At 66.1% G+C, this 42,908-nt stretch carries 43 protein-coding genes and 1 tRNA gene; 28 read left to right on the forward strand and 16 right to left on the reverse strand.

Going from position 1 to position 42,908, the window contains the following annotated elements:
- Positions 1-42: 42 nt before the first annotated feature.
- The 4 genes from ACTJI2_RS03690 to ACTJI2_RS03705 form a co-directional block, all read right to left on the reverse strand.
- Complete coding sequence (locus ACTJI2_RS03690) at positions 43-1,209, reverse strand: OprO/OprP family phosphate-selective porin (protein WP_183643062.1); 1,167 nt, start codon at positions 1,207-1,209, stop codon at positions 43-45.
- Between the two features lie 349 nt (positions 1,210-1,558).
- Positions 1,559-2,230 carry an endonuclease III gene (gene nth, locus ACTJI2_RS03695; RefSeq protein ID WP_440841155.1) on the reverse strand — a complete coding sequence of 224 codons (672 nt, stop codon included), beginning with the start codon at positions 2,228-2,230 and terminating at the stop codon, positions 1,559-1,561.
- 27 nt (positions 2,231-2,257) lie between these two features.
- Positions 2,258-2,632, reverse strand: a complete 375-nt coding sequence (locus ACTJI2_RS03700) for a hypothetical protein (protein WP_440841156.1) — start codon at positions 2,630-2,632, stop codon at positions 2,258-2,260.
- Positions 2,633-2,639: 7 nt separating this feature from the next.
- Positions 2,640-3,422 carry an enoyl-CoA hydratase/isomerase family protein gene (locus tag ACTJI2_RS03705; protein WP_203321598.1) on the reverse strand — a complete coding sequence of 261 codons (783 nt, stop codon included), beginning with the start codon at positions 3,420-3,422 and terminating at the stop codon, positions 2,640-2,642.
- Between the two features lie 171 nt (positions 3,423-3,593).
- Here ACTJI2_RS03705 and ACTJI2_RS03710 point away from each other — a divergent pair, with 171 nt between their 5' ends.
- From ACTJI2_RS03710 to ACTJI2_RS03725, 4 genes are all read left to right on the forward strand, one after another.
- Positions 3,594-4,295 carry an FKBP-type peptidyl-prolyl cis-trans isomerase N-terminal domain-containing protein gene (locus tag ACTJI2_RS03710; protein WP_141453518.1) on the forward strand — a complete coding sequence of 234 codons (702 nt, stop codon included), beginning with the start codon at positions 3,594-3,596 and terminating at the stop codon, positions 4,293-4,295.
- A 114-nt stretch (positions 4,296-4,409) separates the two neighbouring features.
- Entirely contained in the window at positions 4,410-5,210 is an 801-nt protein-coding gene (locus tag ACTJI2_RS03715) for a CoA pyrophosphatase (protein WP_440841157.1), read from the forward strand.
- Entirely contained in the window at positions 5,210-6,064 is an 855-nt protein-coding gene (locus ACTJI2_RS03720) for a sulfurtransferase (protein ID WP_440841158.1), read from the forward strand. The genes ACTJI2_RS03715 and ACTJI2_RS03720 overlap by 1 nt, the downstream gene beginning before the upstream one ends.
- Positions 6,065-6,175: 111 nt before the next feature.
- Complete coding sequence (locus ACTJI2_RS03725) at positions 6,176-7,513, forward strand: substrate-binding domain-containing protein (RefSeq protein ID WP_440841159.1); 1,338 nt, start codon at positions 6,176-6,178, stop codon at positions 7,511-7,513.
- Between the two features lie 18 nt (positions 7,514-7,531).
- Here ACTJI2_RS03725 and ACTJI2_RS03730 read toward each other — a convergent pair whose 3' ends face one another.
- Both ACTJI2_RS03730 and ACTJI2_RS03735 read right to left on the reverse strand, forming a co-directional pair.
- The gene (locus ACTJI2_RS03730; protein WP_440841160.1) at positions 7,532-7,834 is read right to left on the reverse strand and encodes a YciI-like protein; all 303 of its coding nucleotides are present in this window, start codon (positions 7,832-7,834) and stop codon (positions 7,532-7,534) included.
- Positions 7,835-7,851: 17 nt separating this feature from the next.
- Entirely contained in the window at positions 7,852-8,628 is a 777-nt protein-coding gene (locus ACTJI2_RS03735; RefSeq protein WP_183643039.1) for an enoyl-CoA hydratase/isomerase family protein, read from the reverse strand.
- A 38-nt stretch (positions 8,629-8,666) separates the two neighbouring features.
- Here ACTJI2_RS03735 and ACTJI2_RS03740 point away from each other — a divergent pair, with 38 nt between their 5' ends.
- Positions 8,667-9,113, forward strand: a complete 447-nt coding sequence (locus tag ACTJI2_RS03740; RefSeq protein ID WP_192197553.1) for a copper chaperone PCu(A)C — start codon at positions 8,667-8,669, stop codon at positions 9,111-9,113.
- 141 nt (positions 9,114-9,254) lie between these two features.
- On the opposite strand, the gene ACTJI2_RS03745 is transcribed toward ACTJI2_RS03740, so the two are convergent.
- Positions 9,255-9,674 carry an acyl-CoA thioesterase gene (locus ACTJI2_RS03745; RefSeq protein WP_183643033.1) on the reverse strand — a complete coding sequence of 140 codons (420 nt, stop codon included), beginning with the start codon at positions 9,672-9,674 and terminating at the stop codon, positions 9,255-9,257.
- A complete protein-coding gene (gene uvrA, locus ACTJI2_RS03750) occupies positions 9,671-12,595 on the reverse strand; it encodes an excinuclease ABC subunit UvrA (RefSeq protein ID WP_440841161.1) in 2,925 nt (974 codons plus the stop codon). Before uvrA ends, ACTJI2_RS03745 begins: the two co-directional genes overlap by 4 nt.
- A gap of 381 nt (positions 12,596-12,976) precedes the next feature.
- Here uvrA and rplU point away from each other — a divergent pair, with 381 nt between their 5' ends.
- From rplU to obgE, 3 genes are all read left to right on the forward strand, one after another.
- On the forward strand, positions 12,977-13,285 hold the full coding sequence (rplU, locus tag ACTJI2_RS03755; RefSeq protein ID WP_141453509.1) for a 50S ribosomal protein L21: 309 nt from the start codon (positions 12,977-12,979) through the stop codon (positions 13,283-13,285).
- Between the two features lie 12 nt (positions 13,286-13,297).
- Positions 13,298-13,558 carry a 50S ribosomal protein L27 gene (gene rpmA, locus ACTJI2_RS03760; protein ID WP_183643025.1) on the forward strand — a complete coding sequence of 87 codons (261 nt, stop codon included), beginning with the start codon at positions 13,298-13,300 and terminating at the stop codon, positions 13,556-13,558.
- A gap of 202 nt (positions 13,559-13,760) precedes the next feature.
- Entirely contained in the window at positions 13,761-14,813 is a 1,053-nt protein-coding gene (gene obgE / locus ACTJI2_RS03765) for a GTPase ObgE (protein WP_440841162.1), read from the forward strand.
- 535 nt (positions 14,814-15,348) lie between these two features.
- Here obgE and rpsT read toward each other — a convergent pair.
- Positions 15,349-15,618: a 30S ribosomal protein S20 gene (gene rpsT, locus ACTJI2_RS03770; protein ID WP_141453506.1), complete on the reverse strand. Its 270-nt coding sequence runs from the start codon at positions 15,616-15,618 to the stop codon at positions 15,349-15,351.
- Positions 15,619-15,728: 110 nt separating this feature from the next.
- Here rpsT and murJ point away from each other — a divergent pair, with 110 nt between their 5' ends.
- The 5 genes from murJ to ispH all read left to right on the forward strand — a co-directional run bounded on the left by murJ (position 15,729) and on the right by ispH (position 23,030).
- The gene (murJ, locus tag ACTJI2_RS03775) at positions 15,729-17,342 is read left to right on the forward strand and encodes a murein biosynthesis integral membrane protein MurJ (RefSeq protein ID WP_440841163.1); all 1,614 of its coding nucleotides are present in this window, start codon (positions 15,729-15,731) and stop codon (positions 17,340-17,342) included.
- A gap of 82 nt (positions 17,343-17,424) precedes the next feature.
- Positions 17,425-18,372, forward strand: coding sequence for a bifunctional riboflavin kinase/FAD synthetase (locus ACTJI2_RS03780; RefSeq protein ID WP_192197555.1), 948 nt, complete (start codon positions 17,425-17,427; stop codon positions 18,370-18,372).
- Positions 18,369-21,200: an isoleucine--tRNA ligase gene (gene ileS / locus ACTJI2_RS03785; RefSeq protein ID WP_440841164.1), complete on the forward strand. Its 2,832-nt coding sequence runs from the start codon at positions 18,369-18,371 to the stop codon at positions 21,198-21,200. Before ACTJI2_RS03780 ends, ileS begins: the two co-directional genes overlap by 4 nt.
- A gap of 289 nt (positions 21,201-21,489) precedes the next feature.
- Positions 21,490-21,999 (forward strand): signal peptidase II, encoded by a 510-nt coding sequence (gene lspA / locus ACTJI2_RS03790; RefSeq protein WP_440841165.1) that lies wholly within the window; start codon positions 21,490-21,492, stop codon positions 21,997-21,999.
- A gap of 80 nt (positions 22,000-22,079) precedes the next feature.
- Positions 22,080-23,030, forward strand: coding sequence for a 4-hydroxy-3-methylbut-2-enyl diphosphate reductase (gene ispH, locus ACTJI2_RS03795; protein ID WP_440841167.1), 951 nt, complete (start codon positions 22,080-22,082; stop codon positions 23,028-23,030).
- 48 nt (positions 23,031-23,078) lie between these two features.
- Here the strand turns inward: ispH and ACTJI2_RS03800 are convergent, their stop codons facing one another.
- The 3 genes from ACTJI2_RS03800 to ACTJI2_RS03810 all read right to left on the reverse strand — a co-directional run bounded on the left by ACTJI2_RS03800 (position 23,079) and on the right by ACTJI2_RS03810 (position 26,628).
- Positions 23,079-25,592: an NHL domain-containing protein gene (locus ACTJI2_RS03800; protein WP_440841168.1), complete on the reverse strand. Its 2,514-nt coding sequence runs from the start codon at positions 25,590-25,592 to the stop codon at positions 23,079-23,081.
- Between the two features lie 281 nt (positions 25,593-25,873).
- On the reverse strand, positions 25,874-26,284 hold the full coding sequence (locus tag ACTJI2_RS03805; RefSeq protein ID WP_440841169.1) for a hypothetical protein: 411 nt from the start codon (positions 26,282-26,284) through the stop codon (positions 25,874-25,876).
- A 17-nt stretch (positions 26,285-26,301) separates the two neighbouring features.
- Positions 26,302-26,628 carry a hypothetical protein gene (locus tag ACTJI2_RS03810; protein WP_440841170.1) on the reverse strand — a complete coding sequence of 109 codons (327 nt, stop codon included), beginning with the start codon at positions 26,626-26,628 and terminating at the stop codon, positions 26,302-26,304.
- A 572-nt stretch (positions 26,629-27,200) separates the two neighbouring features.
- On the opposite strand from ACTJI2_RS03810, the gene ACTJI2_RS03815 reads away from it, so the two are divergent.
- From ACTJI2_RS03815 to ACTJI2_RS03830, 4 genes are all read left to right on the forward strand, one after another.
- Positions 27,201-28,205 (forward strand): glycoside hydrolase family 16 protein, encoded by a 1,005-nt coding sequence (locus tag ACTJI2_RS03815; protein ID WP_440841171.1) that lies wholly within the window; start codon positions 27,201-27,203, stop codon positions 28,203-28,205.
- Between the two features lie 256 nt (positions 28,206-28,461).
- A tRNA-Thr gene (locus ACTJI2_RS03820) sits at positions 28,462-28,537 on the forward strand.
- Positions 28,538-28,795: 258 nt separating this feature from the next.
- Positions 28,796-29,038 (forward strand): XAC0095 family protein, encoded by a 243-nt coding sequence (locus tag ACTJI2_RS03825; protein ID WP_440841172.1) that lies wholly within the window; start codon positions 28,796-28,798, stop codon positions 29,036-29,038.
- A 388-nt stretch (positions 29,039-29,426) separates the two neighbouring features.
- Entirely contained in the window at positions 29,427-29,651 is a 225-nt protein-coding gene (locus ACTJI2_RS03830) for an XAC0095 family protein (protein ID WP_141453489.1), read from the forward strand.
- Between the two features lie 234 nt (positions 29,652-29,885).
- Here ACTJI2_RS03830 and ACTJI2_RS03835 read toward each other — a convergent pair whose 3' ends face one another.
- Positions 29,886-30,200: a hypothetical protein gene (locus ACTJI2_RS03835; RefSeq protein ID WP_440841173.1), complete on the reverse strand. Its 315-nt coding sequence runs from the start codon at positions 30,198-30,200 to the stop codon at positions 29,886-29,888.
- Between the two features lie 123 nt (positions 30,201-30,323).
- On the opposite strand from ACTJI2_RS03835, the gene ACTJI2_RS03840 reads away from it, so the two are divergent.
- On the forward strand, positions 30,324-32,228 hold the full coding sequence (locus tag ACTJI2_RS03840) for a M61 family metallopeptidase (protein ID WP_440841223.1): 1,905 nt from the start codon (positions 30,324-30,326) through the stop codon (positions 32,226-32,228).
- 48 nt (positions 32,229-32,276) lie between these two features.
- Here the strand turns inward: ACTJI2_RS03840 and ACTJI2_RS03845 are convergent, their stop codons facing one another.
- Positions 32,277-33,134 (reverse strand): AraC family transcriptional regulator, encoded by an 858-nt coding sequence (locus ACTJI2_RS03845; protein ID WP_440841174.1) that lies wholly within the window; start codon positions 33,132-33,134, stop codon positions 32,277-32,279.
- 338 nt (positions 33,135-33,472) lie between these two features.
- Between ACTJI2_RS03845 and radA the strand changes: the two genes are divergently transcribed.
- Complete coding sequence (gene radA, locus ACTJI2_RS03850) at positions 33,473-34,849, forward strand: DNA repair protein RadA (RefSeq protein WP_440841175.1); 1,377 nt, start codon at positions 33,473-33,475, stop codon at positions 34,847-34,849.
- Here the strand turns inward: radA and ACTJI2_RS03855 are convergent.
- Together ACTJI2_RS03855 and ACTJI2_RS03860 are read right to left on the reverse strand one after the other, a co-directional pair.
- On the reverse strand, positions 34,785-36,086 hold the full coding sequence (locus tag ACTJI2_RS03855) for a S41 family peptidase (RefSeq protein ID WP_440841176.1): 1,302 nt from the start codon (positions 36,084-36,086) through the stop codon (positions 34,785-34,787). The two genes, radA and ACTJI2_RS03855, sit on opposite strands and share 65 nt — an antisense overlap.
- A gap of 143 nt (positions 36,087-36,229) precedes the next feature.
- Positions 36,230-37,021 carry a cytochrome C assembly family protein gene (locus tag ACTJI2_RS03860; RefSeq protein ID WP_183642916.1) on the reverse strand — a complete coding sequence of 264 codons (792 nt, stop codon included), beginning with the start codon at positions 37,019-37,021 and terminating at the stop codon, positions 36,230-36,232.
- A 123-nt stretch (positions 37,022-37,144) separates the two neighbouring features.
- On the opposite strand from ACTJI2_RS03860, the gene ffh reads away from it, so the two are divergent.
- From ffh to ACTJI2_RS03905, 9 genes are all read left to right on the forward strand, one after another.
- Complete coding sequence (ffh, locus tag ACTJI2_RS03865) at positions 37,145-38,515, forward strand: signal recognition particle protein (RefSeq protein ID WP_203321614.1); 1,371 nt, start codon at positions 37,145-37,147, stop codon at positions 38,513-38,515.
- A 100-nt stretch (positions 38,516-38,615) separates the two neighbouring features.
- A complete protein-coding gene (locus tag ACTJI2_RS03870; RefSeq protein WP_440841177.1) occupies positions 38,616-39,413 on the forward strand; it encodes an aminotransferase class IV family protein in 798 nt (265 codons plus the stop codon).
- A gap of 87 nt (positions 39,414-39,500) precedes the next feature.
- On the forward strand, positions 39,501-39,752 hold the full coding sequence (gene rpsP, locus ACTJI2_RS03875; protein WP_183642906.1) for a 30S ribosomal protein S16: 252 nt from the start codon (positions 39,501-39,503) through the stop codon (positions 39,750-39,752).
- Positions 39,753-39,789: 37 nt separating this feature from the next.
- The gene (gene rimM, locus ACTJI2_RS03880; protein WP_183642902.1) at positions 39,790-40,317 is read left to right on the forward strand and encodes a ribosome maturation factor RimM; all 528 of its coding nucleotides are present in this window, start codon (positions 39,790-39,792) and stop codon (positions 40,315-40,317) included.
- Between the two features lie 70 nt (positions 40,318-40,387).
- Entirely contained in the window at positions 40,388-41,146 is a 759-nt protein-coding gene (trmD, locus tag ACTJI2_RS03885) for a tRNA (guanosine(37)-N1)-methyltransferase TrmD (RefSeq protein ID WP_440841178.1), read from the forward strand.
- Positions 41,147-41,292: 146 nt separating this feature from the next.
- Positions 41,293-41,697, forward strand: coding sequence for a 50S ribosomal protein L19 (gene rplS / locus ACTJI2_RS03890; RefSeq protein WP_141453468.1), 405 nt, complete (start codon positions 41,293-41,295; stop codon positions 41,695-41,697).
- Positions 41,698-41,891: 194 nt separating this feature from the next.
- Positions 41,892-42,095: a hypothetical protein gene (locus ACTJI2_RS03895; protein WP_440841179.1), complete on the forward strand. Its 204-nt coding sequence runs from the start codon at positions 41,892-41,894 to the stop codon at positions 42,093-42,095.
- A gap of 4 nt (positions 42,096-42,099) precedes the next feature.
- Entirely contained in the window at positions 42,100-42,510 is a 411-nt protein-coding gene (locus ACTJI2_RS03900; protein WP_440841181.1) for an RNA-binding S4 domain-containing protein, read from the forward strand.
- A gap of 25 nt (positions 42,511-42,535) precedes the next feature.
- Positions 42,536-42,793 (forward strand): hypothetical protein, encoded by a 258-nt coding sequence (locus tag ACTJI2_RS03905; protein WP_440841182.1) that lies wholly within the window; start codon positions 42,536-42,538, stop codon positions 42,791-42,793.
- Positions 42,794-42,908 lie beyond the last annotated feature (115 nt).

Consider the following 42,908-nt stretch of genomic DNA (forward strand, 5'->3'; position numbering starts at 1 on the left):
TGCGCCGCGCCCTCCGCGAATCCCGTTCGGGATCGTTCCGGCTTACCAGTAGAACTGCAGGCGGGCTTCGACCACGTTCGGGTCGTCCTTCAGCACGCCCTTCTCCTGCTTGACCGCGACGTAGTTCAGCATGAACTTGAAGTTGGAGCGCCAGTACCAGTTCACGCCGGCGGTCCAGCTGTCCATCTCGCCGCCGACCACCGCGCCGTCCGTCAGATCGATGGTGTCGTAGCGCAGGCCCAACTGCCACATGCCCTTGGTCGGGTCGCTCGGCAGGCCGGTGGTCGGCACGCCGGCCTTGTAGCCCCAGGTCTCGCCGGTGATGTTCCACAGGCCCGACACGTAGAAGCCGTCGCCGCTGTAGTCGTCGAAGCTACCGTAGCGCTTGACGTCGGTCTTCATGTATTCGCCCTGCAGCTTGAACGGACCGTTCACCCACATGGCTTCGGCGCCGAGCACGCTGCTGCGGTCGCTGGCGCGCAGGCCGCTGCTGCCGGTGTCGACGAAGCGGGTCGGAACCATGTCGGCCATCGGACGGGCGCGCAGGCGGATCACGTCGCCATCGGTGTCCTTGTCGGTGTACGACAGGCCCAGGTGCAGGATGCTGCCGGCCTCGTTGATCGGCGCCCAGTAGCCGCGGGCCGAATAGCCGCCGCCATGTTCGCGGTTGCGGGTCAGTTCACGGCCGAAGAAGCTGGCGGTCACGCCCCAGTTGGCGTCGCCGATGTTGTACTGCAGGCCGAGGCGGCGCGGGGTGCCCAGCGAGTTGGTGATCGACGACTTGGAGATGAAGTCGTTGTTCTTGGTGCTGGACAGTTCTTCCAGGGTGGCGCCCGGCTGCTTGAACTGGCCGATCTGCAGGAAGTGGTTGGCGTTGCCGCCGATCTTGTACTTGACGTTGGCGTCCAGGAACTTGTCGTCCTTGGCGTCATAGCCCAGCACCCACTCGATGTTGCCCGGGCCCTTGCCCTTGAGCACCAGTTCGGCGCGGCGCAGTTCGTTCAAGTAGTCGTCGCCATCCAGATCCGAAGACGAATCGGCGCCGTAGTCGATGGTGTCGGTGTCGAACTTGTAGAAGTCCGCCTGGACCAGGCCTTCGAACGAGACTTCGGAACCGCCGATCACGTCGATCGGAATCTCGGCCTGGGCGGCAGGCGCCGCGACCGCGGCCAGCAGTGCGAGAGTCAGGGTGCTGCGGGAGAGTTTCATGGGTTAGCCCTTGGGGCAGGTGTGGAAGACGCTGCGCAGGCTAGTTGGTAAAAGTTGCGTTATTGTTACAACGCTGTCTTATTTCGTCGGGATGACAGTTTGATGGCGGTTGGGGGCCGGGATTCGGGATTCGGGATGATCGGCCGTGCGGCCGTTGAAAGCCGGGATTCGGTAAAGGCTCGGCTTTGCCTCCCCCTTTCATAGAATGGGGGACCGAGGGGGATTTGCTCCTGGCGCAGACAGCAGGCGCCCAACGTCGCCCGAGGCGCCTGTCAGCTTCCGATAGCCGTCATGCAGCTTGCCGCACACGGCAAGCCGTCGCCCTCGCGATGCACCGTTGCCTTCCCCCTCAATCCGCCATCGTCTTGTCCGGATAACGGCAGATATCGCGGATCACACATTGCGGGCAATCCGGCTTGCGCGCCTTGCAGACATAGCGGCCATGCAGGATCAGCCAGTGGTGGGCGTCGTGCAGGAATTCGGCCGGGACGGTCTTCAGCAGTCCATCCTCGACTTCGCGCACGTTCTTGCCCGGCGCCAGGCCGGTCCGGTTGGCGACGCGGAAGATATGGGTGTCCACCGCCATGGTCGGTTCGCCGAACGCGGTGTTCAGCACCACGTTGGCGGTCTTGCGGCCGACGCCGGGCAGGGCTTCCAGCGCTTCGCGCGAGCGCGGTACCTCGCCACCATACTGCTCGACCAGGATCCGGCAGGTGGCGATCACGTTCTTCGCCTTGGCGTTGTACAGGCCAATCGTCGAGATGTACTTCTTCAGCCCCTCTTCGCCGAGGGCCAGGATCTTTTCCGCGGTGTTGGCGACCGGGAACAGCCGCCGGGTGGCCTTGTTGACGCCCACGTCGGTGGCCTGCGCGGACAGGGTCACCGCCACCAGCAGCTCGAACGGCGTCTTGTATTCCAGTTCGGTGGTCGGCTTGGGATTGAGTTCGCGCAGGCGCGAGAACAGTTCCTGCACCTCGGCCTTGCTCAGGGTGCGGCTGCGGCGTTTACGGCGTTCTGTCATGCGTTCCAGGGGCTTGGTGTGCGGCGGCTAGGAACCGCTTTTTCCCGCCGCACGCGCCTTGGCGCGCGCCAGGATGGCGGCGGCGGAAGGGGGGAGTGACGGGCGGGGCGCCTGCGGCGCCGCCGGTGCCGGTGCGCGCCGGGCATCGCGTTCGGCGGCACGCCGGAGCAGCCGCGCCTGGCGCGCGCGATGGCGATCGCGCGCCTCCCATGCCGTGCGCAGCCGGCGCTGGGCATCCCAGATGGGTGCCAGCCGAGTGACGCACGCGCAGTCCGCGGAGCAGGGCGCGATGTCCATCAGTCCGGCGTCGATGGCGGCATCCAGGTCGTCCCGCGCCAGCAACGCCAGCAGGCTTTCCCCGCGCGCGGCCTGCCGGCAGATGGAGGAAGATGCCTCGCCCATGAAGGTTTCAGCGGCCGGCGAACTGCGGCTTGCGGCGTTCCAGGAACGCGCGGGTGCCTTCGCGCATGTCCTCGGTCGAGAACATCAGGCCGAACTGCGCCGATTCGTACTGCAGGCCTTCCTCGATCGCGCATTCGCCACCGACGTGGATGACGTCCAGGTTGCCGCGCAGGGCCAGCGGCGCGGCCTGCGCCAACTGTTCGGCCCATTGCGTGGTTTCGGCTTCCAGCGCGTCGGCGGCGACCACCTTGTTGACGATGCCCAACTGGTACGCGCGTTCGGCGTTGATGGGCGCGCCCAGCAGGCACAGTTCCAGCGTGGCCGCGCGGCCGGCCAGGCGCAGCAGCCGCTGGCTGCCGCCAAAACCGGGGATCAGGCCGAGATTGATTTCGGGCTGCCCGACCTTGGCGTTGTCCGAGGCGATGCGCAGGTGGCAGGCCATCGCCAGTTCCAGGCCGCCGCCCAGGGCGAACCCGTTAATCATCGCGATCACCGGCTTGGGCAGGGTTTCGATGCGCCGCATCAGGCGTTGGCCGCGCAGGGAGAAGTCGCGCCCCTCGACCGCGCTCAGGGCGGACATCTCGGCGATGTCCGCGCCGGCCACGAACGCCTTGGGGCCGGCGCCGGTCAGGACCACCACCCGTACCGCCGGGTCCGCCGCCGCCGCTTCGAAGGCCACGAGCAGGGCGTCCAGGGTGGCCGCGTTGAGCGCGTTCAGTTTGTCCGGCCGGTTGACGGTGATGCGCCGGATGGCGCCCTGGTCGGTGACGGAAACGGGGGTGTCGGACATGCGCGGGAATCCCGGTAAATTCGTGAATTTTAAGTGAAATTGAACTCTTGGGCCGCCCCGTCGGTCGTAGCCGGCGGTTGTCAGTGGCGGTTAAGCGCCCTGGCCGCTATCCTAGCGCGTCCATTCGAGGCGGTACGTCCGCCCTGTACCACCACCCTGGAGAAATCGTTGATGAAGTTGCGTTCGTTAGTGGTCGCTGTCGCGGCATTCGCCATGGCCGGTAGCGCCCTGGCTCAGGACACCACGTCCGAGAAAGGCAAGTTGAGCTATTACTTCGGCTACGACTACGGCAACAACCTGGCGGAACTGACCGGTCGCGGCGAGCAGCTCGACATCAACACCGTCATCAAGGGCCTCCAGGATGCGTATGCCAAGAAGCAGCCGGCGCTGACCGCCGATCAGCTCAAGCCCGCGCTGGAAGCGTTCCAGAAGCGCGAGCAGCAGCGTGCGCAGACGGCCAAGGCCGAGTACGACAAGGTCGCGGCGGAAAACAAGACCAAGAGCGATCAGTTCCTGGCCCAGAACAAGGCCAAGGCTGGCGTGCAGTCGCTGCCCAGCGGCGTGCAGTACCGCGTGATCGAAGCCGGCGCCGGCGCCAAGCCGACCCAGGCGAGCACGGTCAGCCTGGAAGTCGCCGGTCCGTATCCGTTCGGCCAGAAGCCGGCCGAGGCGCGTCCCGCCCAGCAGATGCCGAACGTGAAGGTCAGCGAGATCGAAATGCAGGCCATGCGCGAAGTGCTGCTGCAGATGCCGTCGGGCGCCAAGTGGGAAGTCGCGCTGCCGCCGGACAAGGCCTACGGCGCGGATCCGCGCACGGGCTTCCCGCCGAACGTGGCGGTGGTGTTCGAAATCAAGCTGCTCAGCACCAAGTAATTCCAGCAGTCGATTTTTCCCAGCAGTCCCGCTACGCCGGCCCCAGGCCGGCGTAGTGCGTTTTGCGCGGCACGGGCGCGGTTTTCGCGCTAGGCTGCGCAGGTATGAAGGTTCATGAATTCCGCTTTTCGCGCCGTGCTTAGCCCGTGCATCGGCGTCTGTACCCTGGGTGATGACGGGCTGTGCGAAGGCTGTCTGCGCACGACCGCCGAGATCGCCCGCTGGTCCCGAATGAACGATGACGAACGCCTGCGTCTGATGGAAACGGTGCTGCCCGCGCGTGAGCAGGGCAAGCTGCCGTTCGAGCAGCGCCTGCCCGAGGCCGCGCGCCTGCATCACGTGCTGCATCCGCTGGACCACATACCGACCGCGCGCGGCTGGAACCACGAGGAACTGCTGGACCTGTTGCCGCCGGGCGAACCGGCGGAAGCCGCGGTACTGGCCGGCCTGGTGCCGCGCCCGCAGGGCACGCAGGTGATCCTGACCAAGCGGACCGATGGCCTGCGCCACCATGCCGGGCAGGTGAGCTTTCCCGGGGGGCGCATCGAGGCGGCAGACGCGGGCGTGGTTGCCGCCGCGCTGCGCGAGACCTGGGAGGAACTGGCCATTCCCGCCAGCCAGATCGCGCCGCTGGGTTTCCTGGATCCCTTCACGACGATCAGCGGTTTCCGGGTGGTGCCGGTGGTCGCGGTGATCGATCCGGCCTACATCGCCACCCCGGAACCGGGCGAGGTGGCGGACGTGTTCGAAGTACCGCTCGATTACCTGATGGCGCCGGCCAACCTGCGTCGGGTGGAAGTGGACTATCGCGGCCGTCGCCGTGCGGTGCTGGAGTACGGTTGGCCCGGCCAGCGCATCTGGGGCGCCACCGCCGCGATCCTGTACAACCTGAGGCAAAGACTGGAGGGCGCGTGATGCACTGGACGACGCTGGTGGACGTGGATGCGTTGGCCGCGGCGCTGGACGATCCCGGCCTGCGGATCGTCGACGTGCGCTTTGCCCTGATGGATCCCGGCGCCGGTCGAACGGCGTACGCGGAGTCGCATCTGCCAGGCGCGGTGCATGCCGATCTAAACGAAGATCTGTCCGATCTGTCGCGTTCCGGCCTGGGCCGGCATCCGCTGCCGGAAGATGCCGCTTTTGCCCGACGCCTCGGCGAGTGGGGCATCGGGCCCCAACATCAGGCCGTGGTGTACGACGCCGGTGACGGCAGCATGGCCGCCGCGCGGCTGTGGTGGATGCTGAGGCTGCTGGGCCACCGTCAGGTGGCGGTGCTCGATGGCGGCCTCGCCGCGTGGCGCGCGCGCGGCTTGCCGGAGACCGAGGAACCACACCGGATCAACGCCCTCCCGGCGTATCCCGCCGGATTCGATGCGCGGCTCATCGCCGACGCCGACGAAGTGCGCCGGCGCCTCGACGAGGACAGCGGCTGGTTGTTCGACGCCCGCGCGCCCGAGCGTTTCCGTGGCGAGGTCGAGCCCATCGATCCGGTGGCCGGCCACGTGCCCGGCGCGCTCAATCGTCCTTTCGGTGCCAACCTGCGTGACGGCAAGTTCAAACCCGCCGCGGAACTGCATGCCGAACTGGCGCCGATGCTGGCCGGAAGGCGGCCGGAAGACCTGGTGCTCATGTGTGGTTCCGGCGTGACCGCCTGCCACCTGCTGCTGGCGTTCGAACACGCCGGCCTGTCGGGCGCGCGCGTTTACGCGGGTTCCTGGAGCGGCTGGATCGCCGATCCGGCGCGTCCGGTCGAACGCGGCGCGCACTGACGCCGCTGCCGGCATCATCCCGGCGTCATCGTTCCCTCCGAAGTCGCGTTCACCGTCATCGCCCTGTAACCGGACGCGGTCACTCTGCCGCGCTTCACAGGGGGATGATCGATGCTGCACCGTTTGCCGCGCGTCGCACTGGCGATGTGCCTGTTGTTGCCGGCCTGTCTGCCGGCGTCCGCGCAGGATGATGGCTCCGCCGAGCGTCTGCGCATCCATGGCTCCAATACGCTGGGCGACGCGCTGGTCCCGGCGATGGTCGAATCCTGGCTGCATCACATCGGCTATACCGGAATCCGCCGCAAGGCGGTTTCCGCGCAGCAGACCGAGATCCGCGCGACCCGCGACGGGATGCCGCTGATCGTGGAGATCGGCAAGCGCGGCTCGGCGACGGGGTTCAGCGACCTGGTCGAGGGGAACGCCGAGATCGCGATGCTGGCGCGCGCGCCGGACGCGGCGGAACGCGAGGCCGCCTGGCAATTGGGGGACCTCGAATCGCCGGAGCAGGAATTCGTCGTCGCCGTCGACGGCCTGGCGGTGGTGGTCAATGAGCGGAATCCGGTCCGCCGCCTGTCGGTCGCGCAGTTGCGCGAGCTGGTCACCGGTCGCATCGGCGACTGGTACGGGCTCGGGGGACGCAACGCGCCGATCCACCTGCATCTGGCGCGCGCGCCCAGCGGCAACCGCGATTTCCTGCGCGAGCGTGTGCTGGGGGCGGCGCCGGCGGCCGCGAACGCGCAGACGCATGCGACCCTGGCGCAGGCCGCGCGCGCGGTCGCGGCGGATCCGGATGCGGTCGCGGTGGTCGGGGTGGCCAGCGCGATCCCGCGCGGCACCCGCACGCTCGCCATCGCCGATGGCGGCCTGGCCATCCTGCCGACCCGGATCAACGTGATGAGCGAGGACTATCCGCTGGTGCGGCGCTACCGGCTCTACGGGGGGCCGCTGATGTCGGCGCTGGGTCGCAGCTTCGCCCAGTACAGCGTCGGCCGCGAAGGGCAGAAGGCGGTGGAACGGGCGGGATTCCTGGCGATGACGCTGCGCCCGGCAAGCCAGCCGCGCGCGCCGGATGCCGCGCAACCCTACGGGCAGGCGGTGGCCGGCACCGAGCGCCTGCCGCTGAGCCTGCGCTTCAACGCGGCGTCGCTGACCACGTTCTTCGACAGCCGGGGTGCGAATGATCTGGAACGCCTGATCGCCTACATGCGGCTACCGCAGAACCAGGGACGCCAGGTCACGGTGGTGGGCTTCTCGCACGACGACGGCAGCAACCGCCTGATCGCCACCGTGCGCAGCAACCAGCATGCCGACACGGTGGCCGACCATCTGGTCAAGCAGGGCATTCCGGTACAGCGCTCCATCGGCATGGGCGCCACCCGCGCACTGGGCGGCGGCGCCGACGCCGGCACGCGCTATCGAAACGAGCGCGTGGAAGTGTGGGTGAGATGAGGCAACCGATGACCCGGCTCAACGGGGCCGGGTCGGCTCGGTCGCCTCGATGCCCACCACGGTGTGCCAGCGACGGATGCGCCATCGCGTGACGATGCCGTTGCGGACATAGGGATCGGCGGCAACGAACGCTTCCACCGGCGCGGACGAGTCGCAGCGGAACACCATCACCGCCATGTCCAGTGGATCGTCGACCGCGCCGCCCAACTGCATTTCCCCGCGCGCCTGGGATTCCCAGGCCAGGCGCAAATGCTCGTCGCGGAACTGCCCGCGCCGCTGCGCATAGTCGGGCGCGTAGTCGTAACAGAGCAGGAAATGCATGGGCGCCTCGCGCGGCCTTACTTCTTCAGCTTGTCCACCAGCGCCTTCAGCGCGGTCTGGGTGTCGGGCGCGTCCCAGGCGTCGATGAAGCGGTCCAGCTGGATGAACTCCGGCGACATCGCTTCCACCACGTCGCGGCGGGCGATGGCACGGGTCTGCAGCATCGGGTGGTGGGGCAGGCGCAGCAGGTTCTCCAGCCAGGCCAGCGCACGCGCATCGACCTGCTCCTGATCGGCCAGTTCGTCCACCAGCCCCAGTTCCAGCGCACGCTCGGCCGGCACCATCTCGCCGGCCACCAGCAGGCGTTCGGCGCGATGCGGGCCGACCAGTCGCCGCATCAGCCGCTGGATGCCTTCCGGCGCGACCAGGCCGACCTGGGTTTCGTTGAGGCCGATGCCGAAGGGACGCGCGGGATCCACGCTGCGGGCCATCACCCGGTAGTCGCAGCACAGCGCCAGCACGCAGCCGCCCGCGGGCGCGTGACCGCCGATGGCCGCCACCACCGGCACCCGCGAATCGGCCAGCGCACGCGCCGCGCCGAAGAACGCCTGCCAGGCGTCCATCAGCGCATGCCGGTTCTCGCCCAGCGACAGCAGGTAGGGCACGTCCATGCCGGCGGAGAAGATCTTCGGATTGCCGGCCAGCACGATGCCGCGCACGCCATCGCCCACCGCCGTGTCCACCGCGTGGATCAGGGCGCGGCACAGTTCGGTGTTGAGGGCATTGACCGGCGGACGCGCCAGCCGGATCTCGCGGACGCTGCCATGGTCCCGGGTTTCAATCAACGAGGACATTCATCTGCTCCAAGGGCGTGTGGGCCTATGATAGGCGCATGAATCGCCGCCTTGTATCCGCTCTCGTCCCCGTCGCGCTGCTGGCCGGCAGCGTCTCCGCCCATGCCGCCGAGTGCCTGCCCACGGCCCGCCAGGCGTGGATACGGCTGCCGCCATCGCCGGCCATGCCGATGATGGCCGGCTTTCTCCGCATCGATAACACTTGCGCCAAGGCGGTGGAAGTCGCCGGCGCCGACAGCCTGGCCTTCGCCGAGGTGTCGCTGCATGAATCGCGGCAGGTCGATGGCGTCAACAAGATGCGCGAACTGGAAACCCTGCCGGTCGCCGCCGGCAAATCGGTCGAGTTCAAGCCCGGTGGCCTGCACCTGATGCTGTACAAGCCCTACGCCCCGGTGAAGGAAGGCGACAAGCCGGTGATCACGCTCAAGCTGAAGGACGGCCGCAGCCTGCCGGTGACCTTCGAGGTGCGCAGGACGGCGCCGTAGCGCCATGTGTTCTTGGTGGGTAGGAGCGACGTCAGTCGCGACCGTCTGTTTCAGCGGCGTGATTCCCTGCTCCAGGCCTGCTAACCGAGCACTCGGCGATCCAGGTCGCGACTTACGTCGCTCCTACAGTTCCGGTGCCAATCAAACGGACGCGTTGCGCACGGCGTCCGGTAGCGGCGCGCTCTTGCCGGTGTGGGTGTCCATCCACACCACCACCACGTTGCCGTCGCAGTACAGCACGCCATTCTGGTCGACGATGCGATGGCCGATGGTGACGCTGCTGGTGCCCAGCCGATCCACGTACAGTTCAACCAGGATGTCGTTCGGCCAGGTCAACGGACGGCGGTAGTTGATGTTGTTGGCGGCGACCACGGGCGCGATGCGATCGGTCATCGAGACGCCCGGAATGTCGAGGATCCAGCGTACGCGCGCTTCTTCCAGATAGGACACGTACTTGGCGTTGTTGACGTGACCCATGCTGTCCATGTCGCGCCAGCGCACGCTGATCGGAATCGCCGCTAGCATCTTGCGGTCGGGGGAACTCTCGGGCGTCGAGGTCATTTGGCTTTCACCGCTTTCTTTTTCTTCTCGGACTTGCGCGGCGGCAGCACGTCGGGCTTGGCGACCGCGGCCGGCTTGCTGGCCTTGGGTGCCTTGCTGGCCGGCAGCAGCTTGGCCAGGAATCGGCCGGTATGCGAATCCGGATGCGCGGCGATGTCTTCCGGCGTGCCGCTGGCGAGGATGCGTCCCCCGCGATGGCCGCCCTCCGGACCCAGATCCACCACCCAGTCGGCGGTCTTGATCACGTCCAGGTTGTGCTCAATGACGACGATGGTGTTGCCCTCGTCGCGCAGCTTGTGCAGCACCGCCAGCAGGTGTTCGATGTCGTGGAAGTGCAGGCCAGTGGTCGGCTCGTCCAGGATGTACAGGGTACGGCCGGTATCGCGGCGCGACAGTTCCTTGGACAGCTTCACGCGCTGCGCCTCGCCGCCGGACAGCGTGGTCGCGCTCTGGCCCAGCTTGATGTAGCTCAGGCCCACGTCCATCAGCGTTTCCAGCTTGCGGGCAATCGCCGGCACCGGCTCGAACAGCTTCAATGCGTCCTCGACGGTCATCTCCAGCACGTCGTTGATGTTGAAGCCCTTGTAGAGAATTTCCAGCGTTTCGCGGTTGTAGCGCTTGCCGTGGCAGACGTCGCAGGGCACGTACACGTCCGGCAGGAAGTGCATCTCGACCTTGATCAGGCCGTCGCCCTGGCAGGCTTCACAGCGGCCGCCGCGCACGTTGAAGCTGAAACGGCCCGGCGAGTAACCGCGCGCGCGCGCTTCCGGCACCTGCGCGTAAAGCTCGCGCAGCGGCGTGAACAGGCCGGTGTAGGTGGCCGGGTTGGAGCGCGGGGTGCGGCCGATCGGCGACTGGTCGATGTCGACCACCTTGTCGAACAGGTCCAGGCCGACCACATCGCGGTACGGCGCCGGCTTGTGCGAGGCGCCGTTGATTTCATTGGCGGCCAGCGCGTACAGGGTGTCGTTGATCAGGGTGGACTTGCCGGAACCGGACACGCCGGTAACGCAGGTGAACAGGCCCGAGGCGATGTCCAGGTCCACGTCCTTCAGGTTGTTCCCGCTGGCACCGCGCAGATGCAGCATCATCTTCGGATTGGCCTTGTGGCGCGCCTTGGGCACCTCGATGCTGCGCTTGCCGGACAGGTACTGGCCGGTCAGCGAGCGCGGTGCCTTGAGGATGTCCTGCAGGCTGCCTTCGCCGACGATCTCGCCGCCATGCACGCCCGCGCCGGGCCCGATGTCCAGCACGTAATCGGCCGCGCGGATGGCGTCCTCGTCGTGCTCGACCACGATCACCGTGTTGCCGAGATCGCGCAGGCGGGTGAGCGTGCCGAGCAGACGTTCGTTGTCGCGCTGGTGCAGGCCGATGCTGGGCTCGTCCAGCACGTACATCACGCCGACCAGGCCGGCGCCGATCTGCGAGGCCAGGCGGATGCGCTGCGCCTCGCCGCCGGACAGGGTGTCGGCCTTGCGTTCCAGGGTCAGGTAATCCAGGCCGACGTCGACCAGGAAGCCCAGCCGCTCGCCGATTTCCTTGACGATCTTGGCGGCGATCTCGCCGCGCCAGCCGGGCAGGGCCAGGCCGCGGAAGAACGACAGCGCCTCGTCCACCGGCATCACCACCAGCGCCGGCAACGGCCGATCGGCGACGAACACGTTGCGCGCGGCCTTGTTCAGGCGCGCGCCGCCGCAGTCGGGACATGGCTGTTCGCTGATGTACTTGGCCAGTTCCTCGCGCACCGCCGGCGATTCGGTCTCACGGTAGCGGCGCTCCAGGTTCGGCACGATGCCTTCGAAACGATGCTTGCGCTGGGTGCGGCCGCCGGATTCGGTGAGGTAGGTGAAGGTGATGACTTCCTCGCCGCTGCCGTACAGCACCGCCTGGCGGGCCTTCTCCGACAGCGACTGCCACGGCGCGTCCACGTCGAAGCGGTAATGCTTGGCGAGCGAGGCGATCAGCTGGAAGTAATAAGCGTTGCGGCGATCCCAACCGCGAACCGCGCCAGCGGCCAGCGACAGTTCCGGATGCACCACCACCCGCGACGGATCGAAGAATTGGGCCACGCCCAGACCGTCGCAGGTCGGGCAGGCGCCGACCGGCGAGTTGAACGAGAACAGGCGCGGTTCCAGTTCCGGCAGCGAGTAGTCGCAGACCGGACAGGAGTACTTGGACGAGAACAGCAGCGGATCGGTTTCCGGCTTGTCCAGCGACATCACCGAAGCCATGCCGTCGCCCAGCTTCAGCGCGGTCTCGAAGCTCTCGGCCAGGCGCTGCTTGATGTCCTCGCGGGGACGGAAGCGATCGATCACCGCCTCGATGGTGTGCTTCTGGCGCAGCGCCAGCGGCGGAACCGCGTCGATTTCATGCAACTGGCCGTCCACCCGCACGCGCACGAAACCCTGCGCGCGCAGCTGGTCGAACACCTGCGCATGCTCGCCCTTGCGCTCGCGGATGACCGGCGCCAGCAGCATGTAGCGCTGCTCGCCGTCCAGGCCCAAGACCTGGTCGACCATCTGGCTGACCGTCTGCGCCTCCAGCGGGTAGCCGTGGTCCGGGCAGCGCGGGGTGCCGACGCGGGCGTACAGCAGGCGCAGGTAGTCGTAGATCTCGGTGATGGTGCCGACCGTCGAGCGCGGGTTGTGCGAGGTCGACTTCTGCTCGATGGAGATCGCCGGCGACAGACCCTCGATGTGGTCCACGTCCGGCTTTTCCATCACCGACAGGAACTGCCGGGCGTAGGCGGACAGCGACTCGACGTAGCGGCGCTGGCCTTCGGCGTAGATGGTGTCGAACGCCAGCGAGGACTTGCCCGAGCCGGACAGCCCGGTGATGACAATCAGCTTGTCCCGGGGCAGGTCGAGGTCGATGTTCTTGAGATTGTGGGTGCGTGCGCCGCGGATGCGGATGCTGTCCATGCCGTGGGGTGGCCTGTTCAGAAGGGAGGGAAGGGCTCCGGATCCGCCGGCGCGACCCGGTCGCGCCAGCGAATCGCCCAGCGTAGCGATTCCGGTATTTGGGGGCAAATCGCCGCCAGCAAAGGCCCGGCAGCGGACGCCGAGGGCACCCGCTGCGCTCCCGTTCACGCCGTTGCCGGCCCGGCTGGCGGGCCCTTCCGGGCAGTGGAACCCGGTGGCGTCTCAGGGCCTGCGACCCGGGCACGCCGGGCCACGGAGCCACCGGGCGGGCGGGAAGGGGGGTGACTTGACCCTAAGCTGCTGAAAGCCCTACAATTCCGCTTCTGACCGCCCTCGATGGTGGTCGGGTTCAAGAGAATAACTACAGAAGAGGATTCACCAATGTACGCAGTTCTGGTCACTGGCGGTAAGCAATACCGCGTGATGAAGGGCGAGACTCTGCGCGTCGAGAAGCTCGATGCGGAAGCCGGTAAGGAAGTCACGTTCGACAACATCCTGATGCTGGGCGACGGCGAAAGCGTCACCCTGGGCGACGCGCTGAAGAGCGCGAGCGTCTCGGCCAAGATCGTCGGCCACGGCCGCGCCGACAAGGTCCGCATCATCAAGTTCCGCCGCCGCAAGCACCACATGAAGCGCCAGGGTCACCGGCAGCATTACACCGAAATCGAAATCACCGGCATCAACAAGTAAGGAGAATCAGTCATGGCACATAAAAAGGGCGTAGGCTCATCGCGCAACGGCCGCGACTCCAATCCGAAGATGCTGGGCGTGAAGGTCTATGGTGGCCAGGCGATCGACGCCGGCAACATCATCGTCCGTCAGCGTGGCACCCAGTTCCATCCGGGTTCGGGCGTCGGCCTGGGTCGCGATCACACGCTGTTCGCGCTGGTTGATGGCAAGGTCGAGTTCTCGATCAAGGGCCCGAAGAAGCGCCGCACCGTCAGCGTGGTCACGGAAGCCTGAGGCTCCGCGCACACGTAGCGAAGGGCCCCGCCGCGTGCGGGGCTTTTCGTTTTGAAAGCCGGTAACAGGGAATCGAGAATCGGGAATGGGGGGAAGCGAAAGCACCCCGTGAGTTCCGCGGTCTGGCCGTGAGTCCGATAGATTCTCCAGCCCCCATGCCGGCTTTCGATTCTCCATTCCCCATTCCCGATTCCCGGCAATTATGAAACTCGTAGACGAAGCGGAAATCCAGGTCATCGCCGGTAACGGCGGCAACGGTTGCATCGGCTTCCGGCGCGAGAAGTTCATCCCGCTGGGTGGGCCGGACGGTGGCGACGGCGGTAGCGGCGGCAGCGTGTGGCTGGTTGCCGACGAGAACCTCAACACCCTGGTGGATTTTCGCCACGAGAAGAACTTCCGCGCCCAGCGCGGCGAGAACGGCATGGGTCGGCAGATGTACGGCAAGGCCGGCGAGGATCTGACCATCACCGTGCCGGTCGGCACCGTGATCACCAACGTCGAGACCGACGAGGTCATCGGCGACCTGACCCGCCACGGGGATCGCCTGCTGGTCGCCAAGGGCGGCAAGGGCGGCCTGGGCAACATGCATTTCAAGAGTTCGGTGACCCGCGCTCCACGCAAGGCCACGCCGGGCGAAGAGGGCGAGCAGCGCCTGCTGAAGCTGGAGTTGAAGCTGCTGGCCGACGTCGGCCTGCTGGGCTTCCCCAACGCCGGCAAGAGCACCTTCATCCGCGCGGTCTCGGCGGCCACTCCGAAGGTCGCCGACTATCCGTTCACCACCCTCTATCCGAACCTGGGCGTGGTCAGCGTCGAGGCGCATCGCAGCTTCGTCATCGCCGACATTCCCGGTTTGATCGAGGGTGCCGCCGCCGGCGCCGGCCTGGGCGCGCAGTTCCTGCGCCACCTGCAGCGCACCCGCCTGCTGCTGCACCTGGTGGACATGGCGCCGATGGAAGGCGGGGTGGAAGGCATCGCCCCGGCCGAACAGGTCCGTGCCATCGAGCAGGAACTGATGAAGCATGATCCGGAATTGCTGGATAAGCCGCGCTGGCTGGTGCTCAACAAGGCCGACCTGATGTTCGAGGACGAAGCCCGCGAGCGCGCCGAGCAGATCGTGGCGGAACTGGACTGGATGCACCCCTGGTACCAGATTTCCGCGATTTCGCGCGAGGGCACCTGGCCGATCATGCAGGACGTGATGGCGTTCTTCGACCGCCAACGCGAAGAGGCCGAAGAGGCCCGGAATGCGGGCTGAGGCAGCGCCTCCTCGACACCGCGCCTTGCCTCTTCCCCCGCATGCGGGGGAAGGCCGGAATGGGGGCAAGCCGGAACCCGTGGCAGGCGTCCAGCCAGCCATATTTCGAGTGAGGAAGGCGCGGGATGCTCGCAGGGTTTCGTCGGCACGAAGCGAGCCGACTCCGTTCCGCCCCCACCCCAGCCCTCCCCCGCAAGCGGGGGAGGGAGCAGATTCTTCTGGCGCAACCGTCAGCACCAGGAGGCCCGGAATGCGGGCTAAGGCAACTGCTCCGATGCTCTTCGTTTCGCTCCTTCCCCCGCGTGGGGGGGAAGGCCGGGATGGGGGCAAGCCGGACCCCGCGACAGGCGTCCAGCCAACCACATTTCGAGTGAGGAAGGCTCGGGATGCTCGCAGGTTTTCTTGTGCACGAAGCGAGCCGATTCCGTTCCGCCCCCACTCCAACCCTCCCCTGCAAGCGGGGGAGGGGGCTGGATTCCGGGCAACAAAAAACCCGGCCGGAGCCGGGTTTTTTTGCTTTCCCGTGGACGCCTGGTCAGGCGGCCTGGAGCGCCTTGATGCGGGCGGTCAGGCGGCTCTTGTGGCGGGCAGCCTTGTTCTTGTGGATCAGGCCGCGCGAGCTGTAGCGATCCAGGATCGGCTGGGCGACGGCGAAAGCGGCCTGCGCGCCGGCGGCGTCGTTGGCGTCAAGCGCCTTGAGCACTTTCTTGACGGCGGTGCGCAGCATGGAGCGCTGGGCAGAGTTGCGCGCGTTGCGCACGACGGTCTGCTTGGCGCGCTTCTTGGCGGACTTGATATTGGCCACGATGGGTTCCTGAAAGCTGGGATAATGGGGTTACGGGAAAATAGACAAAAAAGTATGGACTATTCAGCAGCTTGCGTCAACCTGGGTCAACAGGCAGGGGAGGCCGCCCGATGAGCGGCAACCGGCTCCTGCGCTCCAGCGCCATTTTCAGCGCCATGACCTTCCTGTCCCGCCTGTCGGGGCTCGTTCGGGACCAGGTCTACGCCTATGTTTTCGGCGCCACCGCCGCCATGGACGTGTTCTTCGTTGCGTTCAGGATTCCCAATTTCATGCGCCGGCTTTCGGCCGAAGGCTCGTTCTCGATGGCCTTCGTGCCTGTCCTGGCCGAGTACAAGGAAAAGCACAGCCCGGAGGAGGTCAGGGAACTGATTGACCGGGTCACCGGCACCCTGACCGCCGCGTTGCTGGTGGTGACCGCGGTGGTGTTCCTGTTCGCTCCCCAGCTGGCCTTCATGATCGCGTCCAAATACACGGGCGCGCACCACGACATGCTGACCGAGATGCTGCGCATTACCTTCCCGTATGCGCTGTTCATCTCGCTGGCCTCTTTGGTGGGAAGCATCCTCAACAGCTACCAGCGTTTCGCGATTCCGGCGCTGTCGCCGATCCTGCTGAACCTGTCGATGATCGCGGCGGCGTTCTGGCTGGCGCCGTTGATGGGCGGTTCGGTGATGGCGCTGGCCTGGGGCGTGTTCATCGCCGGCATCCTGCAACTGGTTTTCCAGTTGCCCGCGCTGGCGAAGCTGGGCCTGCTGCCGCGCCCGAAGCTGGGTCTGGCCCATGCGGGCGTGCGCAGGATCATGACGCTGATGGTGCCGACCCTGTTCGGCTCCTCGGTGGTGCAGTTCAACCTGCTGTTCAACACCTGGGCGGCGGCGTTCCTGCTGAGCGGCAGCGTCAGCTGGCTGTACTACAGCGATCGCCTGCTGGAGTTCCCGCTGGGCATGTTCGGCGTGGCGATCGGCACGGTGATCCTGCCGCACCTGTCCAGCCGCCACGCCGCCACGGATCCGGAAGGCTTCTCCAAGGGCCTGGACTGGGGCTTCCGGCTGTGCCTGCTGATCGGCGTGCCGGCCTGCATCGGCCTGGTCCTGTGCGCCGGGCCGCTGATGGCGACGCTGTTCCAGTACCACAAGTTCACCGCGTTCCACGCGCAGATGAGCAGCTGGAGCCTGATGGCGCAGTCCACCGCGGTGCCGGCGTTCCTGCTGGTCAAGGTGCTGGCGCCGGCCTTCTACTCGCGCCAGGACACCCGCACGCCGGTGAAGTCGGCGGTGGTGTCGGTAGTGGTGAACGCGATCGCGACGATCCTGCTGTTCGCCGGCCTGCTGCAGTTCACCGATGTCGGCCAGGCCGCCCTGGTCAAGGCCGACGGCCAGTACCTGGACGCGCTGGCGCATATCCCGGGCGCGCACGCCCTGCTGGCGCTGGCCATCGCCATCGCCGGCTGGACCAACGCGGTGCAGCTGGCGTGGTACCTGCGCCGGGCCGGGGTCTACCGGCGCCAGCCGGGCTGGGGCCGGTTCCTGCGCCAGATCGGCCTGGCCTCGCTGGCGATGACCGTGGTGCTGCTGGCGCTGCGCTGGGTCTGGCCCGACTGGTCCCACTGGGCCTGGTGGGAACGTGGCTGGCGGCTGGCGGTACTGGTGGGCAGTGGTGGAGCCCTGTATGGCGCGCTGCTGTGGCTGCAGGGCATCCGTCCGCGCGATCTGCGAGGGCATTGAGACCGGACAGGGCGGCTATACTTCGGGATTCGCGCGTTTCGCGCCGGCCTGCCCGCAATGGCGGCCATCCAACCAGGAATCTATGAGCAGGCTGTTTCGTGACGTCGACGGTGGACCGCTGGGTCCCCGGGGAAGCGTGGTCTGCATCGGCGCTTTCGACGGCCTGCATGGCGGTCACCGGGCGCTGGTGCGCCACACGGCCGCGCGCGCGCGCGCATTGGGCGTGGACGCGGTCGCGTTGACCTTCGAACCGCTGCCGCGCGAGTTCTTCGCCCGCGAGAATCCGCCGCCGCGCCTGACTTTGGCCCGCGCCAAGGTCGAAGGCCTGCGCGAACTGGGTGCTGATACGGTCGGCCTGCTGCGCTTCGACGCGGCGATGGCGGCGATGAGCGCGGAGGATTTCGTCCGCCGGATGCTGGTGGAACGGTTGTCCGCGCGCGAAGTCTGGATTGGTCCCGAGTTCCGCTTCGGCCACCGGCGCGGCGGTGATCTGGCGCTGTTGCAGGCGATGGGTGCCGAGCTCGGCTTCACCGCCAACGAGATCGAAGCGGTGCAGTCGCAGGGCGAGCGCATTTCCAGCACCCGCATCCGCGAAGCGCTGAAGCAGGGCGACTTCGCCGATGCCGCGCGCCTGCTCGGCCGGCCCTACGCGATTGGCGGGCGGGTGGTGCGCGGGCAGCAGCTCGGCCGCACGCTCGGTTTTCCGACCGCCAACCTGCGCTTTCCGAAGACGCCCGCGCTGTCGGGCATCTACGCGACCTGGGTGCATGGTGTGGCGGAACAACCATGGGCTTCCGTGTCCAGTTTCGGCACCCGTCCCACCGTGGACGGCGTGGAGCCGCTGCTGGAAGCGCACCTGTTCGATTTCGCCGGCGACCTGTACGGGCGCCACATCGAAGTCGAATTCGTCGCCAAGCTGCGCGATGAACTGAAATTCCCCGATCTGCCCAGCCTGACCGAGCAGATGCACCGCGACGCCGAACAGGCGCGCGCCCTTCTTTCAAACGACAACCAACGAGCAACGGCGTGAGCCAGGACTACAAAGCCACCCTCCACCTGCCGGCGACGGATTTCCCGATGCGTGGCGATCTGCCTAAGCGTGAGCCGGACACCCTGGCGCGCTGGGAAGCCGACGGCCTGTACGCGCAGCTGCGCGCCAACGCCAAGGGCCGCCCGCTGTTCGTGCTGCACGACGGCCCGCCGTACGCCAACGGCGCGATCCACCTGGGCCACGCGGTCAACAAGATCCTCAAGGACATCATCGTCAAGTCGAAGTACCTGGCCGGCTTCGACGCGCCGTACATCCCGGGTTGGGACTGCCATGGCCTGCCGATCGAAATCGCCATCGAGAAGAAATACGGCAAGGTCGGCGTCAAGCTGGACGCGGTCGAGTTCCGGCAGAAGTGCCGCGAATACGCCGAATCGCAGATCGATCTGCAGCGCAAGGACTTCAAGCGGCTGGGCGTGATCGGCGACTGGGACAACCCGTACAAGACCCTGGATTTCCGCTTCGAGGCCAACGAGATCCGCGCGCTGGCCAAGATCGTCGCCAACGGCCACCTGACCCGCGGCGTGAAGCCGGTGCACTGGTGCTTCGATTGCGGCTCGGCGCTGGCCGAGGCGGAAATCGAATACCAGGAGAAGGACTCGCCTGCCATCGACGTCGCCTACAGCGTGCGCGACCGCAAGGCGCTGGCGGCGGCGTTCGGCATCGAGGTTCCCGACGATGTGGAAGTGGCGGTGCCGATCTGGACCACCACGCCGTGGACGCTGCCGGCTTCGCTGGCGGTCTCGCTGGGGCCGGATCTGGAATACGCGCTGGTCGAGGGACCGGCCCACCACGGCAAGCGCCGCTGGCTGGTGCTGGCCGACGCGCTGGCCGCGCGCGCGCTGCAACGCTACGGCGTGAATGAAGCGGTGGTGCACGCACGTACCGCCGGTTCGTCGCTGGAGGGCGTGGTGCTGTCGCATCCGTTCTATGCCGAGCGCGAGATTCCGGTGCTGCTGGGCGATCATGTGTCGGCCGAGGACGGCACCGGCGCCGTGCACACCGCGCCCGGCCATGGCCAGGAAGACTTCGTGGTTGGCCAGCGCTATGGCCTGATCGACAAATACACCACTGGCCAGCTCAATCCGGTCGACGGTCGCGGCGTGTACCTGCCGTCCACGCCGCCGGCAGGCGAAACCGCGCTGGCCGGGCTGCATATCTGGAAGGCCAACGAGGCGCTGGTCGAGGTGCTGCGCGACAGCGGCGCCTTGCTGGCGTTCGCCAAGCTGACCCACAGCTACCCGCATTGCTGGCGGCACAAGACGCCGATCGCGTTCCGCGCCACCCCGCAATGGTTCATTTCGATGGAGCAGGCGCACCTGCGCCGCGACGCGCTGGCCGCGATCAAGCAGGTCGGCTGGTTCCCGCAGTGGGGCGAAGCGCGCATCGCCGGCATGGTCGACGGCCGCCCGGACTGGACCATCTCGCGCCAGCGCACCTGGGGCGTGCCGATCGCGCTGTTCGTGCACCGCGAGACCGGCGAGCCGCATCCGCGCAGCGTCGAACTGATGCAGGCGGTGGCCGATCGGGTGGAGCAGGGCGGCGTCGACGTCTGGTACACCCTGGACATGGCCGAACTGCTGGGCGACGAGGCCGGCGACTACGAGAAGATCACCGACATCCTCGATGTCTGGTTCGACTCCGGCGTGACCCATGAAGGCGTGCTGCTGGAGCGCGGCCTGGGCAAGCCGGCGGACCTGTACCTGGAAGGCTCGGATCAGCACCGCGGCTGGTTCCAGTCCTCGCTGCTCACCGGCGTGGCCATCGACAAGCATGCGCCGTACCGGCAGTGCCTGACCCACGGCTTCACCGTGGACGAGCACGGCCGCAAGATGTCCAAGTCGCTCGGCAACGGCATCGAGCCGCAGGACATCATGAAGAACCTGGGCGCGGACATCCTGCGCCTGTGGATCGCCTCGGCCGACTACAGCAACGAGATGTCGCTGTCGCAGGAAATCCTCAAGCGCAACGCCGACGCCTACCGCCGCCTGCGCAACACAGCGCGCTTCCTGCTGGGCAACCTGCACGGCTTCGATCCGGCGCGCGACCTGCGTCCGCTGGAGGACATGGTCGCGCTGGACCGCTGGATCGTGCACCGTGCCTGGGAAGTGCAGGAGAAGATCAAGGCCGCCTACGATCGCTACGACTTCGCCGAGATCGTGCAGGCGCTGCTGAATTTCTGCAGCGTGGATCTGGGCTCGCTGTACCTGGACGTCACCAAGGACCGCCTGTACACGATGCGCGAGGACTCGCGCGGCCGTCGTTCGGCGCAGAGCGCGATGTACCGCATCGCCGAGGCGTTCGTGCGCTGGATCGCGCCGGTGCTCAGCTTCACCGCCGACGAGATGTGGGGCTACCTGCCCGGCGAGCGCACCGGCAACGTGCTGTTCGCCACCTGGTACGACGGGCTGGCGCCGCTGCCGGCGGACGCCACCCTGACGGCCGCCGATTTCGATCAGTTGCTGGCCCTGCGCGAACAGGTCGCCAAGGTGCTGGAACCGATGCGCGCCAACGGCCAGATCGGCGCGGCGCTGGAAGCGGAGATCGCGGTGTCGGTGAACGCCGCGCTGGCCGCCAAGTGGCAGCCGCTGGCCGAGGAACTGCGCTTTTTCCTCATCAGCGGCGACGTCAGCGTCGGCGCGGTGGAGGCGGACGAGGTGTTCGTGCTCGCCCAGCCGACCGACAAGACCAAGTGCGTACGCTGCTGGCACCACCGCGCCGACATCGGCGCCAACCCGGCCCACCCGGAACTGTGCGGCCGCTGCGCCAGCAATGTCGACGGCCCCGGCGAAGACCGCCGCTGGTTCTAACAAAACCCCTTCCCCCGCCCAGCGGGGGAAGGGGCGCGCAGCGCCGGATGGGGGCAGCGCGGCGGTTCCGAAGTACCCACCCGAAACCCCGGAACGGCCCACCCAAGCCCGCAAGTCAGCCCCCCTCCAGCCAGCCCTTCCCAGAATGCCACCCCGATCGGCCTGGCTCGACGCCTTCGTTCCTCCTTCCAAACACCTGGCGGAAGGGCATCAAGCGCCGTAACCGTGCCGCTTTACCCGGCATACTCACTTCTCCAGAACACATCCTTCAGAAGCCGCGAACCCACCCATGAGCCAAACCGCCGTCAAACCCAACGCCCTGATCTGGCTGCTGCTCTCGGCCGTCGTCATCGGCCTGGACCAGTGGACCAAGGCCTGGGTGCTGGCCTCGCTGCCCGAGTACACCGCCGTGCCGGTCATCGAAGGCTTCTGGAACTGGTTCCGCACCTACAACACCGGCGCGGCGTTCAGCTTCCTCAGCGGCGCCGGCGGCTGGCAGATCTGGTTCTTCACAGCGCTGGCGATCGGCATCTGCGGCCTGCTGACCTTCTGGCTGGGCCGCACCCCGCGCGGCGACTGGCGCCAGGCGCTGCCGTACTCGCTGGTCATCGGCGGCGCGCTGGGCAACGTGGTGGATCGCCTCATCCACGGCCACGTCATCGACTTCATCCAGTGGTACTGGCGCGACCATTACTGGCCGGCGTTCAACCTGGCCGATTCGGCGATCGTCGCCGGCGCCGTCGGCATCGCCCTGTTCGGCCTGTTCGACGGCAAGCGCAACAAGCCCGCCAAGGCTTGAGCCAGGGCCGGGTGAAGGGAATTCCGGGCCGGAAGCACCGATTCACCGTTCCCGCCGCCGGCTCCGGTAAAATCGCCGGCATGGATGTCCTGCTCGCCAACCCCCGCGGCTTCTGCGCCGGCGTCGACCGCGCCATTGAAATCGTCAAGCGCGCCATCGAAACCCTCGGTGCGCCGATCTACGTGCGCCACGAAGTCGTGCACAACCGCTTCGTCGTCGACGACCTGCGCAACCGCGGCGCGGTGTTCGTGGAGGAACTGGACGAAGTGCCGGACAACGCCACCGTCATCTTCAGCGCGCATGGCGTCTCGCAGGCGGTCCGCGCCGAAGCCGACCGCCGCGGCTTGAAGGTGTTCGATGCGACCTGCCCGCTGGTGACCAAGGTCCACCTGGAAGTGGCCCGCCATTGCCGCGCCGGCCGCGACGTGGTGCTGATCGGCCATGCCGGCCACCCCGAGGTGGAAGGCACGATGGGCCAGTGGAGCCGCGAGGGCAGCACCGGTCGCATCTACCTGGTCGAAGACATCGACGATGTGGCGCAACTGGAAGTCGGCCAGCCAGGCAACCTGTTCTACACCACCCAGACCACGCTGTCGGTGGACGACACCATCGGCATCATCCAGGCCCTGCAGGCGCGCTTCCCGGCCATCCAGGGCCCGAAGAACGACGACATCTGCTACGCCACCCAGAATCGCCAGGATGCGGTGCGCGATCTGGCCAAGCAATGCGATCTGGTGCTGGTGGTCGGCTCGCCGAACAGCTCCAACTCCAACCGCCTGCGCGAGCTGGCCGAGCGCGATGGCGTGGAGTCCTACCTGATCGACGGCGCCCACGAGATCAACCCGGCCTGGGTGCAGGGCAAGCAGCGCATCGGCGTGACCGCCGGCGCCTCCGCGCCGGACATCCTCATCGATGGCGTCATCCAGCGCCTGCGCGATCTGGGTGCCGCCAGCATTGGCGAACTCGACGGCGAACCGGAAAACATGGTCTTCGCCCTGCCGAAGGAACTGCGGCTGCAGCTGGTCAACTGAGCGAAATGGCCTGTTGGGTCCTGTTGGAAAGCAAGCCCATGGCCCGTGTTAGCGTCTCGTCCTTATCCAAGCCCGGCCTCCGATCGCGGCTACCAAAAGAAACAGTCCGCCGATCAACAAAAGGGAGCGCTGGTATGGTTTCCGCTGAAGGACAAACGTGCGGACGCTTTGAATGCCGTTGGAGAGGCTGGTAGCGGGAGTCATCGCAGCGGCGTAGCGGAAAACTCCACGGGCTGTGCGAGCGGCCATGGGGCTGGTCTCTGCTGCCGAAGAAGCAGCGATGCCTGGTACAACCGGCTGAGACCCATTCACCCGGCGCGTACATTTTTGACCAGCAAGCACCACCAGGCCGTAATTTCGATCAGCCATGGCGATGTCTTTGCAGCCATCGCTGTTCAAATCACCTATCGCAAGCGCAGGCCAATTGGGATTACCTGTCTGCACAGTGTAGTACTTGACCTCAACATCCAAACGGCCAGCAGAAGTCTGTTGGAAATAGCCGATCGAACTCCAACCCCCATGGAGAACAACAAGATCGTCCCGTCCATCGCCATTCATATCGGCGCCGAGTAAGTCAGAAGGCACGTCGTATGCGGACCAAGAGCCTACTTCACTGAAAGCACCATTCACTTCTTGACGGAATTGGGCATAGGCAGCGTCTGGCGTATTCGCCTCGTAAGAAGTGATGACGTCCTTTTTGCCATCAGAATCGAAGTCGCCCACGGCGTACTGAGGACCCCACGAAATCGGTTGGGCCGCCAGGGTACGATTGACTGCACCAAAACCTGACATGCGATTGTGCAGGGCTATCTCAAAACCGCCACGATATCTATCTTCAAGTCGTCCGGTCCAACCACTGACGAGATCCGGATAACCATCCGAATTCATATCCTTGGCACGAAGCCGCGCCCAGCTAACGCCGTCGGGGCGTGTCTGGAAAACCTGACGTGAGATCCCGCCAAGGCCATTGCCGTAGTACGCGACAAGCCCGACATTGCTGCCCGCACTCAGGGTAATGACATCCAGATTCCGATCCTGGTCGACATCCATCAACGTGACGCTGAGGCTGGGTTCTGCACCAAACTGCGATTTGTAGCTGACTCCCTGCGATAGGCCAGATGGGGTGCCGAGAAAGACAGTGATACCAGAAAGATTACCTACTACAACATCCTTGAAGCCATCACGATTGAGATCACCCGTATCCAGGCCTCCGCCGGTTTTGCCTTCCGTTAGATCTCCCGGGAATGGATAGCCTTTGGGCGGAGCCAAGGTACCATCGGGGCGCTGGATGAACAGCCAGACCCGCATGTCCTTGTCCGGCTCAACGCGGCCTGGCGCCCAGGTGGAGGTCGTCAGGAGCGCGTCATCGCGCCCATCTCCTGTCACATCTGCAACCGCAACGTGTCTGACATAGCTGCCGACGCCATACATCTGATATGGCGCGAATGCGGAAATGCCCGCCGGGCTCCTCGGCGTAGGAACCCGAGTCACCTTGCGAATGCGATTATTGCGCGTGTCCGCAATGTAAAGATTTTCCTGTTTGTCTATTGCGATCCCTTCCGGCTCATAGAGGAGTGCATCTACAGCAGGTCCGCCATCTCCCGCAAAACCAAATCTTCCACCGGCGACGATACCTCCCCCGTCAATCAGCCGGCCGGCCGCATCGTCGGCGATGCCCGCGGCGTTCACCACGCGGACAACATTGTTCAAACCCGCCACATAGACATTACCTCGGGTGTCCGCGACTGCCGCCTGGGGGAAAGACCATTTGTAGTTCCGAGCCACCGGGTCGATACGAAATGGGCCACCACCGGCGATCGTGGTGATAATGCCTTTTGTATCAACGCGACGGACTCTCTCGTTGCCATCAACGATGTATAGATTTCCGGCACGGTCGAAGCTTATGGAGGAAGGACTGAAGAGCTGGGCGGAAACAGCCGGTCCACCATCACCCGCAGAACCATACTCTCCTGTACCCGCCAGGAGTTTCAAGGCCCCGTTTGCCTCTACAATCCAAACACGGTTTGTATCGAGAACGCAGACGGTTCCTGTGCTGCTGACTGCCACTCGGATTGGAAAACTCAAGCCTTCCCGGGCAATAGTTGAAACAACGCCACTGGAATTTACCTTGCGGACGCGGCGGTTGGAGCCATCTGCAATATAGAGATTTCCAGCTGAATCGGCAGCGATTCCTCGTACATCCATTCCTGCGGAAACCGCCGCAATGCCGTCGCCATTGAACGCCTGCTGTCCATTACCGGCCACTCTGGTAATGATGCCGATAGTATTGATGCGGCGAACAGTAAACGTATAGCGCTCGGCTATGAAAACGTTGCCCGAGTCGTCTACTGCGATTCCCACGGGAGCGTCAAGGCTGGCTCGGGTGGCAGGCCCTCCATCCCCGTTGCCGCTTGGACTTCCGCCTCCGGCGATGGTTGTAATCACCGGGGACGCGGATTGGGCCAATAGCGTGCCGGACGGAATCAGCAATGCAACCAGCAATGCAATGTGCCGACAAGCGAAAAACCTAACTTGCGGCACTACTTCCGTATCGCTCTTCATGCCTCTCCCCATTTGTACGGAAGCCTTGACGGTTGGACCGTATTCTTCTTCCTCGGCACCTCAGATATTCTCATATTCCAGGGTTCAAGAGCACGTTCAAAATACCCGTTCGATGATCTCACGTGATGGGATGGCCTGGGAGAAAACAGGCCACCTAGGGCATACGGTCGCCGCTTCTTAAGAACCGAGGAAGGAGGGGGCATCGACGGCTCAAGCCGGGAAACATGGTCTTCGCCCTGCCGAAGGAATTGCGGCTGCAACTGGTCAGCTGAGCGCGCCGCTCAGTTTTCCTGCGCGACCGCTTCCGGTTCCTTCTGCCGCGCCCAGAATTCCACGACGATGGCCATCACCGTCCAGACCAGCAGGGTCGGCTGGACCTTGTCCGGAACCAGATCGGGGGCCCGCAGGAGAAAACCCATCACGTACGGGAAAAGCAGCGCGTTGACGAGCGCGAAGATCGCGTAGCTCACCCGGTTCCGGCTCGACGAAATGAACAGGATCGTGATGACGTTCCCGGCCAGGCAGAACAGCATGACGCCGAATTGCCACGCATCCAGCTTTTCCGTGCCGGTCAGCACCAGCCCGAGCACCGCGCCGAAGAACATGTTCAATCCGTTGAGGTTGGCCTGATACTCGCCGGTCGACATGCGGCCCAGGCCGAGTCTGCGCATGAGTGTGGTTTGCGTGCTCATGTATCGGTGTCCTTTTTTCAGGTGGATGCCAGGCGCAGGATGACCAGGATTATGAAGTACGCGGCGAAGCCGATGGGCGGCGCCAGGAAGGCGCGAATCAGGCCATTGGCGCTGCGGTAGCAACGCAGTACGGTCGCCGCAACGGCGGAGCCCGCGATCAGGGGCAGCAGAAAATCCGGACGGGTGAACAGGTCGGGTATCCGTCTCAGCGCACCTATCAGTGCCAAGCCGGTAGGCACCAGGATCATCGAAGACACGAAAGGCGCCAGCAGCGTGCTGCGCCAGTTCGTCTCCCGGCGAGACTGCTCGGTGGATTGAGGTGGGGCATAGGGATTGTTCGTCACGGGCATGTTTCCGTATGCCAGGGAGGGATCCTACCCGCCAGCCGATTGTTCCGCTTGCCCCCACCCCAACCCTCCCCCGCAAGCGGGGGAGGGGGCGTGCACGTACTGCCGCGAGCTTTTGCCCCTTCCCCCGCTTGCGGGGGAAGGCTGGGATGGGGGCGCTTTCAGCAAACCCTTCCCATCACTCACAGTCGATGTATGTCTGCCCAGGCTCCCTTCGTCTGGAACCAGCATCAACAACGTCTGCCATCGGTAGAGCGTCCCGCACGGTTCCTGCCTTGGCCTGTCGCTTGTCTCGGAAGTCAGGTGAATGCGCTCATTGGCGACAAGATGAGTCATTCCGTTTCCATCGAATGGACAATTCGAGAAACAAGCGAATCCGGACTGCGAAGTTTATCTGAACGCGATGGATCCCGAGCGGAATTTTGGATCGTGTCAGGTGTAATTCCACAAGAAAGCATTATTTCCAACGCCGCATACAAGACCGCACGGGTCATTTGACAACGTTGTCCGCAATGCGCCAGATTCGCCCCCTTCAACCATCACGAATCATCAAGAGAAGGGAAGGGAACATGGCGCGGAATCGTATTCTTGTCGTAAGCCTGCTCGCTGCATCGCTCGCCGTTGTCGGCTGCGATTCAAAAACCGAAACGGCCACGGAACAGGCAAACGCACCTGCGGAAGCCAAGGCCGACGCGACTGCCACAACGCCCACGACGGCACCGGTTTTCTTCGATGATTTCAGCTATCCGGATTTCGCCGCCTTCCAGAAGAACGGCTGGAAAGTCCGCACCGAAACCGGCCATCCCGGTATCAAGGGCGCGACCTGGTCGGGCGATGGCCTGACGTTCCATGCGGACATTCCGGAGACCGAAGGCGGCGCGATCCGCATGAGCTCGATCACCAACGGCACTCCCGAGAAAACCCGCCAGACCCAGTTCTGCCATTCCCGCAAATACCGCGAAGGCACCTACGCCGCGCGTATCTTCTTCCGCGACGAACCGAGCTACGGTCCGGACGGCGATGAAGTCATCCAGACCTTCTATGCCATCAGCCCGCTGAAGGCGCCGATGGACAAGGACTACAGCGAAACCGACTTCGAATACCTGCCCAACGGCGGCTGGGGCGAAAACACCAAGCCGGCGATGTGGACCACCACCTGGGAAACCTTCCAGCTCGAACCCTGGACCAAGGTGAACGAGTTCTCCCGCAAGGAAGGCAGCTACGCCGGCTGGCGCACGCTGGTGCTGACCGTCGCCGACAACAAGGTCACCTACTACGTCGACGGCCAACTGTTCTCCGAGCACAGCAGCGCCGTGTACCCGGAAGACTTCATGTCGATCAACTTCAACCTGTGGTTCATGCCCAAGGGCGCGGACGGCTCGCTGGGACCGGTCGACTCCCCGGAAATGCGCGAGTACCAGGAAGACATCGACTGGGTGTTCTTCCAGGAAGGCGTCGCCCTGTCCACCGCCGACGTGGAAGCCCAGGTTGCCGGCCTGCGCGGCAAGAAAGTGGCGCACATCGACAACGTGAAGGAACAGAACCCGGTGTTGCCATCGCCTTGTGGGCTTTGAGTCGCACTGTCTGAGGGTGTTTGTCGCGGGGATGCCCTAGGCATCCTCGTAGTTTTCGTGCGTCGTGAGCGCGTCGAACCGAATGTCGGCCGTGGTCCGCTCACACGGACGGGCCTGGCGACGTCGGCACGGCCAAGCTGGGCGCGTACCAGGACCACACAGGAACAGGCTCTTCGATACAGGAACCCTTTGGCATCAAGCACTTGTGCAGGGTCAATTGACCGGATTCAGACCGCCCCCTAGAATTTGCGGTTCCGCCGGAATAGCTCAGTTGGTAGAGCGGCGCATTCGTAATGCGTAGGTCGTAGGTTCGATTCCTATTTCCGGCACCAGTCCAGGCAAAAGCCCCGCTTCGGCGGGGTTTTTGTTTTTCCGGGCCGGGCAAACCGCGTATGGCTCACCGGGAAACAGGGGATGTGCGGCTTCTGTCCGCATGCATTTGCATTCGTTGTTGAGTCGCAATCCAGGCCGGAAACCCGGTTGAATGGTTTTGCCGGCATGAGCAGACTTCGGGCTTGGAGCGTCGAAACTCCGATAGACAGCGGCAAGCTGCCACCGAAATCCGGCGGCTTTTTCAAGGAAGCAATGCAATGAGCGGCAAGTCCGATACAAGCATGGGTTACTGGGTGAGTGAAGAGCACCAGCTCCGGCTGGTGCAACTGAGGGATCAGCTTCGGCTGATGTCGGACCTCAGCAGTCCGCGCAATCCGCAGGACGAACACATGAGGCTGCCGATCAAATTGCAGGCGATGGCCGATTGTTTTGCCGGCATGTCCGATGATCTGGGCCGGGTGCTCCGGCGAATGCAGTGGATGTCCCTGCGGGACAAGTGACGTCCGAAGGCCCGCCTGTGAAGGTGGGTCTTTTGTTTGCGTCGATGTCGAATGACACGCTTTCTCGGGGCCACGGACATCCGGGTTTGCGGGCTTTGTCCTTCCACCTCTAAACCGCCAATGTTAGTTGAGCTTGCGCCTGGTCCCGACAAGAATCGCTGACCAAGGAGTGTCGAAACTCCTCACACACAGCCTGGGTCCAGGGCGGGTTCGCCGGTGGACTTCCTCGCCTGCGGGCTTGGGCCGATGCGTTTCCGCGTCGGGAGTGGACCGAATACAAGACCCGCTTGCGGGGAACAGGTCCGCCGTTCTGTGTGTGCGGTTTTTCGACCTCCCGACATCCCGGCGCGTGTTGCGCCGGCAAGCGATCCACAGAACAGGAGGCGACATGTCCCATTCCCACAGTGCGTACATCATCAGCGAGGAAGCCCACGCGCAGCTCGTGCAGATGCGCGATACGTTCCGGCAGTTGTCCGGGTCCGATCAGTTTCGCGAGGCCGCGGCCCTGCTCAAGATTCCGGATGAGGTGTTGATGTCGCAGTTCGAGCGGATGGCCGACGAGGTGGACGGGGTTCTTGGCGAGTTGGTTTATTTGCCCGCGGATCGGCATTGAGCTGGGGCGGTTGATCGCGCAAATCCCCCGTCGCCTGCTTCGCAGGCGCCCGCCCCCTTTTAAAAAGGGGGCTGCCTGTACTCCGGGAGTGCGGCGGCCTGCCTGTGGCGTACGGCTGTTGCTTGATGAATCCAGCATTCCGCTGTTGAGGGTGTTTTGAAAAAGGGAAGGCCGGTCGCGGGCATGGGACCGCGGCCGGTTTTCTTTCGTCAGCGGGTACTGTCGAGGTTCGCCCTAGGACAGGAAGAATTCGACCTTGCCGCACTGGGTGCAGGCGTAGAGGTCGAAGCTTTCACGATTGACCAGCAGTTCGCCGAGCAGGAAGGGCGCCATGCGCGAGCCTTCGTGGAAGCGCCGGGTGCCGATGAGCCGCATGGGCGACTGGCAGCGCAGGCATTGCAACGTCCGGAAGGACTCATGGACGGTTTCCTGGCTGCGGTCGAAGGCCGGGTCGGGCGGCGTGCCATCGCGGCCGGTGCCGCATTGCCAGCAGATGTCGAAGACCCCTTCGTTGCTGGTGTTGCAGGCGGTGCAGATCCACTCTGCCATGGGAACTCCTGTCGGGACGGTTGTCGACAACAGGGTAGTCCGTCGCGGCGACCATGACCAATGGCCTACGGACCCGTCCGGACCCAGCCCTTAGCATCGAGCGGTTACCGTTTCGTGGAATCCTTGATGAAGCCGCTTGCCCTTGCCGTCTCGTTGTCCCTGTTGATGCCCCTGGCCGGACTCGCGCCGTCCGCCGCGCGGGCGGACGAAGTGCCCGCGCCGAAGGATGTGCCGTTCAATGGGCAATTGCGCATCGAGGTGGATGCCACCGATCTCAACCGCCGCATTTTTCGCGTGCGCGAGACCATTCCGGCACAGGCGGGCCGGCTGACCCTGCTGTATCCGCAGTGGCTGCCAGGCAAGCATTCGCCGGCCGGTCCCATCGAGAAGATGGCGGGCCTGGTGATCACCGCCAACGGCCAGCGGCTGCCGTGGGTGCGCGATCAGTTCAACGTGTATGCGTTCCACGTGGAGGTGCCGGCGGGCGTGAGCGAAGTGACCGCCGAGTTCCAGTTCCTGTCCTCGCAGGGCGGATCGCAGGGGCGGGTGGTGATGACCCCGGACATGCTCAACCTGCAATGGGATTCCACCTCGCTGTATCCGGCGGGCTACTACAGCCGCAACGTGCAGGCGCAGGCCTGCGTGAAGCTGCCGCCGGGCTGGTCGTACGCCACCGCGCTGACCACCGACACCCGCAACGGCGACACGGTCTGCTTCAAGCCGATCCGCTTTGACGATCTGGTCGACTCGCCGATGTTCGCCGGCAAGCACTACAAGCGCATCGATCTGGATCCGGGCGCCAAGCAGCCGGTGCACCTGAACGTGTTCGCCGATGAGGCCAAGGATCTGGAAGCCAAGCCCGAGCACATCAAGGCGCACCAGGCGCTGGTCACCCAGGCCAGCAAGCTCTACGGCGCGCGCCATTTCGATCACTACGAATTCCTGCTCGCGCTGACCGACAAGCTGGGCGGCATCGGCCTGGAGCACCACCGCTCCAGCGAGAACAGCGGCGATCGCGGCTACTTCACCGACTGGGACAAGACCTGGCAGGGCCGGGATCTGCTACCGCACGAGTTCAACCATTCCTGGAACGGCAAGTACCGGCGTGGCGCGGATCTGGCCACGCCCAGCTTCAACGTGCCGATGGGCGACAGCCTGCTGTGGCTGTACGAAGGCCAGACCCAGTTCTGGGGCCACGTGCTGGCCGCGCGCTCGGGCCTGTGGAGCCAGGAGCAGGCGCGCGATTCGCTGGCACTGGTGGCCGGCGTGTACGACCGCGGCCGTCCCGGCCTGGCCTGGCGCAACATCCAGGACACCACCAACGATCCGACCATCGCCTCGCGCCGCTCGCTGCCGTTCCGCAATTACCAGATGAGCGAGGACTACTACTCCGGCGGACAGATGATCTGGCTGGAAGTGGACGGCAAGCTGCGCGATCTGAGTGGCAACAAGCGGTCCATCGACGACTTCGCCAAGGCGTTCTTCGGCATGGACAACGGCGTGTGGGAGGTGAATCCGTACACCTTCGACGACATCGTCGCCACCCTCAACGGCATCGCGCCGTTCGACTGGGCCACATTCCTGCGTTCGCGCGTGGACGGGCACGGGCCGCTGATTGGTGGACTGGAAGCGGCGGGCTGGAAGCTGGTCTACACCGACAAGCCCAGCGATGCATTCAAGGCGATGGAAAGCGAGCGCAAGGACGCCAACCTGACCTATTCGCTGGGCCTGTCCGCCAACAGCACCGGCGTGCTCGGCGACGTGCGCTGGGATGGTCCGGCGTTCAACGCCGGGCTGGCGCCGGGCATGACCCTGCTGGGCGTCAACGGGCGCGAGTACAGCGCCGAAGCGCTGAAGGACGCGGTGACCGCGGCCAAGGGCGGCAAGACGCCGATCGAACTGGTGGTCAAGCGCTTCGATCGCATCGAGACCGTGCGCATCCCGTACTTCGACGGCCTGCAGTATCCGCACCTGGAGCGCATCGCCGGCAAGCCGGATCGGTTGGCGGAGCTTTACAAGGCGCGCTGAGGCGCCAGGGCGCGGTGGCGGTGTCGCCGCCGCGCCGTTCAACTTCGCTCAGCGCAGCGGCAGGCAGATCGCCGTGCGCCACTCGCTGGGCGGCGCGCTGCGCGGATCGTTGAGGTATTCCTCCATCACCGGCGCGTCGGCGGCTTCCTCGCCGCTGGCCGGCAGCCATTCGCTGAACAGCCAGCGGTAGGGGCGATCCAGCTCCGCGTAAGGCCCCACATGCACCAGCACCGCGTAGCGGCCACCGGCGAGGGTCAGCGGGCGCAACGGTGCCTGCACGTCGGCGGTCGCGGCGATTTCCACGCAGGCGTCCGAGCGCAGCGCGTCGGCGGGCACGCTTTCGGGATCGTCGTAGTAGAGGCCGAACGATCGCGCCTGCGGCGGCACGCCCTGGCCGGCCGCCCAGGCGGCGAGTTTCTCGAAGCTCTCGCCGATGTCCTGGTAGTTGCCGCGATGGGGCAGGGCGGCGACGGTGAGAGCGGGGAAGGTCTGGATGCTGACGTCGTACATGGGGAAATCCTCGGGTTCTGACAGGTCGGGGCGCGGCGGAAGCGTCGCTTCCATGCCGCGCTGGCGGAATGCGCCCGGAGGAACTCCGTATGCCTGCGCGAACGCCCGGTTGAAGGCGGCAGCGCTGCCGTAGCCGCAGCGGCCGGCGATGGCCGACAGCGAGCGGGTGCCGTGCCGCAGTTCCACGGCGGCGCGGTGCAGGCGCATGCGCCGCAGGGTGTCGGCCACGGTCTCGCCCATCGCGCCACGGTAGATGCGGTGGAAGTGATAGGGCGAGAAGTGGCCGATCTCCGCCAGGTGTTCGAGGGTCAGTGGCTGGTCGAGGTGGGCGACCAGGTGGGTGACCACTTTCTCGATCCGGGCGGCGTAGCTGCGGCGGGTGGCGGGGCGTTTCATTCGGTCCGGGTTCCTCGGGGCGCGGGGACAGCCTGCCGGGATGGCGTTGACCCGGGTTGCGCATTGTGGCGGGTGGTGGAAGCAAATCCCCCTCGGTCCCCTTTTTCGCTTTCAACAGCCGAATGGCTGGTCACGGGGGAGGCAAAAGCGACTTGCTTGAGGATTTCGAATGCTTTGGGGCCCGAAGAGCTGCTTTAGCCCCCTTTGAAAAAGGGGGCGGGCGGCCGCGCAGCGGCCGACGGGGGATTTCCGCGGGATGCTTCCGGCGCCAACCGCGTCTCCATCCCTGCGATCCCGCTCCGGTATCCTGAGCGCCTTCAGTTCGGCAAGGCGAGACGATGGGCAAGGCCAGGACCGCGTATGTCTGCAACGAGTGCGGCGCGGAATTCAGCAAGTGGCAGGGGCAGTGCGGCGAGTGCAATGCCTGGAACACGCTGACCCAGATCGCGCTGGAAGCGGCCGCCGGTCCACCGGCGACCCGCCGCAGCGGCTGGGCGGGCAAGGCCGACGCGCCGACGATCACCGCGCTCAAGGATGTCCGCCACAGCGAGGAAGCGCGAGTCAGCACCGGTATCGGCGAGTTCGATCGCGTGCTCGGCGGCGGATTGGTCGAGGGGGCGGTGGTGCTGGTCGGCGGCGATCCCGGCATCGGCAAGTCGACCCTGCTGTTGCAGGCGCTGGCGAAGATGTCGGCCAGTTTCCCGGCGCTGTATGTGACCGGCGAGGAATCGCTGGCGCAGGTGGCCGGGCGCGCGGTGCGCCTGGACCTGCCGCTGGACAACCTTCAAGCGTTGGCCGAAACCGGGATCGAGAACATCCTCCAGCATGCGTCCGCGGCGCGACCGCGACTGATCGTGGCCGACTCGGTGCAGACGCTGTGGACCGAATCGCTGACCGCCGCGCCCGGTTCGGTCAGTCAGGTGCGCGAGAGCGCGGCGCGGCTGGTGCGCTATGCGAAGGAAACCGGCACCGCCGTGTTCCTGGTCGGTCACGTCACCAAGGAAGGCGGCATCGCCGGCCCGCGCGTGCTGGAACACATGGTCGACGCGGTGCTGTATTTCGAGGGCGAGAGCGGCAGCCGTTTCCGCCTGCTGCGCGCGTTCAAGAACCGCTTCGGCGCGGTCAACGAATTGGGCGTTTTCGCGATGGGCGAGAAGGGCCTGAAGGAAGTGTCCAATCCTTCGGCGATCTTCCTGTCCGGCGGCAGCGCGCAGCAGCCCGGCAGCTGCGTGCTGGTGACCCGCGAAGGCACCCGCCCGCTGATGGTGGAAGTGCAGGCGCTGGTGGATGCCTCGCCGCTGTCGAATCCGCGCCGCGTCGCGGTCGGCCTGGAGCAGAACCGCTTGGCGATGCTGCTGGCGGTGCTGCATCGCCATGGCGGCATCGTGGTCGGCGATCAGGACGTGTTCGTCAATGTGGTCGGTGGCATCCGCGTGCAGGAAACCGCGGCGGATCTGCCGGTGCTGCTGGCGGTGCTGTCGTCGCTGCGGGATCGGCCGCTGGCGGAGAAGACGGTGGCGTTCGGCGAGGTCGGGCTGTCCGGCGAGATCCGTCCGGTGCCCAACGGCGAGGAACGCCTGCGCGAGGCGGCCACCCACGGTTTCAGGCGCGCCATCGTGCCCAAGGGCAACGCGCCCAAGTCGGGCACGTTCAAGGGGCTGGAGGTGATCGCGGTGGAACGGCTGTCGCAGGCGCTGGAGGCGGCGGCGGAGTAACCGGCGCCGCACGCAAGGCGGGTTGCGCGAGCGCGGTGACCAGGCGCTGCATGCCGTCCTCGTCGTGCAGCGCGATCGCCACGTCGGGCGCGATGCCTTCGATTTCGTTGGTGCCGTCGGCGAGAAAACGCGCGCAGTTGGGCATGACCACATCGAAGGGCGCGACGCTCAGGGCGGTGCGACCGCCGCCATCGACATAACCGCAGCCTGCGCCGAGCGTGCGTTCGCCGAGGATGGTGGCGGCCTGGTTCTGCTGCAGCCAGGCGACCAGATCCTCCGACGCCGAAGCGGTGCCGTGATCGGTAAGGATGAAGATACGGCCGGGCCAGGCGCCGCGCCCGGAGATGCGTTCACGTTCGCCGTCCGGCGCGAGTACCGGACAGCCGGTTTCGCCGTACCAGACGCGGCCGCGATCACAGGTCGGCGCGCTCATCCGCGGTGCGGCGCGCTCCAGCTCGCCGGGAGCGAGCAGGGCGATGACCTCGGAGACCCATTCGCTGCCACCGCCGTTGCCGGTCACGTCGACCAGCAACCGGCGGGCGCCGCCTGCATGCAGGGCGGCCAGCGTGCGGGCCAGTTCCAATTGCAGGTACGCGCGCACCTTCAGTTGCAGGGCGCGTTGGCCGACGCCCGCCCGGAACACCTGCCGGCACGCGGCCAGATAACGCTGCTCGCCGAACTGGGCGATGCGCAGCACGCCGATGTCGCCGAAACGGCCTGCGGGGAAGTGCTTGCCCGGCAGCGCGCGCCAATCCGGCAGCTTGGCGAATGGCAGGATGAAGGCGTGTTCGTCTTCTTCGTAGCCGGCGGCTTCGCAGTCGGCGCCGGCCGCGGGATCGACGGGTTCGATCGCGCTGTCGGTTGTGGAGGCCAACGGCTGTGTCGCCGGGCGCTGCGCCGGTTCCAGCCGAAGGTGTGGGTCACCGAAACGCTTGACGAAGCCGCGCAGCGCCAGAAAGGCACGCACGCGCGAATGCGCGCGATTCAATGCAGCGGTGGTGTCGCGATCCAGCGCGGCCAGATCAAGTTGCCGGTGCGTGGCGATCCAGTCCAGGTTCGCATAGCCCTGCGCCATGTCGTGCTTGAGCCGCTGGTAGTCGGCCAGCCAGGGACGCGCATCGTAAGTGGTGACATCCCAGGCCGCCGCCGCGAACACCAGCGCGAAGAGGGCCAGGCACAACCGCTTCAACCAACGCCAGCGGCGGGGAGGGCGGGCAACAGCGTTCGATGCGGCCATGCGCGTTCATTCCTTGACGGCGGAAGACGCGACCATAGCGAGGGCGGATGCGGGAAAGCGGGCGGATCCGATGGAAGCCGGTGCCGGGCGACGAACCCGGTCGCGGCAGGGATGAAACTGGCGGCCGTGCCGCCTTCGCAGGCTCAGGCGCGGTGCAGCACCTGTTCCAGCACGTACTTGCTGCCGAAGAACGCCAGCAGCAGCAGGGCCATCGCGAACAGGGTCCAGCCGGCGGCCTTGCTGCCGCGCCAGCCGTAGCGCCAGCGGCCGACCAGCAGCGCGCCGAAGGCCAGCCACGACAGCACGCTCAGCACGGTCTTGTGGACCAGGTGCTGGGCCAGCAGGTTCTCCACGAACAGCACGCCGGTCAGCAGGGTGGCGGTGAGCAGGGCGAAACCGACCGCGATCGTCCGGAACAGCAGATCCTCCAGTTCGGTCAGCGGCGGCAGGGCGCGCAGCCAGGCATGGAACTGGCGCCGCCGCAGCGCGCGCTCCTGCACCAGCAGCATGATCGCCAGCAGCGCCGCGACCGCCAGCGTGGCATAGGCCAGCAGGGCCAGCCAGGCATGCAGTTGCAGGCGCCAGTCCAGGCCGGGAGAAGGCGCGTGCCCGAACTCGTGGTAGGCCAGCAGCAGCACCGCCGCCAGTGGGAAGGCGACCACGCCCAGCGTGGCCATCCGGCCGCGCGCGCCGGCCAGCGCGGTCAGCGCGGCCATGCCCAGGCTGACCAGCGACAGCGCCGAGTAGAAATGCATGTCCGGTCCGCCGGCCGTGCGCCAGGCCACCAGCAGGTGGTAGCCGCCATGCAGGACCACCGCGATCAGCGCCGGCCACAGCCAGCCCCGCCGCACGTCCAGCGCCGATTGCGCGGCCGCGCGGACCAGCAGGGCGGTGGCGGTCAGGTAGCCGAGGATGGCGATGAGAACGATTGTCATCGGCGAAGTGTCGCATAGGGCCGGAACCGGGAACAGCGCGAGGCCGCGGGAAAGCCGCGCGCCGGGACCTTCCGCCCCGCCGGGCTATAATCCGCCTCCGTTTTTCCCAGGTTCCCGCTTCCCATGTTCGAGTCCCTCACCCAGCGTCTTTCCGGCACCATCGAGCGGCTGCGTGGCCGCGGCCGCCTGAGCGAGGAGAACATCCGCGAGGCCACCCGCGAGGTCCGCATCGCCCTGCTGGAGGCCGACGTGGCGTTGCCGGTGGTGCAGGCGCTGATCGAGCGCATCAAGGTGCGCGCGGTCGGCCAGGAAGTGCTCAAGTCGCTGACCCCGGGCCAGGCGCTGATCAAGATCGTCCGCGACGAGTTGACCACGGTGATGGGCGCCCAGGCCGCCGATCTGAACCTCAACGTGCCGGCGCCGGCGGTCATCCTGATGGCCGGCCTGCAGGGCGCGGGCAAGACCACCACCGTGGGCAAGCTCGCCAAGCACCTGAAGGAACGCCGCAAGAAGAAGGTGATGGTGGTCAGCGCCGACGTGTACCGTCCGGCCGCGATCGAGCAGCTCAAGACCCTGGCCGAGCAGGTGGACGTGCTGTTCTTCCCGTCCGAGGCCTCGCAGAAGCCGGAAGCCATCGTGCGTGCCGCCATCGACGATGCGCGCAAGTCGTTCGTCGACGTGCTGCTGGTCGACACCGCCGGCCGCCTGGCGATCGACGAAGCGATGATGACCGAGATCAAGGCGCTGCACGCGGCGGTCAAGCCGGTGGAAACGCTGTTCGTGGTCGACGCGATGACCGGCCAGGACGCCGCCAACACCGCCAAGGCCTTCAGCGAGGCGCTGCCGCTGACCGGCGTGGTGCTGACCAAGACCGACGGTGACGCGCGTGGTGGTGCCGCGCTGTCGGTGCGCTACATCACCGGCAAGCCGATCAAGTTCATCGGCGTGGGCGAGAAGCCCGACGGCCTGGACGTGTTCCACCCCGAACGCGTGGCCAACCGCATCCTCGACATGGGCGACGTGCTGTCGCTGGTCGAGCAGGTCGAGCAGAACGTCGATCGCGAGAAGGCCGAGAAGCTCGCCGCCAAGGTCGCCAAGGGCAAGAAGTTCGACCTCAACGACATGCGTGATCAGCTGGAGCAGATGCAGAACATGGGCGGCATCAGCGGCCTGCTCGACAAGCTGCCGGGCATGGGCCAGATCCCCGACCACGTGAAGCAGCAGGTCAGCCAGGGCAAGGAAGTGCCGCGGATGATCGCCATCATCGGCTCGATGACCAAGAAGGAGCGCCGCAACCCGGCGCTGCTCAACGGCTCGCGCCGCGCCCGCATCGCGCGCGGTTCCGGCACCACGCCGGCCGACGTCAACAAGCTGATGAAGCAGTACCAGCAGATGGAAAAGATGATGAGCAAGATGGCCGGTGGCGGCATGAAGGGCCTGATGCGCGGCATGAAGGGCATGATGGGTGCGCGCGGCGGCCTGCCGTTCCGCTGATCCTGGTGCCTGCATGTAGGAGCGACGTAAGTCGCGACCGTCGGATTTCCGGTCGCGACTTACGTCGCTCCTACCAAAGCATTTGAATCGGGAAACCACCATGTCCATCGCCCTGCTCAACGGACAGCCCGCCGACGCCGACGCGCTGCGCGCGCTGGCGGTGGTCAATTACGGCCATTTCACCGCGATGCAGGTGCGCGATCGGGCGGTGCAGGGACTGGATTTCCACGTCGCGCGATTGCAGCGCGCCACCCGTGAACTGTTCGGCACAGAGTTGCCCCGCGGGCGCATCGTCGCCGAACTGGTTGCCGCACTGCGGGCCGGCCCGGCCGACGCCTCGCTGCGCTTCACCGTGTTCGCGCGCGGATTCGACTACCGCCAGCCGTTGCGGCCGGTGGAGCCGGACGTGCTGATCACGCTCGGGCCGGCCGCTCCGGCCGACAAGCCGCCGTTGCGGGTGAAGTCGTATCCATTCGAGCGGTCGCAGCCGCACCTGAAGCATGTCGGCACTTTCCCGCTGTTCCACTACCGGCGGCAGGCACTGCTGGACGGATTCGACGACGCGCTGTTCGTCACCCCGGACGGACACGTCAGCGAGGGCTCGATCTGGAACATCGGGTTCTGGGATGGCCAGGCCGTAATCTGGCCGCTGGCCCCCGCCTTGCGGGGAACCTGCGAGCAACTGTTGCAGGCCGGCCTGGCCGGGCAGGGGATTGCCCAGGAAACCCGCCCGGTGGCGCTGGCCGAGGCCGGCGGCTTCCGCGCCGCTTTCGCCGCCAATGCCAGCGGCATCCAGCCCCTCCTGGGCATCGACGGGGTCGAATACGCCCCGGACGCGGGCCTGATGGACCGGCTCGGCGCGGCGCTGGGCAGTATGCCCTGGGAAAACCCGGCCTGAGGGGCGGTTTCCTTCCGCCGTTCAATGGCTTAGAATAGCGGGCTTACCTCGCCATCCTGGCGACTGGGCAACACTGGAAATAGAGCAATGGTCAAGATCCGCCTTACCCGTGGCGGCGCCAAGAAGCGCCCCTTCTACCACATCATCGTCACCGACTCGCGCAGCGCCCGTGACGGCCGCAACATCGAGCGCGTGGGTTACTACAACCCGGTCGCCGCCGGCAACGAGAAGCGCATCGAGCTGGACGTCGCCCGTGTGGACCACTGGGTGGGCCACGGCGCGCAGCTGACCGAAAAGGTCCGCAACCTGTACAAGGAAGCCACCAAGGCTTCGGCCTGATCCCTCGGGCCGCGCCCCGGCGCGGCCATGCTGACGCATGGATAACGAGCGCCCGCCGCGTCCCGGCAAGACCATCCTGCTGGGCCGTTTCGCGGGCGCTTTTGGCGTTCGCGGACAGGTCAAGCTGGAATCCTGGACCGAACCGCGCGATGCCATTTTCCGCTACCAGCCCTGGATCCTCCGCGAGGGCTCCGGCGCCGAGCGCGAGCTGTCGGGCGTGCGTGGCAAGGCTTCCGGCAAGCACCTGATCGCGAACGTCCCGGACATCGCCGATCGCGATGCCGCCGACGCCCTCCGGGGCATCGAAATCCTGGTCCCGCGCGACGCGCTGCCGCCACCGCAACCCGGCGAGTTCTATTGGGTGGACCTGGAAGGCCTGCGCGTGGTGACGATCGACGGCGTGGACTTCGGCACCGTTTCGCACCTGTTCTCCACCGGCGCCAACGACGTGCTGGTGGTGCGGGGCGAGCGGGAGCGGCTGATTCCCTTCATCGAACCCGACGTCGTCCAATCCGTCGACTTCGATGCCCAGCGCATCACGGTCGACTGGGATCCCGAGTTCTGAACGCTGGAGCCGGCATCGGGGCTGGGCAATACTCCTTTCCCGATTCACGTGTTTCCCCTCCGGGCTTTCCATGCGCATCGACGTCCTGACCCTGTTTCCCGAGTTCATCGCCCAGGCTGCGGCGGTGGGCGTGGTCGGGCGCGCACAGGAACGCGGATTGCTGACCCTGCAGGGCTGGAATCCGCGCGACTACGCCGAGGGCGGCTACCGGCGGGTGGACGACCGTCCGTTCGGCGGCGGCCCAGGCATGGTGATGATGATCGAGCCCCTGCGTGCCTGCCTGGCCGCGGCGCGCGCGGCGGATCCGGCGCCGGCGCCGGTGATTTACCTGAGCCCGCAGGGCCGGCCGCTCACCCAGCGCAAGGTCCGCGAACTGGCGACGAGGCCGCGCCTGATCCTGCTGTGCGGCCGCTATGAAGGCGTGGACGAGCGCCTGCTGGACGCCGAGGTGGACGAGGAAATCTCCATCGGCGACTACGTGCTGTCCGGCGGCGAGCTGGCCGCGGCCGTGGTGGTGGACGCCGTGGCCCGGTTGCAGGACGGAGCGCTTGGCGATGCTGAATCGGCCGTTCAGGACAGCTTCGAGAACGACGGCCTGCTGGATTGCCCGCATTACACCCATCCGGCCCAGCACCCCGAACTGGGCGACGTGCCGGACGTGCTGCGTTCCGGCAACCACGCCGCCATCGCCCGCTGGCGCCGCCAGCAATCGCTGGGCCGGACCTGGCTGCGGCGGCCGGACCTGCTGGACGAGCCCGGCTTGTCCAAGGCCGACCGGGCCCTGCTGGCGGCGTTCCGGGCCGCCCGGGACGGGCAGGACGAAAGCTAGCCAGGCCCAAGAAAAATCAGTAAGATGGCGGGCTTCCAGCGCCTGACCGGCCCGGAACCCCATAACAATATCGTGCAGCGCAATCCGGCGACTGCATCAGTCATTGCTGTCGAACGACACACCCACGCATACAGAACGGTGCCACCATGAGCAGTCTCAACAAGTCCATCATCGCGGAATTCGAAGCCGCCCAGATCCAGCGTGAGCTGCCCGCTTTCGGTCCCGGCGACACCGTCGTCGTGAACGTGAAGGTGAAGGAAGGCAACCGCGAGCGCGTGCAGGCGTACGAAGGCGTGGTCATCGCCAAGAAGAACGCCGGCCTGAACTCCGCTTTCACCGTGCGCAAGATTTCGCACGGCTATGGCGTCGAGCGCGTGTTCCAGACCCACAGCGCCTCCATCGACTCGGTCGAAGTGAAGCGCCGCGGCAAGGTCCGTTCGGGCAAGCTGTACTACCTGCGCGATCTGGAAGGCAAGGCCGCCCGCATCAAGGAAGACCTGGCCGCCAACGCCGCCGCCAAGAAGGCGCGCCTGGCCGCCGCTGCCGAGTAATCCACTCGCAGGCGCCATCGCTGAACGGCCACCTTCGGGTGGCCGTTTGCGTTTCTGGCGTCCGCATCGGCATCGATGCAGACTGTCTTCCATTCGTGGCACGGCGGAGCGTGACGATGATGGTTTTTCACCGCGGGCGATGGAGTGCGGTTGTACTGTCGTGCGCATTGGCCGGCTGCGCCGGCGGCGATGCGATGAGCCTGGATACGCAGTCGGATCTGCCGTTCCCCTGGTGCGCCGACGAGCTGCGCGCCGCCGCCCGGCAGCCATTGCCGGACAAGGCCACGCCGGAGCAGCGGCAGGCTGTGCGCGATTATCATGTTTCCAAGGCCTGCCAGCAGGCCGACCAGCACAGCGTCACCGTTCCCTTGAGCCAACCGCTGCCACGCAAACCCTGATCCGATGAGTTCCGATTCACCCGTCGCCGCACCCGGCGTCCGCCTCGACATCTGGTTGTGGGCCGCGCGCTTCTACAAGACCCGCAGCCTCGCCAAGCAGGCGGTGGAAACCGGAAAGGTGGACGTCGCGGGGCAGCGCGCCAAGCCATCGCGCATCGTGCGCGTAGGCGATGAACTCAAGGTCGTGCGCGGCGAGGACACCTACGGCATCCGCGTCGAGGGATTGAGCGAGCAGCGTGGCCCCGCACCCGTGGCGCAGGCGCTGTACCGAGAAAGCGATGAATCGCGGCAGCGCCGCGAGGCCGCCGCCGCCACGCGACGCGCCGAACGCACGGGTTATCAGGCGCCGTTGTCCAAACCCGACAAGCGCGCCCGCCGCCTGATCCGTGCCCTCGGCGATATCGACGCGATGTAACCGCGTAGAGCGGAGCTTGCTCCGCTTGGCCTTCGAGGAAAAAGCAGCCGAGCAAGCTCGGCTCTACGTGGATGTAGAGCGGAGCTTGCTCCGCTGGGGTATCGAGGAAAAAGCAGCCGAGCGAGCTCGGCTCTACGCGGATGTAGAGCGGAGCTTGCTCCGCTGGGGCTTCGAGGAAAAAGCAGCCGAGCAAGCTCGGCTCTACGCGGATGTAGAGCGGAGCTTGCTCCGCTGGGCCTTCGAGGAAAAGCAGCCGAGCAAGCTCGGCTCTACGCGGATGTAGAGCGGAGCTTGCTCCGCTGGGGCATCGAGAAAAAGCAGCCGAGCAAGCTCGGCTCTACGCGGATGTAGAGCGGAGCTTGCTCCGCTGGGGCTTCGAGGAAAAAGCAGCCGAGCAA

The organism is Pseudoxanthomonas sp. 22568, assembly GCF_052044485.1.
GTDB classification, from domain to species: Bacteria; Pseudomonadota; Gammaproteobacteria; order Xanthomonadales; family Xanthomonadaceae; genus Pseudoxanthomonas_A; species Pseudoxanthomonas_A beigongshangi.

What these genes read in the sequence shown, in the direction of transcription:
- lspA (WP_440841165.1), top strand. Translation starts at nt 21,490, where the DNA reads ATGAGCCAAACCGCCGTCAAACCCAACGCCCTGATCTGGCTGCTGCTC.
- ACTJI2_RS03900 (WP_440841181.1), top strand. Translation starts at nt 42,100, where the DNA reads ATGAGTTCCGATTCACCCGTCGCCGCACCCGGCGTCCGCCTCGACATC.
- trmD (WP_440841178.1), top strand. Translation starts at nt 40,388, where the DNA reads ATGCGCATCGACGTCCTGACCCTGTTTCCCGAGTTCATCGCCCAGGCT.
- rplS (WP_141453468.1), top strand. Translation starts at nt 41,293, where the DNA reads ATGAGCAGTCTCAACAAGTCCATCATCGCGGAATTCGAAGCCGCCCAG.
- ACTJI2_RS03720 (WP_440841158.1), top strand. Translation starts at nt 5,210, where the DNA reads ATGCACTGGACGACGCTGGTGGACGTGGATGCGTTGGCCGCGGCGCTG.
- ACTJI2_RS03705 (WP_203321598.1), bottom strand. Translation starts at nt 3,422, where the DNA reads ATGTCCGACACCCCCGTTTCCGTCACCGACCAGGGCGCCATCCGGCGC.
- ACTJI2_RS03745 (WP_183643033.1), bottom strand. Translation starts at nt 9,674, where the DNA reads ATGACCTCGACGCCCGAGAGTTCCCCCGACCGCAAGATGCTAGCGGCG.
- radA (WP_440841175.1), top strand. Translation starts at nt 33,473, where the DNA reads ATGGGCAAGGCCAGGACCGCGTATGTCTGCAACGAGTGCGGCGCGGAA.
- rimM (WP_183642902.1), top strand. Translation starts at nt 39,790, where the DNA reads ATGGATAACGAGCGCCCGCCGCGTCCCGGCAAGACCATCCTGCTGGGC.
- ACTJI2_RS03835 (WP_440841173.1), bottom strand. Translation starts at nt 30,200, where the DNA reads ATGGCAGAGTGGATCTGCACCGCCTGCAACACCAGCAACGAAGGGGTC.
- rplU (WP_141453509.1), top strand. Translation starts at nt 12,977, where the DNA reads ATGTACGCAGTTCTGGTCACTGGCGGTAAGCAATACCGCGTGATGAAG.
- ACTJI2_RS03830 (WP_141453489.1), top strand. Translation starts at nt 29,427, where the DNA reads ATGTCCCATTCCCACAGTGCGTACATCATCAGCGAGGAAGCCCACGCG.
- ACTJI2_RS03735 (WP_183643039.1), bottom strand. Translation starts at nt 8,628, where the DNA reads ATGTCCTCGTTGATTGAAACCCGGGACCATGGCAGCGTCCGCGAGATC.
- ffh (WP_203321614.1), top strand. Translation starts at nt 37,145, where the DNA reads ATGTTCGAGTCCCTCACCCAGCGTCTTTCCGGCACCATCGAGCGGCTG.
- ACTJI2_RS03800 (WP_440841168.1), bottom strand. Translation starts at nt 25,592, where the DNA reads ATGAAGAGCGATACGGAAGTAGTGCCGCAAGTTAGGTTTTTCGCTTGT.
- ACTJI2_RS03895 (WP_440841179.1), top strand. Translation starts at nt 41,892, where the DNA reads ATGAGCCTGGATACGCAGTCGGATCTGCCGTTCCCCTGGTGCGCCGAC.
- rpsP (WP_183642906.1), top strand. Translation starts at nt 39,501, where the DNA reads ATGGTCAAGATCCGCCTTACCCGTGGCGGCGCCAAGAAGCGCCCCTTC.
- ispH (WP_440841167.1), top strand. Translation starts at nt 22,080, where the DNA reads ATGGATGTCCTGCTCGCCAACCCCCGCGGCTTCTGCGCCGGCGTCGAC.
- ACTJI2_RS03780 (WP_192197555.1), top strand. Translation starts at nt 17,425, where the DNA reads ATGAGCAGGCTGTTTCGTGACGTCGACGGTGGACCGCTGGGTCCCCGG.
- murJ (WP_440841163.1), top strand. Translation starts at nt 15,729, where the DNA reads ATGAGCGGCAACCGGCTCCTGCGCTCCAGCGCCATTTTCAGCGCCATG.
- ACTJI2_RS03740 (WP_192197553.1), top strand. Translation starts at nt 8,667, where the DNA reads ATGAATCGCCGCCTTGTATCCGCTCTCGTCCCCGTCGCGCTGCTGGCC.
- ACTJI2_RS03700 (WP_440841156.1), bottom strand. Translation starts at nt 2,632, where the DNA reads ATGGGCGAGGCATCTTCCTCCATCTGCCGGCAGGCCGCGCGCGGGGAA.
- rpmA (WP_183643025.1), top strand. Translation starts at nt 13,298, where the DNA reads ATGGCACATAAAAAGGGCGTAGGCTCATCGCGCAACGGCCGCGACTCC.
- uvrA (WP_440841161.1), bottom strand. Translation starts at nt 12,595, where the DNA reads ATGGACAGCATCCGCATCCGCGGCGCACGCACCCACAATCTCAAGAAC.
- ACTJI2_RS03710 (WP_141453518.1), top strand. Translation starts at nt 3,594, where the DNA reads ATGAAGTTGCGTTCGTTAGTGGTCGCTGTCGCGGCATTCGCCATGGCC.
- ACTJI2_RS03825 (WP_440841172.1), top strand. Translation starts at nt 28,796, where the DNA reads ATGAGCGGCAAGTCCGATACAAGCATGGGTTACTGGGTGAGTGAAGAG.
- nth (WP_440841155.1), bottom strand. Translation starts at nt 2,230, where the DNA reads ATGACAGAACGCCGTAAACGCCGCAGCCGCACCCTGAGCAAGGCCGAG.
- ACTJI2_RS03845 (WP_440841174.1), bottom strand. Translation starts at nt 33,134, where the DNA reads ATGAAACGCCCCGCCACCCGCCGCAGCTACGCCGCCCGGATCGAGAAA.
- ACTJI2_RS03730 (WP_440841160.1), bottom strand. Translation starts at nt 7,834, where the DNA reads ATGCATTTCCTGCTCTGTTACGACTACGCGCCCGACTATGCGCAGCGG.
- ACTJI2_RS03870 (WP_440841177.1), top strand. Translation starts at nt 38,616, where the DNA reads ATGTCCATCGCCCTGCTCAACGGACAGCCCGCCGACGCCGACGCGCTG.
- ACTJI2_RS03855 (WP_440841176.1), bottom strand. Translation starts at nt 36,086, where the DNA reads ATGGCCGCATCGAACGCTGTTGCCCGCCCTCCCCGCCGCTGGCGTTGG.
- obgE (WP_440841162.1), top strand. Translation starts at nt 13,761, where the DNA reads ATGAAACTCGTAGACGAAGCGGAAATCCAGGTCATCGCCGGTAACGGC.
- ACTJI2_RS03815 (WP_440841171.1), top strand. Translation starts at nt 27,201, where the DNA reads ATGGCGCGGAATCGTATTCTTGTCGTAAGCCTGCTCGCTGCATCGCTC.
- ACTJI2_RS03715 (WP_440841157.1), top strand. Translation starts at nt 4,410, where the DNA reads ATGAATTCCGCTTTTCGCGCCGTGCTTAGCCCGTGCATCGGCGTCTGT.
- ACTJI2_RS03805 (WP_440841169.1), bottom strand. Translation starts at nt 26,284, where the DNA reads ATGAGCACGCAAACCACACTCATGCGCAGACTCGGCCTGGGCCGCATG.
- ACTJI2_RS03725 (WP_440841159.1), top strand. Translation starts at nt 6,176, where the DNA reads ATGCTGCACCGTTTGCCGCGCGTCGCACTGGCGATGTGCCTGTTGTTG.
- ACTJI2_RS03860 (WP_183642916.1), bottom strand. Translation starts at nt 37,021, where the DNA reads ATGACAATCGTTCTCATCGCCATCCTCGGCTACCTGACCGCCACCGCC.
- ACTJI2_RS03690 (WP_183643062.1), bottom strand. Translation starts at nt 1,209, where the DNA reads ATGAAACTCTCCCGCAGCACCCTGACTCTCGCACTGCTGGCCGCGGTC.